Raw genomic sequence first — 55,070 nt, 5'->3', positions numbered from 1 at the left:
GCGGGGTGCGCGCGTCGCCCTGGTGGGGCCGAGCGGCGCGGGCAAGAGCACGATCCTCTCCCTGCTCGAGCGCTTCTACGACCCGACCGGAGGCTCGATCCGGCTGCACGGCCACGACGCGCGCACCTATCCGCGCGACGAGCTCCGCGCGCAGTTCGGCTACGTCGAGCAGGACGCGCCGACGCTCGCCGGCAGCCTGGCCGACAACCTGCGCCTCGCCTCGCCCACGGCATCCGACGCCGACTGCGAGCGCGTGCTGCGCGCCGTGAACCTCGGTGACGTCCTCGAGCGCAGCCCGCTCGGCCTCGGCGCTCCGGTCGGCGAAGACGGCGTGATGCTCTCCGGCGGAGAGCGCCAGCGGCTCGCGATCGCTCGGGCCCTGCTGACCGATGCGCCGATCCTGCTGCTCGACGAATCGACGTCGTCACTCGACGGCGTGAACGAGCAGCGGATGCGTGCGGCGATCGACGCCGCCTCCTCCGATCGCACGCTCGTCGTGATCGCGCACCGCCTGTCGACCGTGATCGACAGCGATCTCATCGTCGTGCTGCAGGACGGCGCGGTCGTCGGCCGGGGCACGCACGCCGAACTGGTCGAATCGACTCCGCTGTACCGGGATCTCGCGCGCCACCAGCTGCTCGCCTGACGGCGCCGGACATCTGCCGGCGCCGGAACAGCGCGAAGGCGGGATGCCGGAGACCACTCAGCCATGGGTTCGTCTCCGACATCCCGCCTTCGCGGGATGGAAGGGCGCCGTATCCCCCGATGCCGGCGCCCCGTCTGTGTCAGGCGTTCGTGAGCCTGTAGCGGAGCGAAGCGAGCTCCGAGCGCAGCGCCGCCGGGACGCGGTCGCCGAAGGTGTCGTAGAAAGCCTCGGTCAGGTCCGCCTCCGTCTTCCATGCCTCACGGTCGACGGTGAAGAGCTCCTCGAGATCTTCGGCCGGGATGTCGAGGCCCTCGAGGTTGAGGTCCTCGATACGCGGCAGACGGCCGATCGGGCTGTCGACGGCGGGGACATCGCCGGAGATGCGGCGGATGATCCAGTCGACGACGCGCGAGTTGTCACCGAATCCGGGCCACAGGAACCGGCCGTCGGAGCCGCGGCGGAACCAGTTGACCTGGAAGATGCGGGGCGCCCTGTCGAAGCGCAGGCCACGGCCCACCTTCAGCCAGTGGCCGAAGTAGTCCGCCATGTTGTACCCGCAGAACGGCAGCATCGCGAACGGATCGCGTCGCAGCTCGCCGACCTTGCCCTCGGCGGCCGCCGTGCGCTCGGAGGAGATGTTCGAGCCGAGGAACACGCCGTGCGTCCAGTCGGTCGCCTCGACCACCAGGGGCACGTTGGTCGCGCGGCGACCGCCGAACAGGATGACGTCGAGCGGCACGGCCGACTCCCAGTCCTCCGAGATCTGCGGGCACTGCGCGGCCGACACCGTGAAGCGCGAGTTCGGGTGCGCCGCGGGGCGACCGGAGTCCGGCGTCCAGGGGTTGCCCTCCCAGTCGATGAGCTCGGCGGGGGCCTCGTCCGTCAGGCCCTCCCACCACACGTCGCCGTCAGGGCGCAGCGCCACGTTCGTGAAGATCGTGTTGCCCCACAGCGTCTCGACCGCGGTGACGTTGGTCGACTCGCCGGTGCCGGGAGCCACGCCGAAGAACCCGGCCTCCGGGTTGATCGCCCACATGCGGCCGTCCTCACCGGGACGGATCCAGGCGATGTCGTCGCCGAGGGTCTCGACCCTCCAGCCGGGGACGGTCGGGCGCAGCATCGCGAGGTTCGTCTTGCCGCAGGCCGACGGGAACGCCGCGGCCACGTGGTAGGCCTTGCCGGCGGGGTCGATCACGCGGATCAGGAGCATGTGCTCGGCGAGCCAGCCCTCGTCGCGGGCGATCACGGACGCGATGCGCAGTGCGAAGCACTTCTTCGCCAGGATCGCGTTGCCGCCGTAGCCCGAGCCGAAGGAGTACACCTCGAGGGTCTCCGGGAAGTGCACGATGTACTTATCGTCGTTGCACGGCCATTCGACATCGGCCTCGCCCTGGGCGAGAGGTGCGCCGACCGAGTGCACGGTCTTGACCCACGGGGCGCCGTCGGCGATCTGACGGGTGACGGCATCGCCGACACGGGTCATGATGCCGATCGAGGCGACGGCGTAGGCGCTGTCGGTGACCTGGACTCCGATGTGCGAGAGCGGGCCGCCGACCGGACCCATCGAGAACGGCACGACGTACATCGTGCGCCCGCGCATGGATCCCTCGAAGATCTCGTTCATCTTCTGGCGCATCTCGGCCGGCGGCGCCCAGTTGTTCGTGGGGCCGGCGTCCTCCTCGCGCTCCGAGGAGATGAAGGTGCGGCCCTCGGTCCGGGCGACGTCGCTCGGGTGCGAGCGGGCGAGGTAGGAGCCGGGACGCCACTCCGGGTTCAGCTTGATGATCTTGCCCTCGTCGACGAGGCCGCGCAGCAGCCAGTCGTTCTCGGCACGGGATCCGTCGACCCAGTGCACGGAGGCGGGCTGGGTGAGTGCGGCGATCTCATCGACCCATGCGGCCAGCTCCGCCATCGCGGGGGTGTCATAGGTCGGTGCCGTCCCGAACGTGCGCGCGGATGAGACGGATGCTGCGCGGGGAGTGAAAACTTCGGCGATGGCCATGACTGCTGCTCCTTTGAAGTGGGGGGCGTTGCATCCATCTTCTTCCGGTTGATCGTCGACTTTCGGCGATTCAAGTGGGTAAGAACTTTAATTCTTTCGCTATGCTCAAGGAATGGCGACCTCCAGCATCCAGCTCACGACTCTCGGCCATCGCATCCGGCACCACCGCCTGGCCGCCGGCTTCACCCTGGACGACCTCGGCGCTCTGGTCGGGGTCGCCGGCTCCCAGCTCAGCCTGATCGAGAACGGGAAGCGCGAGCCGAAGCTCTCCCTGCTGCAGGCGATCGCAGACGCGTGCAGCACCGAGGTCGCCGATCTCATCTCCGGCGAGCCGCCGAACCGGCGAGCGGCGCTCGAGATCGAATTGGAGCGCGCCCAGGAGAGCCCGGTGTTCCGCCAGCTCGGCATCGCGCCCGTGCGCGTCACCAAGGGGATGAGCGATGAGACCATCGAGTCGCTCCTCGGCCTGCACCGCGAGCTGCAGCGTCGCGAGCGCGAGGCGATCGCGACTCCCGAGGAGGCACGCCGCGCGAACACCGAGCTGCGGCTGCGGATGCGCGCGCAGAACAACTACCTCTTCGACATCGAGAAGCTGGCGGAGAAGCAGCTGAAGGCCGCAGGCCACGTGCAGGGGGCGCTCACGCACCGCACCGTGAGCATCATGGCCGAGAAGCTCGGCTTCGAGCTCATCTACGTCAACGACCTGCCGCACTCGACCCGTTCGGTCACGGACCTCGAGAACGGGCGGATCTACCTGCCGCCGGCGTCGATCCCCGGCGGACACGGCCTGCGCTCCATGGCGCTGCAGGCGATGGCGCATCGCCTGCTCGGCCACACGCCGCCCACCGACTACGCGGACTTCCTCCAGCAGCGGCTGGAGATCAACTACTTCGCGGCAGCGGCGCTGATGCCCGAGACGGCATCCCTCGCCTTCCTGCAGCAGGCGAAGAAGGACCGCAACCTCGCGGTCGAGGACTTCCGCGACGCGTTCGGTGTGACCCACGAGGCCGCCGGCATGCGGATGACCAACCTGATCACCCAGCACCTCGGCATGGCGCTGCACTTCCTGCGGGTCGATGCCACCGGCGCGATCACGCGGGTCTACGAGAACGACGACCTGCCGCTGCCGATGGACGTGACCGGAGCGGTGGAGGGTCAGCGGGTGTGCCGGAAATTCCAGGCGCGCGCGGCGTTCACGCAGCAGAACCGCACGACCGAGCATCACCAGTACACCGACACCCCCTCCGGCACGTTCTGGTGCTCGACGCAGACCGGCTCATCCAGCGACGGCGAGTTCTCGGTGACGGTCGGCGTGCCGTTCGACGACGCCCGGTGGTGGCGAGGACGGGAGACCGGCGACCGCGCGGTGTCGACCTGCCCGGACGAGGCGTGCTGCCGCCGCCCGCCTGCGGATCTCGCCGAGCGCTGGAACGGCAGGGCCTGGCCGAGCGCACGCGTGCACACGCACATGTTCTCGCCGCTCCCCCGCGGCGCCTTCCCCGGCGTCGACGACAACGAGGTCTACAACTTCCTCGGCAGGCACGCCGACGAGTGACCCGCACGGCGCGCCCGCCCCAGGGCTGATCCGACTCGCCCGGTCAGCCGGAGATGAAGTCGCGGAAGCGCGCGAGCGCCGAGGCCACCGCTTCAGCATCGGCGGGCTCGCGGAACAGCTCGGGCGCAGCCCCCGGCGAGGCGCTCGCATGCGTCCAGCATCCGATCACCCGCCCCTGCTCGACGAGCGTGGCCCGCACCATGCCGTTCTTCCCCGGCCCGACGGCGGCGAGGTGCTCGGGCGCGCACACCGCAGTGCGGTCGGCGTAGGAGATGTAGTACTCGTCGAACGCGCCGAGGGCATGCACGGATGCCGCGCCCGCCGCCCGCCGCGGCCTCCGCGTCGCGACGAACAGCCCTTCCTCGACCTCGTCGACTCGAGCCTTCGCGCGATCGACCGCTTCGCGCGACTGGCCGAGGGTCAGCCCCGACCACCATGCGAAATCGGTGACGCCGGCCGGCCCGTGCCCGTCGATGTAACGGACGAAGAGCTCTGCCAGCGGATCCTCGGGGCTCTCGTGCTCACGGATGTGATCCTCGACGAGGACGAAGCGCTGCTCTCGTGCGACCCCGGGGCGTGCCACGACCGGACCCTGGCAGATGAGGCCGTCGAGCGTGAGCGCGGCGATGAGATGGATGCCGCGCTGCCCTGAGGGATCGATGCCGATCGCCGTGAAGGCGTCGAAGAGCTCCGCTCGCGTGAGTCCGCCGTCGCCGAGGGCGGGCGTGACCGCCTGGACGACGGCCGCGATCATCTCCTCGTCGATGCCGAGCTCACGATGCCTGCCCGCCGACTGCTGCCGCTGCCGCGCGGCCGTCACCGAGAGCACCCAGCCCAGATCCCGCGCGGGGATGATGTGCAGGGTGCCGCGCATGGTCCACGCACGCACGAGCCCGCCCCGGTCGAACGCGCGGTCGACGTCGCTCAGCACCGCCCCCGCACGGGTGCGCGCGGCGAGCGCCCAGCGCCCCGCCGTGAAGTCCTGGCTCTGCACCGCGAGCATGTGCGCCGCGGCATCCGTCACCGTGCTCGCAGGCGCGGTGAGCCGATGGGATCGGAGACGCTCGGCCAGCAGGGTCGCTGTCTTCATGACCCCATCATGCCGGGCCTCTCCGACAATCCGCGTCAGGCGTCGAGCGTGACCTCGCGACGCGCCGGGAGGACGACAGGGTGCGAGCCGGCCATCACCTCGAGCACGCGGATCACCTGGCACGAGTAGCCGAACTCGTTGTCGTACCAGACGTACAGGATGAGCGTGTCATCGTCGGCGATGGTCGCGAGGCCGTCGACGATCCCCGCACGGTGCGAGCCCACGAAGTCGGTCGAGACGACCTCGGGCGACTCGACGTAGTCGATCTGCTGGCGCAGCTTCGAGTGCAGCGAGACGCGGCGGAGGTAGTCGTTGACCTGCTCCTTCGTGGCGGGACGCGAGATCGTGAGGTGCAGCACCGCGAGCGACACGTCGGGGGTGGGCACGCGGATCGAGCTGCCGGTGAGCTTGCCCTCGAGCTGCGGCAGCGCCTTGGCCACGGCCTTCGCCGCGCCGGTCTCGGTGATGACCATGTTCAGCACCGCGGAGCGACCCCGGCGGTCGCCCTTGTGGAAGTTGTCGATCAGGTTCTGGTCGTTCGTGAACGAGTGCACCGTCTCGACGTGGCCCTTCACGACGCCGTAGGCCTCGTCGATCGCGGCGAGCACCGGAGTGATGGCGTTCGTCGTGCAGGAGGCGGCGGAGAGGATGCGGTCGGCGTCCTCGATCGTGGCGTCGTTGATCCCGTGCACGATGTTCTTGAGCGGGCTCTTGCCCGGCGCCGTGAGCAGCACGCGCGCGACGCCCGTGGAGTTCAGGTGCTGCGAGAGCCCCGCCTCATCGCGCCAGCGGCCCGTGTTGTCGACGACGATCGCGTCGCGGATGCCGTAGGCGGTGTAGTCGATGGAGCCGGGGTCGTCGGAGTAGATGACCTGGATCCGGGTGCCGTTGGCGATGATCTGCTCGGCCTCCTCGTCGACCGTGACGGAGCCGGCGAAGCGGCCGTGCACCGAGTCGCGCAGGAGCAGCGAGGCGCGCTTGACGAGGTCGTTCTCGGAGCCGCGGCGCACCACGATGGCGCGCAGGCGCAGGCCGCTGCCGCCGCCGGTGTGGGCGATCAGGATGCGGGCGAGCAGGCGTCCGATGCGGCCGAAGCCGTAGAGCACGACGTCCGTGGGCTCTGCGGCCACGGCGCCGACCGCGGGGGCGAGCACGTCGTCAAGGTACGCGCCGAGGGATTCGCCGCCCTCGCCCATCCCCTCGACGATCCGCGCGACGTCGATCGACGAGGCGCCGGGGGCGAGTTCGCGCAGCGCCTCGAGCACGGCGAGGCTGTCATCGAGGGAGAGCTCCGCGTGGCCGAGGTGGGCGACCCGGTCGTGCACCTCGACGATGCCGGTGGCGGAGAGCCCGAGCAGGCGGTGGCCATGCAGCGACGTCACCACGTCGTTCTCGCGCTTGAGGGCGCTGATCAGCGGGATCATCCGCTCGGCCAGTTCTTCTCTCGCGGTCCAGTCGCCGGCGTGTGCGTCGTTCATCTGCATCCTTGCATGGGTGAGGGCGCGCCGAGGGATCGTCGGCGCGGAATTGCCGAGGGTGTGCATCGGGGTGATACCAGGGTACGGCTTCGCCGCCGCGTGTTCCGAATCCTCTCGCCGTGCGGAAACTCGCGCGTCGGGAATCGGGACGGCGTCAGCGGCGTTGATCACCGGTGATCGTCCAGAAAGGCGCCGAATGACAGACTCGCTCCGCCCGTCGGCCTGGCCGCCCCTGCTGCTCGCCATCGCACTGGAGGTCGCCGCGACGCTGTCCCTGCGCGCCGCCGAGGGCTTCACGCATCCGCTCTGGCTCATCCCTGTCGTCGTCGGCTACGCGGGATCGCTCTGGCTGCTCTCGATCGTGCTCGACCGCGGGATGCCGGTGGGCGTCGCCTACGGCATCTGGTCCGCGATCGGCGTGGTGCTCACCGCGGTGCTCGGCACCGTCCTGTTCGGCGAGACCCTGGGCGCCGTGCAGGTCATCGGCGTGGGCGCCATCGTGGTCGGCGTGCTGCTCGTCGAGCTCGGCTCGCACGCCCGTCAGCCCGCCGCCGAACCCGCCGTCGAGGCCGTGTCATGACCTGGGTGCTCCTGGCTCTCGCCATCGCGAGCGAGGTCACGGCGACCCTGAGCCTGCGTGCGTCGGAGGGGCTCCGGCGGCGGCGCTGGATCCCGGTCATCGTGATCGGCTACCTCGTGGCCTTCACGCTGCTCGGCGCGATCCTCGCGATGGGGATGCCGGTCGGCGTCGCGTACGGCGTGTGGGCCGCGGCCGGCGTCGCGATCACCGCGGTCCTCGGCCGGGTGATCTTCAAGGACCACTTCTCGCTGTTGATGGCCGGCGGCGTCGCTCTCATCGCCGTGGGCGTGGCCCTGATCGAGTTCGGGCACTGACGGCCCGCGCCCTCAGAACCCCACGCACATCACGGCGACGCCGGCAGCCATCGCCCAGGACTCGACGGCGAGCAGGCGCGCGGTGCGACCCTGATGCACGGGGGCGAGCACCCACTCCGACACCACGGTCCAGAGCACGACCGCGACCACGCCGACCACGGCCAGCACCGGGAGCACGCCGGTCATCCCGCCGTGCGCATGCTCGGAGGCTCCTGCCGCCACTGAGTCTCCCGCGCCGGCGCCGTCGAAGGCGCACACCGCCATCACGAGAGACACCAGCGCGCGGTGGCAGCACATCGCCGCCGACGGAGTCCCGCGGACCCCGATCGTGCCGGCCATCGCCGAGAGCAGCAGCACGGCGCCGAGCAGCAGTCCGGCACCGGGGGCACCGTTCGCGACGGCGAGCGCGGGCATCGCCGCCGCCATCACGAGCGCAGACTGCCGCCCCTGCCACGGCACCGAGCGCCACACCATGCCGAAGATCGTCGACCATGACGAGCGCCGAGATCACATCGCCGACGCCGCCGTGCAGGTCATCATCCGGGTCGGGTTCGACAACCTGACGATGCGGGAGATCGCGACCGAGGCCGGGTACGCGCACGGCGCCATCGCGCGGTACTTCCCGAACAAGCAGAGCCTGCTCACGGCGGCGTTCCTCCGTCTGTACACGCAGGCCAACGATCGCATCCACGCCGGCGTCGAAGACGTCAGAGGGCTGGAGGCCCTGGAGCGGATGTGCCGCGAGATCCTCCCCTACAGCCCCTACGGCGCCCTCTATGCGCGCGTGGTCATCTCGTTCTGGGATCACGCGTCGCAGGATGACGAGGTCAGTCGCATCCACCGGGCGAACAACATGCTCTGGCGCGATCTCTTCCGGCGATTCCTCACGGAGGCGCAGGAGGACGGGGAGCTCGGAGAGCACGTCGACATCGAGACCGCTGTCAACGAGATCGCCTCGCGGAACGCCGGATGGCAGATGATCGCGGTGCTGCTGCCCGACGTGGCCGGCGACGGCCGCCTGAACGACGGCCTCGCCGCGCTGATGGGGAGCCTGCGACGCCATCCCGCCCGCTCTGAACGCTGATCGGCGCATCGTCTCACCGCCCCTCGAGGAGGAATCGCGCGCCGCGCTCGGCGATCATCGCCGCCGGGGCGTTGGTGTTCCCGGTCGGGACCGTCGGCATCACGGACGCATCGATCACGCGGAGCCCCTCGATCCCGCGGACCCGCAGCTGCGGGTCGACCACGGCATCCGGGCCCGTCCCCATCCGGCACGTGCCGACCTGGTGGTGATAGGTGATCGCGGTGCGGCGCACCCAGTCCTCGACGTCGGCATCCGCGACCTCCGGACCCGGGTACACCTCGGTCGCGCCCCACGCCTCGGCGAGCGAGGGCCGGGCCCCGATGCGCCGGCACTGCCGGACAGATGCCGCGAGCGCGGCGACGTCGCGGTCGTCGGCGAGGGCGGCCAGGTCGATCTGCGGCTGGTCGTCGATGCCCGGCCCCGAGAGGGTCAGCGACCCCCTGCTGTGCGGCGTCACGAGGCCGGCCATCAGCGTGAACCCGTCGTCGCCGCGGGGCTCGAGCTCGCCCCACATCGGCACGGAGAAGTGGAGCGGCTGCGTGTCGGGCTCCGCGAGACCCGGACGGCTGCGCCAGAACAGGTGCGTCTGGGTGACGGAGACGCCGGGCTGCGGCGGGCCCACCTCGCGGGAGGTGGTGAAGATCACGGGCGAGAGCAGGTGATCGTGCAGGTTCCTGCCGACGCCGGGCGAGTCGTGCACCACGGGGATGCCGAGGGCGTCGAGCTCCTCCGCCGGGCCGATGCCCGAGCGCAGCAGGATCACCGGCGAGCCGATCGCGCCGGCGGCGAGGACAACCTCGTCGGCGCGGACCTCCTCGGCGGGAGCGGAGCCTGCAGACCCGAGGCGGATGCCGACGGCACGGCCGTCCTCGACGATCACCGAATGCACCTCGCGTCCCGTGATGATCGTCATCCGGTCGGCGACAGGCTGCGCGTACGCCATCCAGGTGTTCACCCGCCGGCCGTCTCGCATCGTGACCTGCTCCTGCGAGACCCCGTCGAGCGTTCCGCCGTTGTAGTCCGCATTGCGGGCGAGACCCTCTTCGACGGCGGCGTCCATGATGGACGCCTGCACGGGCGAGAGCGGGTAGTCGTCCGTCACCGGCAGCAGGTCGTTCTCGATCGCGTCGTAGACGGGCTCGACCTCCGCCCAGCCCCACCCTGTGGCGCCTGCGCGCGCCCAGGCGTCGTAGTCGGATGCGGCGCCGCGCACCCAGATCATGGCGTTCAGCGCGTGCGAGCCGCCGGTGACACGTCCTCGCGGCAGGTGCAGTCGGCGTCCGGCCGCGTGCTCCTGGGGAACGGTGAAGAAGTCCCAGTCCTCGGCGGAGTGCCACAGCTCCCCCGCGCGCGACGGGTCGTGGATCGCCGGGTTCGTGTCGTAGCCGCCCGCCTCGACGAGCGTGACCTCGACACCGGCATCCGCCAGTCGTCGCGCGACGATCGCACCCGAGGTCCCCGCGCCGACGATGATCGCAGAGCGCACGCTCAGGCCTTCCGGCCCGGGCCGCTCACGACCTGGCTGACGGCGACGGACTTCAGCCCCTCGACGCCGAACTCCAGGCCGTAGCCCGAGCTCTTCACCCCGCCGAACGGCACCATCGGGTGCAGGCCGCCGTGCGAGTTGATCCACACGGTGCCCGACTGCATCCGGGTCGCCGCCTCGCGCGCGGCGTCAGGGTCGCTCGACCACACCGATGCGCCGAGGCCCACGTCTACGCCGTTGGCCCAGGCGAAGGCCTCGTCGACGTCGGAGTAGCGGATGACGGGGAGTGCCGGGCCGAACTGCTCCTCCTGCACGAGAGCCGCGTCGTTCGGGATGTCCGCCACGATCGTCGGGCGGTAGAACAGCTCGCCGAGCTCCGGTGCCGCCTCGCCGCCGGTGACGACCCGGGCGCCGCGCGCCCTCGCGTCCTCGACCAGGCGGTCCACGATGTCGAACTGCGCCCTGTTCTGGAGAGGGCCGAGGACGTTGTCCTCGTCGAGGCCGTTGCCCATCGGGACGGATGCCGCGATCTCGCCGAGAGCCTCGACGACGTCGTCGTACACCGAGTCGTGCACGTACAGGCGCTTCATCGCGGCGCAGGTCTGGCCGGTGTTGATGAACGCACCCCAGAACAGGTCCTGGGCGATGGCCTGCGGATCGGTGCCCGGCAGCACGATGCCGGCGTCGTTGCCGCCGAGCTCGAGCGTCAGCCGTGCGAGGTTGCCTGCCGAGCTCTCGATGATCTTGCGACCGGTGGCGGTGGAGCCGGTGAACATGATCTTGTCGACGTCGGGGTGCGAGGCCAGGCGAGCACCCACCTCGCGGTCGCCTGAGATCCCGATGAGGACGTCGGCCGGGAGCACCTCGTTCATGACGGCGATCATCGCGAGCACGCTCAGCGGCGTGTACTCGCTGGGCTTCGCGACGACGGTGTTGCCCATCCGCAGGGACGGGCCGATCTGCCAGATCGTGATCATCAGCGGCCAGTTCCACGGCCCGATCGCGCCGACGACGCCGGCGGCCTTGTACACGAGCTCGGCGTGCAGTGTCTCGTCGTCGACCAGCACCTGCGGCTCGAGGACGATGGCAGCGTTCGTGCGCAGCCATGCCGAGCACGCGCCGAGCTCGAAGCGGGCGTTCGGGCCGTTCAGCGGCTTTCCCTGCTCGCGCGAGAGCAGGTGGGCGAGCGCCTCGGCGTTGGCGTCGATGGCGTCTGCGGCGGCGAGCAGGAGCTCGATGCGCTTCTCGTGGCCGAGAGCCTCCCAGGCCGGCTGCGCCGCCTTGGCACGGGAGATCGCGTCGTCGAGCTCGCCCACGGAGTGCACCGGTGCGCGTCCGATGGTCTCCCGGGTGGCGGCATCCGGGATCTCCCGGCCGGAGCCCTCAGGGGCCTGGATGCGGTCGAGCAGCGCTGCGGCTGCGGATGCGGCGGAATCGGACATCGGTGACTCTCCTTCGAGCGGGGCGCATGCCGGCGGTGAGAACGCCGGCGGTCCCTCCATTGTCTGCCGCAGGCCTCGGCGGGAGTTGTCGCGGAGTGCGCCGCAGATGTCCGAGTGCGAAGGATCCCGCCGCCGTGCGGTCACCGCCGTCGGGTCAGCGCGTGCGCAGGCCGTCCAGCGCCACGGTGAGCACGTCCCTGGCCACGGCCTCCGCGCCCTCCGCGCCGCCCGGCCTGTACCACTCCACGAGGGAGTTCACCATGCCGAACAGCAGCCGGGTGGCGACCGAGGCGTCGACGTCGGCCCGCACGGCCCCGTCGAGCTGCGCATCCCTGACGATCGCGGTGACCGCATGGTCGAACGCGCGGCGGCGCTCGAGCGCCCGCCGCTCCACCTCGCTGTTGCCGCGGACGCGGAGCAGGAGTGTGACCGCCGGGAGGTGCGCCACCAGCACGCCGACCGCGCCCTGGAGCACCTCGGCCAGCCGGTCGCCGGCTATCTGTGTCTGCGAACCGGTCTGGGCATCCGATCCGGTGAGCACGCCCTCCAGTCCGTCGAGCGCCTCCGCGAGTGCGGTCTCGAGGATCTCCTCCTTGGAGGCGAAGTGGTGGTAGAGCGCCGCCTTCGACAGCCCGAGCCGCGTCGCGAGGGCGGCGACGGAGGTGCCGTCGTAGCCCGACTCGTTGAACACGGCCACCGCCGCATCCAGCAGACCGCGGCGGTCGTATCCGGGGCGACCCCGGCGCACGGCATCCGCACCGCTGACTGTCCGACTCACAGCCCCAGTGTGGCATGCAGGAGGCTCAGGCCCGGGAGAAGTCCTCGAAGATCAGGGTGGTGCGCGTGGAGCGCACGGACGGGATCGCCTGGATGTCCTCCAGCACGATCCGCCGAAGATCTCGCGCGTCGTTCGCCCGGACGAGCAGGATCACGTCGAAGTCGCCGCCGACCAGCGCCATGTGCTCGACCTCGGGGATCGCCTGGAGCCGGTCGCGCACGTCCTGCCAGGTCGCCTGCTCGATCGCGAGCGTGACGTAGGCCGACGCATGGTGTCCGAGCAGGACGGGATCGGTGCGCACCGAGTATCCCGTGATCACGCCGGCGTCCGTGAGCCGCTTGATGCGCGCATGGGCCCCGGCGCGCGAGATGTGCACGACATCCGCTATCGCCGTCATCGATGCCCTGGCGTCGCGCCTGAGCTCGGCGAGTATGGCGTGGTCGATCTCATCGAGCGCGGTCATGACACCCCTTCGTTCTGTCATCGAATTCTGACAGTTCGACGCCATTCTTCACAATCAGAACGCATTCGTCCACGATTCACCGACAGATGTTGGACGATTGCCGTGCACGAGGCATGCTGGCTTCACCCGAGTTCGGCAAGGAGGGCGGACGGATGCAGACGACGGACATGCTGCCGCGAGAGACCCCGGTGCAACTGATCGACGCCGATGGCGCAGCGGTGCCTGATGAGCACTACGAGCGACCAGGCGCGGACGCGCTGCTGCGGGCGTACCGCGGACTGGTCGAGGGCCGGCGGATCAACGACCAGGCCAGCGCGCTCGTGCGCCAGGGCCGGCTGGCGGTCTATCCCTCCTCGCACGGGCAGGAGGCGTGCCAGGTGGCCGCATCGCTCGCGATCGGCGACGAGGACTGGCTCTTCCCGACCTACCGCGACTCTGTCGCCGTGATCGGGCGTGGTGTGGCCCCGGCCGACGCGCTGGTGCTCCTCAAGGGCGACTGGCACTCGGGCTATGACGTGCACGCGCACCGCGTGGCTCCGCAGACCACCCCGCTCGCGACGCAGCTGCTGCACGCCGTCGGCTTCGCGTACGCCGCCAAGCAGCGCGGCGAGGACACCGTCGCGCTGGCCCTGTGCGGAGACGGCGCGACCAGCGAGGGCGACTTCCACGAGGCGATGAACTTCGCCGCCGTGTTCCATGTGCCTGTCGTCTTCCTCATCCAGAACAACGAGTTCGCGATCTCGGTGCCGCTGTCGCGGCAGACCGCGGCGCCGTCGCTCGCGCACAAGGCGATCGGCTACGGCATGCCCGGCCAGCGGGTGGACGGCAACGACGTCGCCGCCGTGCTCGCCGTGCTCGGCGAGGCCGTCGAGCGTGCACGAGCCGGCGGAGGCCCGACGCTCGTCGAGGCGCACACCTACCGGATGCAGGCGCACACGAACGCCGACGACGACACCCGCTACCGGGAGCGCGAGGAGGTCCAGGCCTGGGTCGCGCGCGACCCGCTGCTGCGGCTGCGCACCCACCTCACCGCGGCGGGCGCCCTCGACGAGGAGCTCGAGGCGCAGTACGCGGCCGGCGCGGAGGAGATCGCGGCGGCGATGCGCGCGGCGCTGAACGCGGATTCCGAACTCGACCCCGAGGACCTGTTCCGGTTCGTGACCGAGACCCGCTCCCCTCAGCTCGAGGAGCAGTGGCAGCTGCTGCGCGACGAGATCGCGCGCACGCCCGCCGAGAACGCAGGAGGCGCACGATGACCATCGCACACGACGACCTTCGGCTCGACGAGCAGACCGCCACGGTCGCGACCATGAGCATGGCCGCCGCGCTCAACCTCGCACTCGCCGATGCGATCCGGACCGACGACGACGTGGTCGTGTTCGGCGAGGACGTCGGCGCCCTCGGAGGCGTCTTCCGCATCACTGACGGCCTCACCGCGCGGTTCGGCGAGGACCGCTGCTTCGACACGCCGCTCGCGGAGTCCGGCATCATCGGCACCGCGGTCGGCATGGCGATGAACGGCATGCGCCCGGTCGTCGAGATGCAGTTCGACGCGTTCGCGCTTCCCGCGTTCGAGCAGATCGTCAGCCACGTCGCGAAGCTCGGCAACCGCACCAGGGGCGGCATGCGGATGCCGATCGTGATCCGCATCCCGTTCGGCGGCGGCATCGGCGGTGTCGAGCACCACTGCGACTCGTCCGAGGCGTACTACGCGCACACCCCCGGACTCACTGTCGTCAGCCCGTCGACCCCGCAGGACGCGTACTCGATGCTGCGCACGGCGATCGCCTCGCCGGACCCTGTGGTGTTCCTCGAGCCGAAGAAGCTGTACTGGACGAAGGGCGAGGTCGACACCTCGGTCGTCGCGGAGCTCGGCACCGCCCGGATCGCCCGTGAGGGCACCGACGCCACGCTGCTCGCGTACGGCTCCTCCGTGGCGCTGGCCCTCGAGGCCGCCGACGCCGCAGCCGCCGAGGGGCGCAGCCTGCAGGTCATCGACGTGCGCTCCCTCTCCCCCTTCGACGACGCCACCGTGACCGCCGCGGTGCGCTCGACCGGACGCGCCGTCGTGATCGCCGAGGCGCCAGGGCACGTGAGCGTCGCCTCCGAGATCCAGGCGCGGGTGTTCGAGAGGTGCTTCGAGTACCTCGAGGCGCCGGTGCGCAAGGTCACCGGGTTCGACACCCCGTACGCTCCGCCGAAGCTCGAGCACTGGTACCTGCCGGACGTCGACCGTGTCCTCGATGCTGTCGACTCGCTGCACTGGGAAGACGAGTCATGAGGACGCTGACCCCGCAGGTTTTCCGCCTGCCCGACCTCGGCGAGGGCCTCACCGAGGCCGGCCTCGTGCAGTGGCTCGTCGCCGTGGGCGACACCATCGTCGTCGACCAGGCCATCGCCGAGGTCGAGACCGCCAAGAGCATCGTCGAGCTGCCGTCTCCCTATGCCGGCGTCGTCACCGCCCTGCACGGCGAGCCCGGCGAGACGATCGACGTAGGCGCCCCGGTGCTCGAGGTGACTCCTGCCGAAGCCCTTCGGGCGTTGAGCGAGACCGCCTCCACCCGGTCGTTGAGCGAGCGAAGCGAGACGAAACGCCCGGACCCGACCGCGACCCCGGCAGCGGATGCCGAGCACGAGGCGTACCGCACCGAGGAGCGTGCCGGCTCAGGCAACGTGCTGATCGGCTACGGCACGTCCGAGCGCGGCGGCATCGGACGACGTCGTCGCCCGGCCGCGAAGCACGCATCCGCTCCCGCGCCCGCTCCGGCTGGCCCGTCCGTCTCTCGGACCGTCGCGTCATCCGCGGCCGACGAGACGACCGCCGTTCACGAGCCCCCCTCCCCGCGACGCACGGTCGCCGTGCGCTCCCCGATCGTGCGCCGGCTCGCTCGCGATCTCGGACTCGACGTGCACACGCTCAACGGCACCGGCTCGGATGGCGCGATCACCCGCGCCGACGTGCTGCGCGCCGCAGTCGATCACGCCGTGGACGGGGTCGGAGCCCCGGCATCCGCTCCCGCGAGCAAGGCCGCGGGCACCGCGACAGACGGTGCATCCACCGAAGGCGAGATCGACGGCCTCCCTGTCCGGAGCACGACCCGGATGTCTCCACTGCGCAAGGCCGCGAACGCGACGATGAGTCGCAGCCGGGCCGAGATCCCCGAGGCGACCGTGTGGGTCGACGTCGACGCGACAGCGCTGTGGGACGCCCGTCGCGAGATGGCCCCCGAGGGCGGCCGCGCCCCGTCGATCACCGCCCTGATCGCCCGCTTCGTGCTGATCGCCCTCGAGGAGCACCCGCTGCTCGCCTCGCGGCTGAGCCCGGACGCGACCGAGGTCATCGAGTTCGACGGAGTGAATCTCGGCATCGCCGCGGACACCCCGCGCGGGCTCATGGTCCCGGTGATCCCCCGCGCGCAGAGCCTGAGAACCGCCGAGCTCGATGCGACGCTGCGTGAGCTCGCCGAGACCGCACGCGCCGGCTCCATGCCGCCCGAGCGCCTGCGCGGTTCGACGTTCACGCTCAACAACTACGGCGGCTTCGGCGTCGACGGCTCCGCGGCCATCATCAACCACCCGAACGTCGCGATCCTCGGGATCGGGCGGATCCTGGAGCGCCCGTGGGTCGTGGACGGTCAGATCGTCGCGCGCCGGATCGCGCAGCTCTCCCTGGTGTTCGATCACCGGGTCTGCGACGGCGGCTACGCCGCCGGGTTCCTGCGCCGCGTCACCGAGCTCATCGAGCATCCGCTCCGTGCCTTCGGGAGGCTCTGATGCCCGCCTCAAGACCGTGGAGATGCCATGAGTGACGTGTACCTCGTCGGCGGGGTGCGCACGCCGGTCGGACGCTACGGCGGCGCTCTCGCGAGCGTCCGCCCCGACGACCTCGCAGCCCTCGTGGTGCGCGAGGCCGCAGGCCGTGCGGGCGTCCCTGACGACGCGATCGACGAGGTGATCCTGGGAGCTGCGAACCAGGCCGGCGAGGACAACCGCAACGTCGCGCGCATGGCCGTGCTGCTCGCGGGTCTTCCCGATGGCATCCCCGGGATCACCGTCAACCGCCTGTGCGCCTCCGGCATGTCGGCGATCGCGATGGCGGCGCAGGCGATCCGCGCCGGCGATGCCGAGCTCATGATCGCCGGCGGAGTGGAGTCGATGAGCCGCGCGCCCTGGGTGCAGGCGAAGCCGGAGCGCGCGTGGGCCAAGCCCGGCGACGCCTTCGACACGTCGATCGGCTGGCGGTTCACGAACCCGCGTCTGGCCGCACGGGACAAGGCGACGTTCTCGATGCCGGAGACCGCGGAGGAGGTGGCGCGACGCGACGGCATCACCAGGGCGGATGCCGACGCCTTCGCCCTGCGCAGCCAGCAACGCGCGGTCGATGCGATCGACGCCGGGCGCTTCGCCGACGAGATCGTCGCCGTGCCGACCCGCGCAGGCGACGTCGCCGTCGACGAGGGCCCGCGCCGCGACAACAGCCTGGAGGCGCTCGCCGCGCTCCGTCCGGTCGTCGCCGGCGGGTCGGTCGTCACCGCCGGCAACTCGAGCTCCCTCAACGACGGCGCCTCCGCGATCGTCGTCGCGAGCGCCGAGGCGGTCCGTCGGTACGGGCTCGTGCCCCGTGCCCGCATCGTCACGGCGACCTCCGCCGCCCTCGCCCCCGAGATCATGGGCCTCGGCCCCGTGCCCGCCAGCGAGAAGGCACTGCAGCGTGCGGGTCTCGAGATCGGCGACATCGGCGCCGTGGAGCTCAACGAGGCCTTCGCCACCCAGTCGCTCGCCTCGATCCGCCGTCTGGGCCTCGACCCGGCGATCGTGAACCGCGACGGCGGGGCGATCGCGCTCGGCCACCCTCTCGGCTCGAGCGGCTGCCGCATCGTGGTCACGCTGCTCGGTCGGATGGAACGCGAGAACGCCGAGCGCGGCCTCGCCACGATGTGCGTCGGCGTCGGCCAGGGCACCGCGATGATCGTGGAGCGCGTCCGATGACCCTGCACATCGAGGAACACGCCGACCGGGTGGTCGCGACCCTGGATCGCCCGGAGAAGCGCAACGCGATCGATCAGGACACGATCGACGCGCTGCACTCCCTGTGCGCGCGGCTCGAGGTCGCCCCGCGAACCCTCATCCTCACCGGCTCCGGCGGAGTGTTCGCCGCCGGAGCCGACATCGCGCAGCTTCGCGAGCGCACCGCCGCGGACGCGCGAAAGGGCATCAACGCGATGGCCTTCATCCGCATCAACGACCTGCCGATGCCGGTCATCGCGGCTATCGACGGCTACGCGCTCGGCGGCGGGGCTGAGCTCGCCTACGCCGCCGACATCCGCATCGCCACCCCGTCATTGCGGATCGGCAACCCCGAGACCGGCCTCGGCATCATAGCGGCCGCGGGGGCGACCTGGCGGCTCCCCGAGATCGTCGGCGAGGCCCGGGCGAGCGACCTGCTCCTCACCGGCCGGACGCTGGATGCCGACGAGGCGCTGCAATGGGGACTGGTCTCGGCCGTGCACCCCGCAGACGAGCTGCTCGATGCGGCCCACGCGATCGCCGACCGCATCGCCGCGAACGACCCGCTCGCCACGCGGCACACCAAGCGCGCCATCCGGACGCCGCGGGCGCAGCATCCCGCGATCGAGCTGGAGCTGCAGGCCGAGCTGTTCGAGTCGCCGGAGAAGCATCGCCGGATGACCGAGTTCCTGGAGAGGAAGAGACGATGACCACCCGGTTCCTGAGCGAGGAGCGCAGCGACGAGACGCAGGGCGCCCCTGAACGCGTCGGCGTGCTCGGCGGCGGGCGCATGGGCGCCGGCATCGCGCACGCGTTCCTGCTCGCCGGATCCCGCGTGAGCGTCGTCGAGCGCGACCAGGCCAGCGCGGATGCCGCCGCGGAGCGCATCGGCGACAGCATCCGCCGCTCCGCCGAGCGCGACGCAGGCCTCGACGTGGCAGCGATCACCGGCCGTCTGACGACCGGCTCGGATGCCGCAGCCTTCGGCGACTGCGACCTCGTGATCGAGGCCGTCCCCGAGGATCGCGACCTCAAGGAGCAGTCGCTCGCCCGCGCCGAGGCCGCAATGCCGCCGCACGCGGTGCTCGCGAGCAACACGTCGTCGATCTCGATCGACGACCTCGCCGCGACCCGCCTGCGCCCCGCGCGCTTCCTCGGCCTGCATTTCTTCAATCCGGTGCCGGCCTCGGCCCTGGTCGAGATCGTGCACGGCGCGGCCACCGCCGCAGATGTGACCGAGGCCGCCCGCGTCTGGGTCACGGCCCTCGGCAAGACCGCGATCGTGGTGCGCGACTCCCCCGGGTTCGCCTCCTCGCGCCTCGGCGTCATGCTCGGGCTCGAGGCGATCCGGATGCTCGAGGAGGGCGTCGCGTCGGCGGAGGACATCGATGCCGCGATGACGCTCGGCTACCGGCATCCGATGGGGCCGCTGCGCACCACCGACGTCGTCGGCCTCGACGTGCGCCTCGGGATCGCCGAGGAGCTGGCCCGGGAGCTCGGGCCGAGATTCGAGCCGCCGGCGCTCTTGCGCCGGCGGGTCGCCGAGGGGAAGCTGGGCCGCAAGGCCGGCGAAGGATTCTACGTGTGGAACGAGGAGAGATGACCGACTACCTGCCGAGCTACGTCCAGGGCGGATGGTGGACGCCGTCCTCCCCCGCTGGGTCCCTGAGCTTGTCGAAGGGCACCGAGGTGCGCGACGCCTCCACGGGAGAGGTCGTCAGGCGCGTGTCGACCGAGGGGCTCGACCTCGCGGGGGCGCTCGAGTACGCCCGCACCGCGGGCCACGCGAGCCTCGCCGCCCTCACCTTCCACCAGCGCGCGCTGCTGCTCAAGCAGTTCGCCCTCGCGCTCACGGAGCGCAAGGAAGAGCTCTACGCCCTCTCGGCGCGCACCGGCGCCACGAAGGTCGACTCCTGGGTCGACATCGACGGCGGCATCGGCGTGCTGTTCTCTTACTCCGGCAAGGGCCGCCGCGAGCTCCCGAACAGCAGGGTGCACGTCGACGGGCCCGTCGAGCCGCTCTCGAAGGACGGCTCGTTCCTCGGGCGTCACGTGTACACGACGCTCCCCGGCGTCGCGGTGCAGATCAACGCCTTCAACTTCCCCGTCTGGGGCTCACTGGAGAAGCTCGCCCCGGCGTTCCTCGCCGGCATGCCGACCGTCGTGAAGCCGGCCACCCCGACCGGGTACCTCGCCGAGGCGATGGTGCGCATCCTGGTCGAGTCAGGGCTCCTCCCCGAGGGCTCGCTGCAGCTCATCAGCGGCAGCGTCCCCGACCTCTTCGCGAACCTGCGTCTCGGCGACATCGTCGGCTTCACCGGCAGCGCCTCGACGGCCGAGTCGCTGAAGGCCCACCCCGCCGTGCAGACCGGTGGCGTGCGGTTCACCGCCGAAACCGACTCGATCAACGCCTCGGTGCTGGGCACCGACGCGGTCGAGGGCACGCCCGAGTTCGACGCCTACGTGCGTCAGCTCGTGACCGAGATGACGGCCAAGGCCGGGCAGAAGTGCACCGCGATCCGCCGCGCGATCGTCCCGGCCGCCACGGCCGATGCCGTGATCGCCGCCGTGCAGGCTCGGATCGACGAGAAGACGGTGCTCGGAGACCCGCGAGCCGAGGGCGTCACGATGGGCCCGCTCGCCTCGAGCGCGCAGCGGGACGAGGTGCTCCGCCAGGTGCGCCGGCTGCAGGATGCCGGCGGCCGGGTCGTCGTCGGCACGACGGATGCTCCGGAAGTGCGCCACGCCGACGGAAGCACCGGCGCCGCACCCGACGGCGCGTTCGTCTCGCCGGTGCTGCTGCGGTTCGATGACCCGCAGGCGGATGCCGTGCACGACGTCGAGGCCTTCGGCCCGGTGTCGTCTCTGCTCACCTACGGCACGACCGCCGAGGCCGCCGCGCTCGTCGCCCGCGGCGGCGGCTCGCTCGTCACCAGCATCGCCACGCATGACCCGGTGCAGGCCGTGGAGCTCGCGACCCGGATCGCGCCGTTCAACGGACGCATGCTGCTGCTCGACCGCGACGACGCCCGCTCGTCCACAGGTCACGGCTCCCCGCTGCCGAACCTCGTGCACGGCGGTCCGGGGCGCGCCGGCGGCGGCGAAGAGCTCGGCGGCATCCGTGCCGTTCTGCACCACATGCAGCGCACCGCCGTGCAGGGCTCCCCCGAGATGCTCACGGCGCTGACCGGCGTATGGCACGCGGGAGCCGCGGCGAACAGCAGCGGCCGGCATCCGTTCCGCAAGTCGCTCGCGGAACTGCGGATCGGCGACCAGATCGTCTCCGCCTCCCGCGAAGTGACCCTGGACGACATCGAGACCTTCGCGCACTTCACGGGCGACACGTTCTACGCGCACATGGACGAGAAGGCCGCGGCGGCGAATCCGTTCTTCCCCGGCCGGGTCGCGCACGGATACTTGCTGGTGTCATGGGCGGCCGGCCTGTTCGTCGACCCCGAGCCCGGCCCCGTGCTCGCCAATTACGGCCTGGAGAACCTGCGGTTCGTCACGCCGGTCTCCCCCGGCGACACGATCCGCGTCGAACTGACGGCGAAGCAGATCACCCCCCGCGAGACCGACGAGTACGGCGAGGTGCGCTGGGATGCCGTGATCCGCAATCAGGACGACGAGATCGTCGCGACGTACGACGTGCTGACGCTGGTGAGCAAGGAGCCGGTCGCGGCGGCCGTGCTCGCCTGAGGATCATCGAGGAGCCAACGAGGAGTCCGATGAGGAAGATGATGCAGCGCGATCAGGCCTCGGCGATGCTGGGGATGGTCGTCGAGCTGGACGAGCCCGGTCGCGCGGTGGTCTCGATGCGCGTCCGGGAGGACATGCTGAACGGCTTCGCGATCACCCACGGCGGGCTCGTGTTCGCCCTGGCCGACACGGCGTTCGCGATCGCGTGCAACGAAGACGAGCGGGTGACCGTCGCCGCCGGTGCCGACATCACGTTCCTGAGGTCGACGGGTGGGGGCCAGACGCTGACGGCGACCGCCGTGCGGCGTGCGCTCAACGGCCGCACCGGCGTGTACGACGTGACCGTGACAGACGAGACCGGAGACGCGGTCGCCGAGTTCCGCGGCCGTTCGATCACCACGAACCGCGCAGTCGGCTGACGACCGCTATCGGTATCGCCCATCGATGATATCGCGGATAAGCGATAAACTCTCGGCATGGGACGCGCAGCGGCAGTTCTCCGGCACGCCCGCAAGGAGAGCGGGCTGACGCAGGCCGCCCTCGCTCGGCTGGCAGGGATGACCCAGAGCGTCGTCAGCGAGTACGAGAACGGACGCCGCGAGCCTTCGTTCGACGCTGTGGACCGGCTCGTGTCGGCGGCCGGCCTCGCGATCGAGATCTCACCGCAGCCGAGACACAGCGATCGGATGCTCGACAACGTCCTCGCTCATTCGGAGGAGCTGCGTCGCGCACTGCGGCCTCTCGGGGCACAGCGGATTCGGGTCTTCGGCAGTGTGGCGCGTGGCGATGACTCCGATTCCAGTGACATCGATCTCGTCGTCGACGTCCCCCCGGCGACCGGCATCTTCGGCCTCCTGCGCATGCAGCGAGAGGCAGAGGCCGTGCTCGGCCGTTCTGTCGATCTCGTTCCGAATGACGGACTCAGACCGGCCGTCGCGGCAGCGATCGAACGCGAGGGAGTCGTGCTGTGATCCGGCGCATCGACGACCGGCTGCACGACATCGCCGCTGCCTGCGAGGCCATCACGCGCTACGACCGACGCGCCGATGTCGACGAGGAGATCGTGTTCGATGCCATCCGAGTGCGTCTGATCGAGATCGGCGAGGCAGTCAAAGACCTCGACGACTCACTGGCGGCGGCCGAGCCCGGCATTCCGTGGGCGGAGATCGCGCGCATGCGCGACCACCTCGCGCATCGGTCCTTCGACACGACCCACGCGATCGTCACGGCGACCGCCCGCACCCACATGCCCGAATGGAGCCAAGCTGTCGCGCGGATGCTGAGTCGCCGCCCGGGGTGAGCCGTGCCTCACCCGCGCAGTGCGAGGACGAACGGCAGGACCTCGGTCGCTCCCGCCTGACGCACAGCCCGCGCGGCGACCGTGAGCGTCCACCGGCTGTCGGCCATGTCGTCGACGAGCAGCACTGGGCCCGCGGGGACCTCCTCCAGCCCGTCGGCGCTGAGCCGGTTCCAGAGTCCGGCGAGCCGGAAGGCGCTGTTGCCGCCGGGCTGCCCTGTCGGCCCGCCGTCGACGGGCTCGAGGGCGCCGAGGTACGGCAGGCGGCCGACCTCGGCAAGGCCACGCGCGAGGGAGTCCACGAGCTGCGGCTTGGAGCGTGAAGGCATCGCGACCACCGCGACGGGGCGCTCAGCCCAGCCCCACTCGGCGAGCACGCGGACGCACCCGCCGAGCAGTTGAGGCGAGATGGCTGTGTCCGGCGCACCGGAGGCGAACAGCTCGCGCAGCGCCCCGCCCCAGCCGAGGTCGGTGAGACGTGCCAGCGCGCGCCCTTCTGCCGCCTGCTCGCCGGGGGCGATGCGCCCCTTGACCGGAGCGCCGAGCCGGTCGGCGCCGGTCGGCCACTGCTTGCGCGGCTCGATAGGGATGCCGACGCGATCCAGCGACTGAGTGGCCTGCGCATTCGCGTCGGCGGCGACCTCCTGAGGGAACCAGACGCCCGCGCAGTTGTCGCACCGGCCGCACGGCGCGGCGGTGTCGTCATCGAGCGACCGCTGCAGGAACTCCATCCGGCACCCGCCGGTCTGCTCGTAGTCGATCATGTGCTGCTGCTCGGCGAGACGCTCGGCCGCGATGCGCTCATAGCGCTCGGCGTCATACGTCCAAGGCTCGCCCGTGGCGACCCATCCGCCCTGGACTCGGCGGACCGCACCGTCGACGTCGAGCACCTTCAGCAGCAGCTCGAGCGGCGTCCGGCGGATGTCGACCATCGCCTCGAGCGCCGGCGTCGAGATCGGCTGATCCCCGAGCGCGGCGATCACGCGCTCCGCGCGCTCCCGGTCGGGCATCGACGCGGTCGCGAAGTAGTGCCAGATGTCGCGGTCCTCGACGCCGGGCAGCAGGAGCACATCGGCGCTCTCGCTGGCACGGCCGGCACGCCCGACCTGCTGGTAGTACGCGACCGGCGAGGACGGCGCTCCGAGGTGCAGCACGAAGCCGAGGTCCGGCTTGTCGAATCCCATACCCAGGGCGCTCGTCGCGATCAGCGCCTTGACCTCGTTGCGCTTGAGCATCCCCTCGGACTCCTCGCGCTCGTCGGCATCCGTCTGCCCGGTGTAGGCGCGCACGTCGTGGCCGTGCTCTCGCAGCAGCCTCGCGGTGTCGACCGCCGCGGCGACCGTCAGCGTGTAGATGATCCCCGAGCCGGGAAGATCGTCGATGTGGCTCAGCAGCCAGGCCAGCCGGGCCGCCGAGCTGGGCAGCCGCAGCACGCCGAGCCGCAGCGATGTGCGCGCGAGCGGACCGCGGATCGTGAGCACCTGCGTCCTCTCGGCGCCGGCATCCGGCTCCCCCGTGCCGAGCTGTTCGGCGACGTCGGCGACGACACGGCTGTTCGCCGTCGCGGTGGTCGCGAGCACCGGCACCTCGGCCGGCATCTGCGCGATCAGGTCGCGCAGTCGCCGGTAGTCGGGGCGGAAGTCGTGCCCCCAGTCGCTGATGCAGTGCGCCTCGTCGACCACCAGCATCCCGATGCGGCGGACCAGCGCCGGCAGCTGCTGCTCGCGGAACGCGGGGTTGTTGAGCCGCTCCGGCGAGACCAGCAGCACGTCGACCTCGTCACGGTCGAGCTGCGCCAGCACGTCGCTCCACTCGTGCGCGTTCGTGGAGTTGATCGCGACCGCGCGCACCCCGGCGCGCTCGGCGGCCGCGATCTGGTCGCGCATCAGGGCGAGCAGCGGCGAGACCAGCACGGTCGGGCCCGCGCCCTGACGACGCAGCAGCAGGGTCGCGACGAAGTACACCGCCGACTTGCCCCAGCCCGTGCGCTGCACGACAAGTGCGCGGCGGCGCCCGTCGACGAGCGCCTCGATGGCCTCGTACTGCCCGTCGTGGAAGCCGGCATCCGGCCGCCCGACGAGTTCGCGCAGTGCGGCGAGGGCGGCGTCGCGAGTGTCTGTGGCGGTGGTCATGCTCCCACTCTGCCGCACGTCACCGACACGTCGGCTGTCAGTCGGCTCGGCGCCGGACAGTCAGTGCGCCCGCGGACCGCCGATGGCAGCGGATGCCGCGGCGCGAGCCTCGTCTGCGGTCGCCGCCCCGAGCACCGCGGCAGCGGCCTCCCGGCACTGCTCGTCGGTCACAGCCGCCAGCGCCGCCGCGACCCGGCCGAGCGACCGGGAGGTCATGGAGAGCGAGGTGGCCCCGAGCCCGACCAGCACTGGCGCGAGCGCAGGGTCCGCTCCCGCCTCACCGCACACGCCGACAGCGAGACCCGCCGCGCGACCCGCCGTCCCGACGGCGCCGATCAGGCGCAGCACGGCAGGCTGCCATGGATCGTTGAGCTCTCCGAGGTCGCTGAGCATCCGATCCGCCGCCAGCGTGTACTGCGCCAGATCGTTGGTGCCGATGCTCACGAAGTCGACGACCTCGAGCATCTCCGCGGCGAGCAGCGCCGCCGAAGGCGTCTCGATCATGATGCCGACCCTCGAGAGACCCGCCGAGCGCGCATGCTCTGCGAAGTCCCTGGCTTCCTCGACCGTGGCGACCATCGGCGCCATCACCTCGACGGCCGCGCGCTCCGCCTCTGCGGCCATCGCGAGAGCCCGCAGCTGATCGTCCAGCAGCGCCGGAGACCGCCGCGCGATGCGCAGCCCGCGCACGCCGAGCGCCGGATTCTCCTCGCTGTCCGCGTTCGCGAACGGCAGCGGCTTGTCACTGCCGGCATCGAGCGTCCGCACCACGACCCTGCGCTCCGGGAACGCGGCGAGCACGCCACGGTAGGCCGCGACCTGCTCGTCGATGCTCGGCGCCTCGAGCCGGTCGAGGAAGCAGAACTCGGTGCGGAACAGTCCGACGCCCTGGGCGTGCGCGCCGGCCGCGATCGCCGCGTCGGCCGCGCCGCCGACGTTCGCGAGCAGGGATACAGCCGTCCCGTCGGCGAGCCGGCCGGTGCCGTCGAACGGAACAGTCACCGCCGCAGCCCTCGCTGCCTGCACCTTCGCCCGCGGCGGATCGACCTCGACCGTGCCGCAGTCGCCGTCGACGAGCACGGTGAGACCAGCGGGGATCCCGGTCGCGCCGACTGCGCCGACGACCGCGGGAAGCCCGAGGGCACGGGCGATGATCGCCGTGTGCGACGTGGGTCCGCCCTGCTCGGTGACGATCGCCACGCAGTGCCCTCCCTCGAGGGAGGCGGTGTCGGCAGGGGCGAGGTCGGGGGCGACCAGCACGAACGGCTCGTCGCGGCGCGGCACGCCAGGCATCTCGACCTCGAGGATCTCGGCCACGATGCGGTCGCGCACATCGCGGATGTCGGCCACCCGCTCGGCCATGCGGCCACCGAGTGCCGAGAGCGCGTTCTCGTGCGCCGACGCCGTCTCCCAGACCGCGCGCGCCGCGCTGCGCCCCTTCGACCGGACGAGCGCAGACGCCTCGGCGACGAGCTCGGGATCGGATGCCAGCAGCCGCGAAGCATCGAGGATGGCCCTGCCCTCCCCCGTCACCTCGGCCGCCCTGGCCCGCAGCTCGTCTGCGACCGCGACGGCCGCCCACTCGATCGTTGACACCTCGGATTCTCGTTCGGCAGGGTCGACCGGATCACCCATCGCCGGCTCGGGAAGCGGCGGTGCGAGGTGGACGACGGATGCCGCGGCCAGGCCGCCGCTCACGCCGCGCCCGCGCAGTACCGTGCCGGCGGGGATCACCAAGGTCTCGACGCGCACTCCCGGTGCGTCGGCCTTCGGCGCCACCGCGGGTCCGGCGTCGTCCGTCTTGCGCGCGTCGTCTTCCACCACCGGCGCAGTCCCCTCTCCGAAACCGTCCTCGAAGAGCGCCGACAGGCGATCGAGCGCGGCCTCGGCGCCGTCCCCCGACGACGACAGCTCGACCTCGTCGCCGTGACGCGCACCGAGGAGGAGAAGGCGGGACAGGCTCGCGGCCCCCGCCTCGGGGCCGTCCGGGAGGCGGCGGAGCCGGACGTCGGCGCCGGTGGAGGCCTCGGCGATCAGGGCGGCCGGTCGCGCGTGGATCCCGAGCGGGTTTCGCACCAGGACGGTGCGGATGACAGCGCCCCGCTCGGCTGCCGGCGCTGTCAAGCCGGAAGCAGGTGACGGCGAGGGCGGCGACGGCTCCCCCAGCTGCCCGCTCTTCGAGCCGAGCGCCGCCGTCGCCTCGTCGGCGACCGCGTCGAGCGTCCCGCCGGCCGCGGCGGACACGACCGCGGCGAGCAGCCCCTCGACGAACGGCGCCGGGGCGAGCCGCACCGGCACGTCGCTCTCACGCAGCTCGAGGGCGAGCTCCGCGCTCAGCACGGCGGAGCCGAGGTCCATCAGCACGAGCACGCCGTCGCAGTCGTTCGCGAGCTCGTCGATCGCGCCGGCGACGGCGACGGCATCCGTGCCGAGGATCGGCCTGCCCTCGGCATCCGCTCCCGCACCGGCCGCGACCTGCACTCGCACGCCGCCGCCCGGCACCATCTGGAGGGCGAGCTCGAGTGCCGCCTCCCCGAGCCGTGCGCTGTGGGAGACGGCGACGATGCCGATCATCAGCTGGCGCCCGCGATCGCCGCGGCCAGGGTCTCGAAGAGGATCGCCATCGACGCGGCACCCGGATCGAGGTGCCCGGCGCTCCGCTCGCCCAGGTAGCTCGCGCGACCCTTGCGCGCCACGAGCGGCAGCGTGGCGTCGCGCCCTGCCGCCGCTGCGTCCGCGGCTCCGCGAGCGGCGTCCGCGATGGGGATCTCCCTGGCGACGGCGACGTCGAAGGCGTCCACCGCGGGCGCCATCGCATCGAAGAGCGTCTTGTCGCCCGCCTCGGCCTTGCCGCGGGCGACGATCCCGTCGAGTCCCGCCCGCAGAGCCGCGGCGAGCCCGGCGGAATCGACCTGCTCGACCGCCCCCGCCGCCATGCCCATGCGCAGGAACAGGGTGCCGTACAGCGGGCCGCTCGCGCCGCCGACCGAGCTGACCAGGGTCATGCCGACGGTCTTCAGCAGCTCGTCGATCGTCGCGGGCGCCCCGCCGTCGAGCTTCTCCACGACGGCCGCCATGCCCCTGGTCATGTTGGCGCCGTGATCGGCGTCGCCGATCGCCGAGTCCAGTTCAGTGAGCCACTCGCGCTTCTCGGTGACGGCGTCGCGGAACCGCGAGATCCAGTCGAGAAGGGTGGAGGTGTCGATGGTGGTGGTCATGCGAAGTCCTTTCACAGCTGTTTCGGTCGCACTTCAGCACAGTGCCGAGCGTTGGCACTGGCGCGAAGTGCGACCGGAATCGGGTGGGTCACGCGCCCCAGCGGAGTCCCGGCGTGTTCACCGGCGCGTCCCAGAGCCGCAGCAGCTCGTCGTCCGCCTTGAGCACCGTGACCGAGCATCCGGCCATGTCGAGAGACGTGATGTAGTTGCCGACCAGGTTGCGCGCGATCCGTACGCCGGCCTTCTCCAGGAGCGCGGCGACCTCGCCGTACATCAGGTACAGCTCGATGAGCGGCGTCGCTCCCATGCCGTTGAGCATGACGATCGCCGGCCCTGCGGAGCCGAGATCGGCCAGGATCGGCTCGACGAGCTGACGGGCGATGTCGGATGCCGGGGCGAGTGGCTCCCGGTGACGGCCCGGTTCGCCATGGATGCCGATGCCGATCTCCATCTGGTCGTCGGGGAGATCGAAGGTCGGCTTTCCCGCGGCGGGCACGGTGCAGCTCGTCAGGGCCATCCCCATCGAGCGCCCGTCGCCGTTGATGCGCTTGGCGAGCTCGACGACGGACGCCAGATCGCGCCCCTCCTCGGCCGCCGCGCCGACGAGCTTCTCGAGCAGCACCGTGAGGCCGACGCCACGCCGTCCCGCCGTGTACAGGGAATCCTGCACGGCGACGTCATCGTCGACCACGACCGTGCCGACCTCGATCCCCTCCATCGAGGCGAGCTCGGCGGCCATCTCGAAATTGAGCACGTCGCCGGTGTAGTTCTTCACGATGTGCAGCACGCCGGCCCCGCGGTCGACGGCCTTGGTCGCAGCCTGCACCCGATCGGGCGTGGGCGAGGTGAACACCTCGCCGGCGACCGCGGCGTCGAGCATCCCCAGCCCGACGAAGCCTCCATGCAGCGGCTCGTGCCCCGACCCGCCGCCCGAGACCACCGCGACCTTGCCCTGCTCCTTCGGCGTGGCGCGCGTGATGACGTGGGTGGTGAGATCGACGGCCAGCTCGGGGTGCGCGAGCGCGACTCCCCGTAGCGACTCGACGAGTACGTCCTCCGGTGCGTTGATGAGCTTCTTCATCGTGCGATCTCCCTTGATCTCGGCCGTGCGGATTCTCGCGAAGATCATTCGCGAAAATCGGAAAGTTATTCGTCAATGTCGAATATGCTCGGAGCCAGTCGACTTGTCAAGATCGATCGAGACGACTCGACTAACCCGGCTCGACGACGCACCGGAAGGAGGAGGCCCCATGATCCAGGCCATCGATCGCGCCGCGAAGGTGCTCGAACTGCTTCAAGGCGCGCGCCATCTCGGCATCACCGACCTCGCACTCGCGCTGGGTCTTCCGCCGTCCACCGTGCACGGGATCGTGAAGTCGCTGCGCGAGCACGGGCTCGTCGCGAAGGAGCGCGGCGGTCAGCGCTACATGCTCGGGCCGACGCTGCTCCGCCTCAGCAATGTCTACCTCGACACGCTCGACGTGCGCGCACGGGCTATGCGCTGGACCCAGGAGCTCGCCCGGCGCACGAGCATGTCGGTGCGGCTCGGCGCGCCGCACTTCCACGAGGTGCTCGTGATCCACCACAACCTGCGCCCCGACGACAGCCAGCAGATGCTCGAGACCGGCGTGGCGATCCCCGCGCACGCCTCGGCGATGGGCAAGGTGCTCCTCGCATACGACCTCGGGTTCCAGCGGACGGTCTTCGAGCAGCCGCTGCGCAGCCTCACCGGCGACACCATCACCGACGTCGCCCGACTCACCCTCGAACTGCCGGCCATCGCCGAACGGGGCAGCGCGAGCGAGTTAGACGAGGCGGTGCTCGGCGAGTCGTCGATCGCGGCCCCGGTCGCGGATGCCTCGAACGACATCGTCGCGGCTGTCGCCGTGGTGATGCCGACCTCGGGGACACCGGCATCCGACACCGTCCTCAACGCCCTGCGCGAGACGGCCCGCAACATCTCGCGCGAGCTCGGCGCGACGACCTGGCCGCCTCGCATCGCGCCGATCGACGACTGACCGGCATCGGTTCGTCTAGCGTGGATGGATGATCACCCGCGAACTTGCCGTCGCACTCCGAGACGCCGGCCTCGTCTGGCACCCGGCCGAGGGCGACCGGTTCCAGCTCGACCTTCCCGATGAGGTCGAGCTCGAGGCGGAGGCCGACGTCTTCACGGTGAGCGAGATGACGATCGAGGCCCGGCAGACCCCCAGCGGCACCGATCTCGCGTTCAACGGGACCACCGAGTGGGCACTCGATGCGGTGACCCTGGCCGACGCGGTGTGGCTCCCCCGCGAGGATCAGCTGCGCGACATGCTCCGCCGGACGTTCCGCCTGCTCGTGCGCCTGGAGGACAGCTTCCGGGTGGTGATAGAGATCGCCGGCGAGGCGCTCGAGTTCGAGCATCCGGACCCGGCCGAGGCGTACGGCCGGGCGCTGCTCGAGCTCATCTCACGATCCCGCTGAGGGGCCGCCTTGAAGAATGGCATCCACCTGTGTCAGAATTACCTAACGATCGGTCAGTAAAGAAGACCGGATGCCGAGGAGTCGACGATGACCAGTCCCGCAGACCTCTCCCTCGTCGAGGGGGACCTCTCCGAAGAAGAGCGCGTTTTCGACGAGCTGATCGCGAACGAGCAGCGCATCGAGCCCCGCGACTGGATGCCGGACGCGTACCGGAAGACGCTGATCCGCCAGATCAGCCAGCATGCGCACTCCGAGATCATCGGCATGCAGCCCGAGGGCAACTGGATCACGCGCGCACCGAGCCTCAAGCGCAAGGCCATCCTGATGGCGAAGGTGCAGGACGAGGCCGGACACGGGCTCTACCTCTACTCCGCCGCCCAGACGCTCGGCATCACCCGCGACGAGATGATGGACCAGCTCATCAGCGGCAAGGCCAAGTACTCGTCGATCTTCAACTACCCCACCCCGACCTGGGCCGACATGGGCGCGATCGGCTGGCTCGTCGACGGCGCGGCCATCTGCAACCAGGTGCCGCTGTGCCGCGCCTCCTATGGCCCGTACGGCCGCGCCATGGTGCGCGTGTGCAAGGAGGAGTCCTTCCACCAGCGCCAGGGATTCGAGATCCTGCTGAGCCTGATGCAGGGCACCGAGGAGCAGCGCCAGATGGCGCAGGATGCCGTGAACCGCTGGTACTGGCCGAGCCTCGCGATGTTCGGGCCGCCGGATGACCAGTCGCCGAACTCGGCGCAGTCGATGAAGTGGAAGATCAAGCGCTTCTCCAACGACGAGCTGCGCCAGCGCTTCGTCGGGATGCTCGTGCCGCAGGCGGAGATCCTCGGCGTGACGCTGCCCGACCCCGACCTCGCATGGAACGAGGAGAGCGGGCAGTACGACATCGGCGAGATCGACTGGGACGAGTTCTTCGAGGTGCTCCGGGGCAACGGGCCCTGCAACGCCGAGCGCCTGGAGCGCCGCCGCACCGCCCATGAGGAAGGCGCTTGGGTGCGCGAGGCCGCAGCCGAGTATGCCCGCAAGCACGCCCTTCGCGCAGAAGGGAAGGTGGCGTGATGGCGACCCCCGGCGCCGGCACTTCGACAAGCTCAGGGACCCAGCGGGAAGTGTGGCCCCTCTGGGAGATCTTCGTCCGCGCGAACCGCGGACTCAGCCACGTGCACGTCGGATCGCTGCACGCTCCGGATGCCGAGATGGCGATCCGCAACGCGCGTGACCTCTACACGCGGCGAGGTGAGGGCGTGTCGATCTGGGCAGTCCCCGCCGAGGCGATCACCACGAGCGACCCCGACGCGAAGGGCGCGTACTTCGAGAGCCCAGCCGGCAAGAACTACCGCCACGCGGTGTACTACACCGCGTCCGAGGGGGTGCCGCACCTGTGAGCGAGAAGCCCCCGGTCGTTGAGCGAGCGACGAAGGAGCGAGACGAAACGAAGCGACCCGACCTCGATACGTCCCCCCATGGCGACGTCACGGTCGACCAGCTTCAGCTGAGCGAGGAGCTCGCCGGCACGGGCGCTGTCGCGGCATCCGCCGACATCGCCGAGTACGCGCTCTGGCTGGGCGACGACGCCCTGATCCTGTCGCAGCAGTTCGGCGACTGGATCTCGCGCGCCCCCGAGCTCGAGGAGGACGTGGCGCTCGGCAACATCGCGCTCGACCTGCTCGGTCACGCCCGCTCCTTCCTCCACTACGCCGGCTCCTACGACGGCCGCAGCGAAGACGACCTCGCGTACTTCCGCGACGAGCCGGAGTTCCGAAGCTCCTGGATCGTCGAGCAGCCCAACGGCGACTTCGCGCAGACCATCGCCCGCCAGTTCATCGTGTCCACGTACATGTTCGAGCTGTACTCCGCCCTGCGCGCGAGCACCGACGAGACGTTTGCAGCGATCGCCGAGAAGTCACTCAAGGAGGTCGACTACCACCGCGATCACGCCGTGCAGTGGGTGCTCCGCCTGGCCGGCGGCACCGAGGAGTCCCGGAGCCGGATCGTCCGCGCCCTCGGCGACGTATGGCCGTACGCCGACGAGCTGTTCCGTGACGAGCCGCTGATCGATCGCCTCGGCGACGCCGCCGTGCGCCCCTCCTCCCTGCGCGCCGGGTTCGACGTCGTCGTCGACACAGTCTTCGCCGAGGCAGAGCTCACCGTTCCCGCCGTGGCCGCCTCATCTGCGGGCGGCCGGCACGGCGCCCACTCCACCCCGCTCGGCCACATCCTCGCCGAGATGCAGGTGCTGGCAAGGCGTCATCCGGGGGCATCATGGTGACCCTTCGACAGGCTCAGGGACCGGTGGCCGAGGACGCCTGGCGGATCGCGGCATCCGTGCCCGATCCGGAGGTCCCCGTGCTGAGCATCGAAGACCTCGGGGTGCTCCGGGCCGTCGAGGTCGACGGCGACTCCGTCCGCGTCGACATCACCCCCACCTACAGCGGCTGCCCCGCGATGGACGTGATCCGCGACGATGTGATCCTCGCGCTGACCGCGGCCGGCTACGACGACGTCGAGGTCCGTCTCGTGCTCTCCCCCGCGTGGACCACGGACTGGATGTCGGATGCCGGCAAGCGCAAGCTCTCCGAGTACGGCATCGCCCCGCCCTCGGGTCGCGCGGCGGTTGGGTCCCTGAGCCTGTCGAAGGGCGCCGGCCCGATCCGGCTCGCGCTCAGCGTCCGCTGCCCGCGGTGCGGCTCGCTGGACACCCGCGAGGTCTCCCGCTTCGGATCCACCTCGTGCAAGGCGCTGTTCGAATGCCGCGCCTGCCTCGAGCCCTTCGACCACTTCAAGGTGCACTGATGTCGCTGTTCACCTCGCCCGGCGCCGCCTCGCCGGCATCCGCCCCTCCCCTCCCGGCATCCGGCGAGCGCAAGCGGGCCCGATTCCACACCCTGACCGTCGAGGACGTCCGCCCTCTCACCGACGATGCCGTCGAGGTGACGTTCACCGTGCCCGCAGAGCTGGCCGACGACTACGACCACCTCCCCGGTCAGTACGTGGCGCTGCGCACCACCCTGGAGGGTTCGGAGATCCGACGGTCGTACTCGCTGTGCCGCGCACCGGAGCATCGCACGGACGGGCGCCCGACCCGGCTCAGCGTCGCGGTCAAGCGGGACGAGGGCGGCCTCTTCTCGACCTGGGCCCAGACGGGACTGCATCCGGGTTTCGAGATCGATGTGATGAGCCCGCAGGGCACCTTCACCTCCGGACTCGAGGACCTCGATCACCGTCACGTCGTCGGCATCGCCGCGGGCTCCGGCATCACCCCGCTGATGGCGCTCGCGCACACCGTGCTGACGAGGTCCGACACCTCCCGCTTCACGCTGCTGTACACGAATCGCTCGACGCTGGACGTGATGTTCCTGGAGGACCTCGCCGACCTCAAGGACCGCTACCCGACCCGGCTCACCCTGCACCACGTGCTCTCCCGCGAGCAGCGCACGGCGCCAGTGCTGTCGGGCCGGATCGACGAGGAGAAGCTGCGGACGATCCTCCGGGTGCTCATCGACCCGGCCGACGTCGACGAGTGGTTCCTGTGCGGCCCGCTCTCGCTCGTCGACCTCTGCCGCGAGGTGCTCGCCGATGTCGGCGTGCCCCGGGAGCACATCCGCTTCGAGCTGTTCACGACCGGCGACGAGCCGCTGCGCACGGCGCGACCGGTCGAAGTGCACGCCGGCGAGAAGACGGTGCGCATCGAGGTGAATCTCGACGGCGTCTCCTCGACGGTGGAGAGCCCGGTCGACGCGCACGAGTCGGTGCTCAACGCGGCGCTGCGGGTCCGCCCCGACGCGCCGTTCGCCTGCGCGGGCGGCGTCTGCGGCACGTGCCGCGCGCGCGTGATCGAGGGCAGCGTGACGATGACTGAGAACTACGCGCTGGAGCCGGACGAGCTCGAGCGCGGCTACGTGCTGACCTGCCAGTCCCATCCCACCAGCGATCGCCTCGTGGTCGACTACGACGTGTGAAACGGAGCATCCGATGATCGAACTCACCATCCACGACGGCGTCGCCACCGTCGTCCTGAACGCCCCCGCGAAGCTCAACGCACTCGACGAGCAGGCGCTGCACGGACTCGACGTGGCGTACGAGGAGGCCGAGTCGGCCGGGGTTCGCGCCCTCGTGCTCCGCGGTCAGGGACGAGCATTCTGCGCAGGACGTGACATCTCCGACATCGACCCGCGCGACGACGACGTCATGGGCTACCTCGGCGGGCTGGTGACGCCCCTGCTGCAGCGGATGTCGCGCTTCCCCGCGCCGACCTTCGCGGTCGCGCACGGCGCATGCCTCGGGGTCGGACTCGGGCTTCTCATCGCCACCGACGTCGTCTACGTCGCCGAGTCGGCCAAGATCGGCTCCCCGTTCGCGGCGCTCGGCGCGACCCTCGACTCCGGCGGGCACTCGCTGTTCCTGGAGCGGCTCGGCGCGCACAAGACGCTCGACCTCATCTACACCGGCCGGCTCATGAACGGCACCGAGGCGGTCGCCTCCGGCCTGTTCTCGCGCGTGTTCCCCGACGACGAGGTGGTCGAGGCGACAACGGATGCCGCTGCCGCCGCAGCTCGCGGTGCCACCGCGGCTTTCGTCGCGAGCAAGCAGCTGATCGCCCGCATCCGCGAGGAGCGGCTGGCGCTGTGGGAGTCGGTGGACATCGAGAACGCCGCCCAGGCGGCACTGTGCGACACCGAGGACTACCGCGAGGGCTTCGCGGCCTTCCAGGAGAAGCGGCGTCCGGAGTTCACCGGGCGCTGAGGCTCCAGGGCTCCGGTCGCAGTTCGACCCGGTCCGGCAGCCGCGGACCGTGCCCGAGTGCGACCGGAACGGCGTCGGCAGACGCGGATGTCGGATGCCGGTGCGAGAATGCCGACATGAAGCTCGCTGAGGTCGTCGCCACCGCAGGTGAGGTCGCGGCCACGTCGTCGAGGCTCGCGAAGATCGACGCCCTGACGCGGCTGCTCAGGCAGGCGGATGCCGCCGAGATCCCGGTGCTCATCGGGATCCTGCGCGCGAGCCCCCGCCAGGGGCGGCTCGGCGTCGGCTGGCGCGGTCTCTCGGTGCTCGATGTCATCCACGCGGATGCTCCCTCGCTGAGCATCGCCGATGTCGATGCCGCTCTGACCGAACTCGCGACGGCTTCCGGCTCCGGATCGGCTGCTGCGCGCAACAGGCACCTCACCGCGCTCGCCTCTCGCGCGACGGCGGCGGAGTGGGACTTCCTCGCGCGCGCGATGCTCGGCGAGCTGCGCACCGGCGCTCTCGAGGGAGTGCTGCTCGATGCGATCGCACGTGCCTCGGATCGCCCGCCCGCCGTGGTCCGGCGTGCGGCCATGCTCTCCGGCGATCTCGGTGAGACGGCGCTGCTCGCCCTCACCGGCACGCCGGGAGAGCTCGACACGGTCGGGCTCGTCGTCGGCCGTCCGGTGCTCCCGATGCTCGCCGCCACCGCCGCGAGCGCGACCGCCGCCCTGGAGATCACCGGGGAGTCATCCGTCGAGTACAAGCTCGACGGTGCGCGCATCCAGGTGCATCGCCACGGCGACCACGTCGGCGTGTACACGCGGAGCCTCGCCGACGTCACCCACCGGGTGCCGGAGATCGTCGAGATCGTGCGCGCCCTCCCGGCATCCGACCTCATCCTCGACGGCGAGACACTCTCCCTCGACGAGGACGGCGGCCCGCGGCCCTTCCAGGAGACCATGTCGCGATTCGGCGCCGACGTCTCCCGTGAGCTCGTGCTGCGCCCGTGGTTCTTCGACGTCCTGCACGTCGACGGCCGCGACCTCACCGACGAGCCGCTCAGCGTGCGACTGGGCGAGCTCGAGCGCATCGCCGGCGAATGGCGGATGCCCGGAATCGTCACAGACGACGCGGATACCGCCGAGCAGCTGTCTCGCGAGGCGCTGGCCGCCGGTCACGAGGGGGTCGTGGTCAAGGCGATCGAATCGCCGTACGCGGCTGGGCGCCGGGGGAAGTCCTGGATCAAGGTCAAGCCGGTGCTCACGTACGACCTCGTCGTGCTCGCCGCCGAATGGGGATCAGGGCGCCGGCGGGGCTGGCTGTCGAACCTGCATCTGGGCGCGCGCGACCCGGAGGGCGAGTTCGGCGAGCCGGGCAACTTCGTGATGGTCGGCAAGACGTTCAAGGGACTCACGGATGCGCTGCTGAAGTGGCAGACCGAGACGTTCCCCGAGTACGAGACGCACCGGGCGGCAGGCGGCGTCTTCCTGCGGCCCGAGCTCGTCGTGGAGATCGCGATCGACGGCGTGCAGCGATCACCGCGGTATCCCGGCGGGATCGCGCTGCGGTTCGCCCGTGTGAAGGCGTACCGCCCCGACAAGACGGCGGCCGAGGCCGACACGATCCAGTCGTTGCGCGCGCTGCTGCGGGGCTGAGGTTCGCCGACCCCTTTCAGCGGCTCAGGCCGAGGGCGCGAGCCCGAGATCCTCTTCACGGACCGTGCCCTGGAACGACCACGGGAAGTTGATCCAGAGATCGGTGTCCTTCCAGGCGTAGTCGGGCTGGATGATCGTCGAGGGCTTGGTGTAGATCGTCACCGAGCGCACGTCCGCGCCCTTCTCCTTCAGCAGCTGCACGGCGAGCGCGAGCGTGCGACCCGAGTCGGCGACGTCGTCGACGAGGAGCACCCTGCGGCCGTCGAGATAGGCCATGTCGAGTTCGGGCGGCAGCACCTCCGGCGCGTCGAGCACGGTGCCGATGCCGGTGTAGAACTCGACGTTGATCGCACCGCAGTTCTTCGCGCCGAGTCCGTAGGCGATGGCGCCGGCCGGCAGCAGCCCGCCGCGGGCGATCGCGACGACGACCTCCGGCTCGAAGCCGCTGTTGAGGATCGTGCGGGCGAGGTCCCTCGTCGCCGATCCGAAGCCGTCCCAGGTCAGCGTCTCGCGCTCGTTCGATGCATCGGTCACCGGCCCATTCTGTCGGATGCGAGCATCCTCGGCATCCCTCACTCAGACGGACACCGGTTCGACGGGCAGCTCCGCGCGCCAGGGTGAGATGCTCTCATGGCGCCTGGCGAGACCGAGGAGCTCTCCATCACCCCGCATCCGCCCGAGGAGGTGCATGCCGACCGGCCTTCCGTCGAGCGTCCCGGCGGGCGTGCTGAGTGCCGGCAGGCCCGTGAGATTGGCCGCGCTCAGCATGCGCAGTGCGCTTCCGAGTGACGCCTGACTCCCGTTGCTGGTCAGCTCGCTCGCCATCGCATCCAGCCGGGGCGCCGGTGCCGGAAGCGTCGGCGAGAGGATCGCAGTCAGCCCCTCCGCTCTCATCACTGACTCGATCTTCACCCGAAGCGCGACGCGCACCCGGTGAGCGAGCTCGATGTCTCGCGGCGTCAGGAGCGCGCCGGTCGCGATCATCACCCGCGTGTCGCTCAGATAACCGGCGGCATCGCGTCGCAGCCGGTCCCGATGCGATCTGACCGACTCCGACAGCGAGATGAGAAGGCCCGCCGTCAGGGCGAGATCGGTGGCCGGCAGCGAGGTCTCGACAACGTCGATGCCGGCCGCGGCAAGCACGTCGGCCGCTTCGGCGATCCGCTCCGAGACCGCGGGAACCACACCCCAGCGCTCCCACATCCGACGGTCCATGCCCACGCGCAGGTTCGCGTCCTCCGCCGTGCGCTCGGCGACCGCTGCGAACGACGGGTCGTGGGGATCGCGTTCGGCGATCGCGTCGAGCACGATCGCGCACCCCGCTGCGGAGGAGGCGAGCGGGCCGATCGCATCCATCGTGCCGCTGATCGTGATGCTGCCCTCCGTGGAGACGAGCCCGCGCGACGGCTTGATTCCGACCAGACCGTTCACGGAGGCAGGATTTCGGATGGAGCCACCCGTGTCGGTGCCCAACGTCGCCGGGACGGCTCCCACAGCGACGGCCACGCCGGACCCGATGCTCGACCCGCCGGCGTACCGTGCGGGGTCGCGAGGATTGCGAGTGGGCGGTTCCCCCTGCCCGAAGGCGAACTCGTAGGTGTGCGTCTTTCCCAGCAGCACCCCGCCGGATGCCCGGTACCGCGCGACCGAGGCCGCATCGATTCGGACGGGGCCGCTGCCGCTGAGGGATGCGGAGCCCGCACGGGTCGGCATCCCCTCGACATCGATCACGTCCTTGACCCCGATCGGGATGCCGTCGATGCGACTCAGCGGCTCTCCTCTGCGCCGTCTTTCATCGCTCGCATAGGCAGCAGTGAGAGCGCCGACCTTTGCGATGTGGGCCCAGGCGTGCACAGCCGGCTCGGTCTCTTCGATGCGCGCGAGCGAAGAGCGGACGAGCTCGACGCTGCTGATCTCACGAGCGGCGAGCGCCGCGGCCGCCGCCTCGACGTCCAAGCGCCAGAGCTCATTCATGATCGGCGCATTCCGCGAGCAGCGCGGCTGCTTCCCGACGGAAGCCGGGGAGCCCTGCACGCAGATCGTCGATCGCGGCCGCGATCGCGTCAAGCTCTTCTCGTGCGGGTGTCGTGCCGAGCAGCTCAGCCACGGCCAGCCGTTCCCGCGCCGTCAGCCTTCGCAAGCGCGCACCTCCGTCGCCCGGCGCCCGTCGACCACGACTTCCTCTCCCCCGACGAACACCCGCCGCACGTCTCTGAGGTCGCCTCGCCGGGCTATCACGATGTCAGCCGGCGCACCGGCGCGGAGCATCGCCCCGCCCTCAGCCAGTCCGGGTATCAGCGAAGCCGGCACCGAGGTGACCATCTCGACCGCCTCGGCCAGCGAACGGTGTCCGGCGTCGATCACGTCCTGCACGGCGGCGATCAGGGGATCATGCCGCCCGTCGTGCCCGTAGTCCGTGGCGAGCGCGTCGACGAGGCCGGGACGGCTGAGCAGCGCGTCCCAGTGATCCCTGGTCTGAACCGTCTCCCGTCCCTCGAGGAGATCGAAGACGCTCGCCTCCGCGTACCATCCGGCCTCCATTCCGGCGATGGCGAGCTCTACGGCTTCGTCAGCGGAGTGGGACGTGTGGTTGACGTGCCCCGCGATGATCGTCGTCGGCCGCCCCCGCTCCGCGATCAGATCTCGTATGAGTTCGGCGGAGGCGGACGCACTGTGCACCAGAGCAGGGACGCCCAGCATTCGTGCGAGCTCGATACCCTCACGGATGCCGTGGCGCGCGTGTCCGACGGACGGCATGACGGTCTTGAGGATCAGCTCTCTGAGCTCCTCGGTGGCGACGTCCGCGAGTCCGGACGACTCGGCGGCCGCACGCAGGGCCTCCGGCCGGTAGCTCCGCTCGTTCATGAACCTGCCGAGCACCGACTCCTTCAGCGAGCGGGCCTGCGCCTGGGAGATCGTTCGCCCCGTGCGGGCGAGGATCGCAGCGGGGAGGAACACCAGGTCCTGACCGCCCCCTCCGAGGGTCTGACCGCCGCCGAGCTCGCCGATCGCGACGGCTCCTGACTCGAGCATCCGCTCGACGGTCATCAGGGCATGCCGTTCGGAGAGACCTGCGCCGTCAGCCGCCCTGGCCGCGGCGAGCGCGCTCGGAGTGTGCGCGGTGGCGGCTCGCACGTGGACCGGGTGTCGCCGGTCGGCTTCGGCGATGTCCTCCATGGTGCCGAGTCCGCACGTGCTGAGCACCGTCGTCGTCCCTGTTTCAAGGTGCCTGTCCAGGTTCGCCCGCCATCGCTCCTCGGAGAGCGCAGGCGATCCGCTCGGGAAGAGCGGGGACGGGCTCACCCCGTGTGTGTGGATGTTCACGAGTCCGGGCATCACGACACCGTCTGGCTCCTCGACGATGCGTCCATCGAACGGCTGGGCGGCGGCGCGGGCATCGAGGACGTCGAGGATCCGGCCGCGCGACACGACGACGCCGCCGCGCTCGAGGACGACGCCCCCGGTGGCGGGGACGACAGCCCCTGCGCGGATCAGCAGTGACATCGCGATTCCTCTCGACGACCGGCCGCTTCGCCGGTAGATTCATCTTATCGAAGACTCTTCAATATGACCAGACGGGAGAACAGTCGTTGATGTCAGACACCATGCCCCGCGATCTGCGCGGATACGGCGAGCATCCCCCCGTTCTCGCATGGCCGAACGGCAGCCGCGTCGCCGTCTCGATCGTCCTGAACATCGAGGAGGGAGCCGAGCGCAGCGTCGCTCGCGGCGATGCCGCCGACGATCTCGGCGGCCACTGGCTGCGGCATCCGGCGCTCCCCGATCAACGCAACCTCGACCTCGAGTCCGCCTTCGAATACGGCTCGCGCGCCGGGGTCTGGCGCGTGCTGCGCACGCTCCGCCGGCACAAGGCGCTCGCCACCGCCTTCTGCTGCACCGTCGCCCTCGAGGCGAACCCCCGGGTCGCCGCGGCGCTCGTCCGCGATGGGCACGAGATCGCCGCACACGGGCACAAGTGGGATGTGCACACGCATCTCTCCCCGGAGGAGGAGGAGTCGCGCATCCACCGCGTGCGCGATGAGATAGCCGCGATAACGGGCGCCGAGGTGACGACGTGGTACTCGCGGGACGGGATCACGCCGGCGACCAGGCGGATCATGTCCGATTCGTCGTTCGCGTACGACTCGAACAGCTTCAACGACGATCTGCCTCATGATGGCGCGGACGGGATCGACGTGCCGGTGCTTCCCTACGCCGGCGATACCAACGATTCCGCCCTGCTCTCGCAGTACCCGACCGCGCGCGCGTTCGGCTCCTACCTCACGGGTGCGCTCGACTGTCTCCTCGACGATCACCGGGAGGGCCCCTCGGTGCTCAGCATCGGCCTGCATCCGCGCCTGATCGGGCGGCCGAGCTGCATCGGGGCGCTGGATGGGCTGCTGACGCGCGCGAGCGAGACCGGTGCGTGGATCGCCCCGCGGCGGGAGATCGTGGCGGCGTGGAGCCGTCGCGACCGCTGAGCTTCAGGACGCCAGCAATCGCCCCCACCCGGCGATGCGCCCGTTCGCCCCGGCGAGCTGAAGCATCCGCCAGAGCACCGCGCTCGCGCTGTCGACGACCGGAATTCCGTGCACCCGCTCCAGGCTGTCCACGAGGTAGGCCGAGCGGAGGTTCGTGCCGATGCACATCACGCCGTCGATGTCCTTCGCGTCGAATGCGGGTTGCATGAGCCCAGCGATCCATTCCTCGTCGGCTCGGCCGATCTCCGCGTTGCTCAGGACCTCGTCCGGGGTCGACGTGCGCACCACCTCGATGCCGTCGGCGCCGTACTGCGCGGCGATCCCCGCCGCGATATCGGGCGGCCCCGGGAAGACGAGCCCGACACGGCTGATCCGGAGACTGTCGAGAGCCTCCCGCACCGCGAGAGAAGCAGTCGTGGCCGGCGCGCCGACGGCATCCTCGAGCCTGGCCGCGAGCTCGCGATCGCCTTCGAAGCCCGTCCAGGAGCCCGAGGTCCCGTGAAACGCGACGGCGTCCGGCTCGAGATCCGCGAGGAGCTCCGGTGCCTCGCCGAGGACGCCTGCATCGATACGGTCCGACAGCGATGCCGGCAGCCGGAAGCGGGAGGCATGGGCCGAGACGTCGGTCCGCCCGGCCAGCATGCGCTGCAGGGACGACTCGGCGTTGGAGTTCGACGAAGGCACGAGAATGCCGAGCCGTCGTCGCGGTCCGGGAGCGGACATCAGGTCGCCCCGTGTCAGTGCGCGCGACCGAGCGACGGCGGCGTCGAGATGGCGAGCATCACGGCTGCCGAGTCGGTGCGGTTGCTCCACCAATGCGGCAGGGACGCGTCGTACGTGAGGCTGTCGCCTGCCTCCAGTTCGAAGTCGCGACCCGACACCGTCGCCACCAGGCGACCGGCGCTGACCAGCACGCACTCCTCGCCCTCGTGGGAGTGCGGCACGCTCGCACCGTCGAAGTGCGCAGGTATCGTCATGTTCACGACGCCGAGCTTGCGCTCCGAGTCGGGAACGATGAGTTCCATGATGATCCCCTGTGAGGGGATCTCGATCCTGCGTCGATCGGCGCGCCGGACGACCATATGGTCGTTGCCGGGATCAGGGTCTGCGAACATGCTCGCCAGCGGCAGATCGAGCGAGTTCGCGAGACGCAGCAGTGTCGCGAATGACGGGTTGCCGATGCCGCGCTCGATCTGGCTGATCAGGCCGGCGCTCACGCCTGCACGCTCAGCGAGCTCCTCGACGGTGAAGCGGCCGGTGCGCTGCTCTCGCAGCTGTGCGCCCAGATGAGCGATCCAGAAGTCGCGATCGGGGCCTTCTTCGGCCAGAGCCTTCGGCGATGCAGTGGCGTCCACGCTCATTCCTTCATTCTGATGACGGTGCGTCATTATATCCAGAGGATGATGCGCTCTCGCGCCTCGCCCCCACGAGTTCCCGGAGCACCGCGCCGATCTCGCGCTCCCAGTAGATCGCACTGCGGTCGGCGCCGCGGGCGTGCACCTCGTGGGCGCGCGCGGCGCTCGGCGCAGGCAGTCCGATGGAGTGCCCGGCGTCCGCGACCGCGTCGACGATCCGCTGCGTCGCGTCGGAGAGCTCGTCACCACGACCGGCGCGCCGAAGATCGTCGGCCAGGTCGGTCGGTCCGACCCAGCCGCCCTGGAATCGCGGGTGTCCGATGAAGTCCGCCAGGCGGTCCAGCGCCTCGACGGTCTCGAACAGCACAGACAGCACCGGCGCGTGCTCGTACGACGTGCCGTATCCGGAGGCGGGCGAGACCTGTCGCGGCCGCTCGCCGAGAGGCGGGAACCTCGTCGCGCGGTACGCGGTCTCAAGCGGGTCCGGGCTGCGCAGACGAGGCAGCACGAGCTCATCGACACCGGTGTTGGCGAATGTGAGCAGGCAGTCGCCGTCGACCGAGGGCACGCGCACTCCGACCCGGACGCCGCTGCCACGCAGCCGCTGCACCACGCCTGCGCAGTCGGCCGCCGTGACGCCGGTCTGCTCCGCATCGACGACGATCGAATCGATGCCGAGCACGCTCAGCAGCCCGAGCAGAGTGGGCGTCGGGTCTGCGGTGATGAGGCCGACCTCCGGCCGCCGACGGCTGGCGACGTTCATTCGTCGGACACGAATTCCCAGTCGGCGGGCTTGCTCATGCCCACGACGAGTTCGACCGTCTGGTCCGTGTCGTTCGTGATGCCGTGGCTGGTGCCGCGAGGGATGTAGATCCCGTCACCGGGGCGCGCACGATGGTCGACGCCGTCGAGATGCACGATCGGCGTGCCTGCGATGACGACGTAGAACTCGGATGCGTCGGGGTGATGATGGCACAGATGGTGCTGGCCGGGGAGGATCCGGCCGAGGCTGACGCACAGATCATCCGATCCGCTGAGTTCGCGCGAGATGAGCGTGCAGACCTGCCCTTCGTCACGCTGTCCCTTCAGACCGGTCTTCGCGAGATCCGTGAATCCGATGTCGTCGGCGTTGTGGACGAGGCGACCGAGGTCGACCGCGGGGCCGGCCATCAGCGGGCCTCTTCGGCGAACGCGGATGCCGTGGAGGCGGCCGGCGCGTTGTCCAGCCACCACCGGGCGATCTCGGCGCGGGTGGCGAACCATACGCCGTCCTGCTCCTGCGCGTACTGGAGGAATCGCCGCACTGCCATGGCCACGCTGGGCCGGCCGCCGATGCGGAGGTGGATGCCCACCGACATCATCCGCGGCGCTTCCTCGGCCTCCAGGAGGAGACAGTCGAGCGAGTCCTTCAGGACCGAGAAGAAGTCGTCAGGACTGCCCAGGCTGCCGCTCCCCCAGAACCGCGCGTCGTTCGTGTCTCCGGAGTAGGGGACGACGAGGTGCCGGCCGTTCTCGGTGTCGACGGAGTAGGGCAGATCGTCGGAGTACGAGTTCGAATCGTAGAGGAAGCCCTCCTCGACCAGAATCCCGCGCGTCTCCTCGGTGATCCCCTCCCTGACGTACCAGCCCTGCGGCGTGACTCCGGCGACCTCTTCGATCGCGGCAACGCAGCGCCGGATCTCTGCGCGCTGCTCGTCCGGCGTCATGCCGACGAGACCCCTCCACTTGTACCCGTGTCCGCATATCTCGTGCCCGTCACGCACGATCGCACGCGCGGCCTCGGGGTTGCGCTCGAGAGCGACACCGCATGCCATCACCGTGGATGGAACGCCGAAGGAGCGGAACATGCCGAGGTACCGCCAGATTCCGACGCGGCTGCCGTACTCGAAGAACGACTCCTTCATCAGGCTCCGCCGCGCGGGATCCGCCGACCATCCGCCGAAGATCGAGATGTCCTCGTCCCGCGCGTCGCCCGCCTCGATGGACCTCTCGGCACCTTCCTCGAAGTTGAGGACGAGGGAGACGGCGACGCGCGCGCCGCCAGGCCATCCGACCACCGGCGGGTGCTCGCCGTATCCGATGAGATCACGCATCACTTCTTCTCTCTCCCTGTCGACCCGATCGACGCTCGATAGCGCCCGCTTCGGCCGGTTCCTGCTGTTCACTGCTGCCGTTCATCCGAGTCCGCGCCCCTCGTAGACCGCGCGGTGCGCGGCGAGCGAGACGCGCAGCATCCCGTCGACGTCGTCGATGACGTTGCCGTGGGCCGGCCCGATGAACCGGGTCGGATGCTCGTCGAGCACCCGCTCGATGGCTGCGAAGGCGTCACTCACATCCACGAACCTTGTCCAGTACAGGGCACGCCCTGTGCCGTAGGCGGCCTGGGCGACGGTCGGCGGCTCCGGCATCTCGCCGGAGAAGAGACGGCACTGGCCCGGGCGGTGCACGGGCTCATCCTCGTCATCGGGCCCCGGCACGTCGTGGATGAAAGAGAATCCGTCTGAGACGAACAGCACACCGGCACCGGAGTCGTGAGCCCAGGTGGTGTTCTCCAGATCGCGGATATACGCCGGCAGCATCCGCAGCTCTCGTCCGCCGAGATCGAGCGATTCACCGGGGCCGACCGCGTGCAGGCGTCCGGCGAACTCGGGGAAGTGCAGGTGATAGTCCCGCACCTCCCCGGCCACGACCGCTCTGGGATAGCGGTCGAGCAGCGCCGCGAGATTTCCCGCGTGCGGGATCTCCGGATGCGTGGGGATCACGTAGTCGAGCGGCCGGTCGCCGAGGACGTCGTCGAGTTGCGCGAGCACGCGCTGCCGGTGGGCGGGGTCGCCGGTGTCGATCAGCGCGGTGCGGGTCTCCCCCACGATGAGGTAGGCCGAGACGTGGTAATGGACCTCTTCGCCGTGCCCGAAGGCCGAAAGGCAGCCACCGAGCCAGTGGACGCCGTCGGCGATCAGTCGAGCCCTCTCGTCATCGACTCTCATGACAGCCCGATCCTCTCCAGCGTCACGGCGAGAGCCTCGGCCTCTGCGCGCACGCGATCTTCCCCGGTGAACGGCTCGCCGTAGCCGGGCGCGATAAACCGGATGCTCCGCTCGGCGACGACCTGGCGCACGTGCGCCGCGATCGCCGAGGTCTCGGCACGGCGGAACCACTGGAACTTGTGGAGACCCGATTCGACGGGACGGTCGCCGTGGGTGAATCCGTCGGAAGTCAGCAGTGCTCCACTGTGCGGCTCGTGCACCCAGAGCGTGGGCAGCAGCCGCAGCATCGGCGAGATCAACTCGAGCCGGAGCGTCGGATACGGCTCGATCCACAGCGATGTGCCCGGTTCCACGCTGACACGTCGCACCTCCGCGGTGCTGCGTGGCACCGTGATGCCCCCGGTGTACCAGACCGCCTCGACGCCGAACCGCTCCTCGATGATCGGCAGATTCAGGCAGCTCTCCATCTCGGTTCGCGTGAGCAGCACGGACAGCGGCGTCCCGGCCGGGAGCAGCGACCCCAGTCGCTCGAGGATCACGTTCTCGTGGAGGCGGATGCCCGTGTCGACGAGCACGGCGCCCGCAGCGCCGACGATGAGGTAGCAGCTGACCTGCTGCGTCCCCTCCGCGCCCGGCGCTCGCCAGCTGATCCGCTCATCGAGCCGGATCTCGCCGCCCAGCCGGTGCACGCTCGTCGTGGTCATCATCGGCTCCTGCCGCTCACCGAGCGGCGTTCTCCCAGACCTGGATCACCTGGTCGAGCGAACAGTGGTCGTGGCGGGCGCGCATCACGGTGAGCGCGGCGTCGTGCACGACTTCGTCATAGGCGCCGACCGCGTCGTCGATGAGCACGGCGTAGAAGTCGTTGTGCACGGCGTCCCGGAGGGTCGCCTCCACACAGCCTCCCGTGGAGACGCCGACGAGCGCGACGGATTCGATGCCCTGGCTGCGTAGCAGCAGCTCGAGCTCGGTGCTGACGAACGCGCTCGGGCGGCGCTTCGTGATGACGACCTCGTCGTCCTCCGGCTCGCACGGCTCGCAGAAGTCCGTTGCTGGGTCGCCCTTGACGCTCAGCCTTCCGAGGTCGATCGGGCGGCCGTTCGCCGCCGTGTAGAGGGCACGCAGCCACGCGGCCGGAGAACTCTTGCCGTCCGGCAGGTTCTCCACGCGGATGTGGAAGATCGCGACGTCGTTCGCCCTGGCCGCCCGGATGGCGCGGCCGCACTGCTCCACCACGCGCGGCATCATGCTCATGTCATGACCGGAGTCGCCGATGGCGCCGCCATGCGATACCGCACCCTTCTGCATGTCGATGACGACGAGGGCGGTCGTCCGAGGGTCGAGGAGCTCCTCGAGGGTGTCGCGCACCTGCTTGCCGCAGATCTCGATCATGATCGTTCTCCTTTCGTGTCCGGTGCCGGCCGGGAGTCTTTCGCCGGCCGGCACCGGGATGCTCGGTCAGCCGATCACTCGCCGAGGCCGGCGAAGTGGATCTGCCCGTTGGTGAGGGGGACGGCGCCGGTGAGCCCCGCTGTGCGTGCCAGCATGTTCCGGGTCTCCACGAGGGAGAGGATGGGCGCGCCCTCGTCGATGTACTCGGCCATCTCCTGCAGGAGCGCCTGTCGCGCATCGGCGTCCTCGTACGGCGTCGTCGCGAGCTGCATCCTCGCCTCATCGAAGCGCGGGTCCGACCAGCCGGTGCTGTTGCTCGGCGCGCCGCCGCCGTAGAACGCGTAGCTGTAGAAAGCCGGGTCGGCGATGACGATGGGCTCCGAGTAGAGCACGGCCTGGTAGCGTCCCTCGATGAGCGCCGTGGAGAAGTCCGTGGAGCTGGCGATGTTCTGCAGCTCCACGCGGATGCCGGCTTCGCCGAGCATCGACTGGATGAGCACGGCTGAGCGCTCGGCGACTGGCCCTGGCCGTGTCACGCTGTAGCTGAGGACCATGTCGAAGCCGTCAGGGTATCCGGCGTCCGCGATGGCCTCCTTAGCCGCATCCGGGTCGAACTCGTAGCTTTCGGTCGCGTCGACGCCGGGGAAGATGGCCTTCGCCGGCTCGCCGTACCCCGCGTACGCTCCTTCGAGCAGCGCCTCGCGGTCGATCGCCATGGAGATCGCCCGGCGAACCTCGGGCTCGGCCAGGGGACCCGCCTTGGTGTTCATCATGAGGGTGTCACGGGTCTGGCTCACGCAGTCCTGCACCTCGACGCCGGGGGTCTCCGCCATCGAGCTGTACTGGTCGTACTCGAACGCCCCCGCGACGTGCGCCTCGCCGGACTCGACGAGCTGGCTCCTGGTCGCGGTGTTCGGCACGGCCTTGACCACCAGGCGCTCGACCGAGCCCCGGTCGCCTTCCCACTCCTCGTCTGCGGTCAGCGTCAGCGAGGTTCCCGGCGTGAACTCCTCGAGTTCCCAGCCGGAGTAATCGGCGAGGTTCTTCGAGAGCCAGTCGTTCGCGGTGGGATCGGCCTCGGTCGCGTGCTTCTTCGCCTCGACGCTGTCGTGGATGTAGAAGAGGTTGTTCTGAAGTGCGGCCAGCGTGTACGAGTTGATGGCGGTCGTGTTGAGCTGGACGGTGCTGTCGTCGATGACGGTCACAAGGTTGTCGACGTCGAAGCCGCTCGTCTTCAGAGTGCCCTTCATGACGGGTTGGCGGACCATGCCGATCGCGAGACTCCACGCGACGTCCTCCGCGGAGAGGGTGTTGCCCCACTGGCTGGTGAGCTGCTTCAGCTTGACGATGACGCCGGTGCCCTCGGGATTGATCTCGGCACTCTCCGCCAGCCTTCCGCTGACTTCGATGGACGGCTCGAGGCAGTTCTGCTCGTCTCCGCCGCTGCGGTCGTAAGTCAGCAGCTGCGAGCCGAGTCCGCTCAGGACGACGTGGGAGGCGCTGCCACCCCATGGCGAGGGCGTCAGGCTGTCAGGCAGTGCGCCGACCGCGACGACGACGTTGTCGAGTGCGACTGGCGCGGCGCTCTCCTGGGAGCTCGCGCCAGAGCCGGCGCAGCCGGCGAGAGCGACGGCGGTCGCGGTGAGTGCACCGAGGCCTGCGAGGCGGTTGTGCTTCATTTCGGGTTCCGTTCTGAACTCAGGGTGATGACAGGGGAACAGCGAGGGTGGTGAGCGGAGGCCTTCCGTCAGTATCGGTAGGCCTGCTTGTGGCCCGCTCGGATGATGGGCTCGACCGCACGGATGTTCGTGATCACGTTGCCGTGGGTCGGACCGACCATCTGGACCCCGAGCTCGTCGATGAGCCCGAGGACACGGTCGTAGACGCGGTCCGCGTCGTTGTTGAAGCGCGCCCAGTACAGCGCGCTGCCCGTGAAGAACGCGGCGTTCTCCACGGCGATGGGCTTCGCGAGCTCGTCGGTGGTGAGCGCGCATTCGCCCGGGAGGTGCAGCGGATCCTCATCGTCCAGCTCCGGGCGGTGCATATAGCAGAAGCCGTCGGCGGTGAAGAGCACGCCGCCCTCCTTCGCGAACGCCCATTGCGTGTTCGGCAGGTCGCGGATCATCGCCTCGACGATCAGGAGCTCCTGCCCGCCGAGGTCGATCCGGTCTCCCGGAGCCTTGGAGTGAAGGTTGCCGACGATCTGCGGGTAGAACAGGTGATAGTCGTGCATGTCGCCGATCACCTTCACCTCGGGATACTTCTCGACGAGCCGCGGGAGGTTGCCGGTGTGCGGGAGCTCCGGATGGGTCGGGAAGACATAGGTCAGAGGCTCATCGCCGAGGATCTCGTCGAGCTTCTTCGAGATCGTCGGCCAGCTGGACGGGTTGCCGGTGTCGACGATCACCGAGGCGTCGGTGCCGCGCACGACGTAGGCGGAGTTGTGACCGTGGATGACCCGGTCCGAGAGGTGGAAGGGCAGGCACGCCCCCATCCAGAAGACTCCGGGCGCAATCTCGCGCGGGAAGTCGCTGCTCATGGTCTCGACGGCGTTGGTGGTGTCCATGGTGCTCTCCTAAACGGCGTCGGCCAGAGCGGCCAGCATGAGGTCGAGGTGGCGGCGCACCGAGGAGCGCCCTCGGATGACTGAGCCCCTCGAGGGGGCGATGGTCTCGGGCTCGAGCTCGGCGAAAGTCGCGGAGAGCCAGTCCCTGAGCGGGTGCTTCGTCGCGCGCGGCAGCCATTCGTACTTGGCGGAGATGTGAGCGGCGACCTGCTCGACCGTCGTGCGGTCGTCGACGGTGTCGTCGATGAACCGATATCCATCCGGACGGTCCATCACCCCGTGCGTGAACGTGTCCGATGTGAAGATCGTCCCCGTCTTCTCGTCCCACCCCCAGAACGTCGGAAGCAGGCGCAGCAGCGGGGACTGCACCGCGAGGACGCGGCCGGGTGCGATCTCGATGCTCATCGCCCGCTCGACGGCGTCGCCCTCGGTCGTACGCGTGCCGTCGATCTGCTCGCGCCGGCCGCGCAGGGCGAGCAGGCCCACATCGTCGAAAGCGTCGAAGGGGTTGATCACGCCGCCGGTGAAGAGGCGCTGGATGTCGAAGCGCCGTGCGATGGGCTCGAGATTCGATACGCAGTCCATCTCAGGACGAGTGAAGAAGACCGACACTCCCCCGCCTTCGCCGAGCAGTTCGGCAAGGCCGTCGAGCACCTGCTGGCCATGGATGGCCAGCCCGGAGTCGACGAGGAGGTGCTGGTCGCCCTCGCTGAGGAGGTAGCAGTTGGATGACTGGTACCCCGTCGAGCCCCGTGGAACCCAGCTGACGAGATCACTGAGCGGGTAGGTCCCGCCGAGGACTGTCAACTCGTCTTCATGCACTTTAGTGAACATGGCTTCAATCTATTGAAGATAGAGGGTGCTGTCAAGAGTTTCGGCACCGATCCGGACGCCGACTCCGCTGCGGAATCAGCCGGCCGGCACGGTCTCCGGCTCGGAGACCGTCAGCGGCGGCCGCGACCCCCTGGTTGGCGCCGCGATCGCCCTCGTCCGAGGGTCGAGCAGGGTGATGAGAGTGTCGAGGATGACGTACCCGAGCAGGCTCGTCGCGCCCATCACGAGGACGAACCCCTGAATAACGGGCACATCGCCCTTGAGCACGCCGTCGAGGGACCAGCCGCCCACTCCTGGCCAGGAGAACACGCTCTCGACGATCGCCGCGCCGCTGAGTGCGGCCGCGAACAGCAGGACCATGTATGTCATGAGTGCCCCACGGACATCGCTGAGCGCGTAGCCGAAGACCTGCCACGGCCGCAGCCCGCACGCACGTGCGAACTCGATCTGAGGCGAGTTCAGGATCTGCAGGAGGCCCGTGCGGACGGTCTTCCCGAACGGTGCCGCGAAGAACAGACCGAGAGTGACGATGGGCAGCGCTGCCCTGCTCAGGATCGACCCGACGGTGCCCCATTGACCGGCGAGGACCGCATCGACGGGAAGCCAGCCCGTGATGACCGGAGGGGTGATGTCGGCCGCGGAGAGCATCCCGAGGGGGGCCGGGGCGACACGGAGCTGCTGGTAGAAGATGTAGAGGAGCAGCAGGGCCAGCACGAACTCCGGCATCGCCATCAGGATCGACACGACCACGCTGAACGAGCGGTCTGCGAGGCGACCCACCCGGTACGCGGCGAGAGTGCCGAGTCCCAAGCCAATCACGAGCGCGAGCAGCAGCCCCGGCACGAGATAGACGAGCGTGTTGGGCACGCGCGTCCAGAGCTCCTCGGACACCGAGCTGCCGGTGAAGAACGAGGTTCCGAGGTCGCCGCCCAGAGTGCGCAGCAGATAGTCGAGATAGCGCTCGAAATAGGGCTTGTCGAGGCCGAGCTCGGCGTTGATCCTGGCGACATCCGACGGCGTGGCGTATTCGCCGAGCAGCGCGACAGCCGGGTCGCCTGGCAGCAGGGACACGAGCGCGAAGCTGAGCGTGATCAGCCCCCACAGCAGCAGAGCCGCGACGGCGAGGCGGGACGCGAGATAGCGGATCATGATGCTCCTGCCTGAATCTCGGACGCGTGCGCGCGCCCTCGGTACGGGATCGGCGGCATGGCTGCCGACATGAGGCCGCGGGTGTATTCCTCCTGCGGGTTGTCCAGTACCTGCAGCGCGGGGCCGCTCTCGACGAAGCGGCCGTGGTGCATGACCATCACCCTCGAGCAGAAGTGGCGCACCGTCTCGATGTCATGCGAGATGAAGACGTAGGTCAGATCCCGCGATTCCCGCAGACGGTTCAGCATCCGGAGGATCGATGCGCGGATGGTGAGGTCGAGGGACGCCGTCGGCTCATCGAGTACGACGATGCTCGGGTCGGTGACTAGCGCCCTCGCGATACCTACCCTCTGCTGCTGGCCTCCACTGAGGTTGGCGGGACGGCGATCGAGGAAGTCTCCCGAGAGACCGACCTCCTCGAGCGTCCTGGCCACGCGCTCGCGGCGCGCGACGCGACTCCTGACGCTGCCGGCCACGATGAGCGGCTCCTCGACGATCTGCCCGATCGTGAGGCGCGGGTTCAGCGAGGCGAATGGCTCCTGGAAGACGATCTGCCACCGGTGCCGGCTGCGGCGCAGCTCCCGAGGGCTCAGCGCGCCGATGTCCCGACCGTCGAGGAGCACCGTCCCGGAGTCGGCCTCATAGAGTCGGAGGATCAGGCGACCGAGCGTCGACTTGCCCGAACCGGATTCTCCGATGATGCCGAGGCACTCCCCCTGCTCCACGGCAAGACTGATGCCGTCGACCGCGATCTTGGACCCGCCGTGCGGCAAGGGGAAGGCCTTGACGACGTCCTTCAGCTCGATGATGGCCATCTCAGAGCCCTCCCGGGCGCGGTGCGCCCACCAGGTCGACAGCGGGGATGGGAGCGGTGCCGGCCGGCGGGGCGGCGTCCGGACGCACCACGGATTCGAGCAGCGAGGCCGTGTAGTCGTGCTCCGGGGTGACGAAGACCTTCGACACCGGGCCCTGCTCGACGAGCCGCCCCTGGTACATGACGAGCACCCGATCGCAGTACTTCGCGACGACGCCGAGGTCGTGGGTGACGATGAGCATCGAGCGGCCGCTCCCAGTCGTGAGCCGGGTGAGCGTGTCGAGCACCTGACGCTGCACGGTGAGGTCGAGCGCCGTCGTGGGCTCGTCCGCGATCACCAGCCTGGGATTGAGGAAAAGCGCCATCGCGATGACTACTCGCTGCGCCATCCCGCCACTGAGTTCGTGCGCATAGCCTCCGATGACCCGCTCGGCCTCCTTGACGCCCGTCGCCTCGAGCAGCTCGATCGCCCGACGCCGCATCTCGTCGTCCCGCGGGATCCCGTGCGCCCTGGCGATGTTCTGGAACTGCCTCTCGATCCGCAGAACGGGGTTGAGCGCGCTGAACGGGTTCTGAGCGACGAACCCGATCTCCTTGCCGCGGATGCGGCGCAGCTCGCGCTCGCGCAGTTCGAGCAGCGAAGTGCCGTAGAAGTCCACGTGTCCTTCGGCGACCCTCCCCGGGGGCATCAGCAGCTTGATGATCGAGCGGACGACGGTCGATTTCCCCGATCCCGACTCGCCGACGATGCCGACGATCTCGCTTTCGCCGACTTCGAAGGAGATGCCATGGAGAGCGCGCACCGAGTGCTGCCTGCTCTCGAAATCCGTGACGAGGCCGCTGACCTCGAGTCCGACGCTCATCGCGCACGCTCCAGACGCTCGATGCGGTTCTCGATCGCTCCGGCGATCACGTTGAAGGAGGCGATGACGAGCAGCATGGCCAGCGTGGGGAACGCCGCCGCCCACCACTCCCCGCGGATCAGCATGCTCGCTCCGTCGCTGATCATCGCACCCCAGGTGGGCTGCGGAGGCTTGACCCCCACGCCGAGGAAGTTCAGTGCGGCGATGGTGCCGAGGGCGTTGGCCGCCGTGAGCGTGGCCTGCACGAGGACGACGCCGTACGCGTTCCGGAAGACGTGGTTGAAGGCGACCCTCAATGGCGAGCATCCGATCGCGATGGCGGCCTCGACGTACCTCGACGAGCGGAGGGCCAGAGCCGAGGCGCGGGAGAGCCTGACGAACCGGGGCGCGGCGACGATCGCGATGGCGAGGACGACGTTCCACGCCCCGCCGCCCATGAGCTGGATCGCGACGATGGCGATCACGATGATCGGCAGGGCGGCGAAGGCGTCGACCACCCGCATGACGGCATCGCCCACCCGCCCGCTCGTCGCGAAGAGGCCGATCGGCACGCCGACGACGAGCGCCAGAAGAGTCGCGGCGACCGAGATCGGCACGTCGAGCTTCGCGGCCTCGATCGTACGGGAGAACACGTCCATGCCGTTCCCGTCGGTGCCGAACCAGTGCGTGGCGTTCGGGGCGATGCCGATCGCGTAGGGGTCCGGACGCAGAGGGTCGAACGGATACGGCCCGATCAGCGCGAGCGCAGGAAGGCCGACGATGATCACGAGCGCGATCGCCACCGCAATGGCGTTGCCGTGCCCGCCGAGGCGCAGGCGGCTGCGCCGCCAACGGATGACCCGGATCGCGGGAGACGTGGGCGGGTGGATCTGAGCAGTCAAGTTCGACCACCTCCGGCGTCGGCGCACGCCGGGTGCGCGTCGGAGTACGACAGTTCTGACATGGGAGCTCCCGGGTTGACCTCGTCGTCATCGGGACCCTGAACGGATCCTCACTTTATTGAAGACGCACTTGGACCTCGCGTCAAGGGGGTATCCCAATCCCACTTGGAATAATGCGGTTTAGGTCGCGAAATGCGACTCGCACAGCGAAGCCTGCTCTTCATCGCCATTGACATCACGGCAATGAATCTTCATTATGGTGATGAGAATCCCGTTTCAATGAAGACAGACAGGATGGTGCCGCTGATGTCCACCGCTTCCTCCCCCGTTCGCTACCTTCTGCACGACGGCGAGCTCATCGAGTACGCGGACGCGAAGATGCACGTGCTCAGCACGAGCATGAAGTACGGAGTGGGCGTCTTCGAGGGCTTCCGCGCCTACTGGAGCGAGGAGGACGGCGAGTTGTACGCCTTCCGCGTGCAGGATCACATGCGCCGGCTGCTCGACTCGATGCGCGTCGTCGAGATCGCCGGCCCCGCCGACATCGACGTCCTCTCCGACCAGCTGCTCGGGCTCGTCCGTGCGAACGAGCTGCGGGCGAACCTGCACATGCGCGCAC

Annotated in this window: 57 protein-coding genes (2 of these 57 cut by a window edge); 26 read left to right on the top strand and 31 right to left on the bottom strand. The window is 70.0% G+C overall.

All coding sequences use genetic code 11. The annotated features are described in order from the left end of the window. Positions 1 to 646, top strand: partial view of an ABC transporter ATP-binding protein gene (locus tag IPV10_RS06105; RefSeq protein ID WP_207481544.1) — the final stretch only. It extends 1,247 nt beyond the left edge of the window; only the last 646 of its 1,893 coding nucleotides appear in the window; the start codon falls outside the window, past its left edge; it ends in the stop codon at positions 644 to 646. Between the two features lie 139 nt (positions 647 to 785). Here IPV10_RS06105 and IPV10_RS06100 read toward each other — a convergent pair whose 3' ends face one another. Continuing rightward, positions 786 to 2,648: a phosphoenolpyruvate carboxykinase (GTP) gene (locus IPV10_RS06100; protein WP_207481542.1), complete on the bottom strand. Its 1,863-nt coding sequence runs from the start codon at positions 2,646 to 2,648 to the stop codon at positions 786 to 788. 112 nt (positions 2,649 to 2,760) lie between these two features. Between IPV10_RS06100 and IPV10_RS06095 the strand changes: the two genes are divergently transcribed. After that, complete coding sequence (locus tag IPV10_RS06095) at positions 2,761 to 4,203, top strand: XRE family transcriptional regulator (protein WP_207481540.1); 1,443 nt, start codon at positions 2,761 to 2,763, stop codon at positions 4,201 to 4,203. A gap of 43 nt (positions 4,204 to 4,246) precedes the next feature. Here the strand turns inward: IPV10_RS06095 and IPV10_RS06090 are convergent, their stop codons facing one another. Both IPV10_RS06090 and IPV10_RS06085 read right to left on the bottom strand, forming a co-directional pair. Next, the gene (locus IPV10_RS06090; protein ID WP_207481539.1) at positions 4,247 to 5,293 is read right to left on the bottom strand and encodes a winged helix DNA-binding domain-containing protein; all 1,047 of its coding nucleotides are present in this window, start codon (positions 5,291 to 5,293) and stop codon (positions 4,247 to 4,249) included. 35 nt (positions 5,294 to 5,328) lie between these two features. Then, on the bottom strand, positions 5,329 to 6,771 hold the full coding sequence (locus IPV10_RS06085) for a glyceraldehyde-3-phosphate dehydrogenase (RefSeq protein WP_207481537.1): 1,443 nt from the start codon (positions 6,769 to 6,771) through the stop codon (positions 5,329 to 5,331). A gap of 196 nt (positions 6,772 to 6,967) precedes the next feature. Here IPV10_RS06085 and IPV10_RS06080 point away from each other — a divergent pair, with 196 nt between their 5' ends. Further along, the gene (locus tag IPV10_RS06080; protein ID WP_207481535.1) at positions 6,968 to 7,351 is read left to right on the top strand and encodes a multidrug efflux SMR transporter; all 384 of its coding nucleotides are present in this window, start codon (positions 6,968 to 6,970) and stop codon (positions 7,349 to 7,351) included. Beyond that, entirely contained in the window at positions 7,348 to 7,665 is a 318-nt protein-coding gene (locus tag IPV10_RS06075; RefSeq protein ID WP_207481534.1) for a multidrug efflux SMR transporter, read from the top strand. Before IPV10_RS06080 ends, IPV10_RS06075 begins: the two co-directional genes overlap by 4 nt. Before the next feature lie 12 nt (positions 7,666 to 7,677). On the opposite strand, the gene IPV10_RS06070 is transcribed toward IPV10_RS06075, so the two are convergent. Then, positions 7,678 to 8,139, bottom strand: a complete 462-nt coding sequence (locus tag IPV10_RS06070; protein WP_207481532.1) for a hypothetical protein — start codon at positions 8,137 to 8,139, stop codon at positions 7,678 to 7,680. Between IPV10_RS06070 and IPV10_RS06065 the strand changes: the two genes are divergently transcribed. Next, positions 8,138 to 8,749 (top strand): TetR/AcrR family transcriptional regulator, encoded by a 612-nt coding sequence (locus IPV10_RS06065; RefSeq protein ID WP_207481530.1) that lies wholly within the window; start codon positions 8,138 to 8,140, stop codon positions 8,747 to 8,749. The genes IPV10_RS06070 and IPV10_RS06065 overlap by 2 nt on opposite strands. 13 nt (positions 8,750 to 8,762) lie before the next feature. Here the strand turns inward: IPV10_RS06065 and IPV10_RS06060 are convergent, their stop codons facing one another. The 4 genes from IPV10_RS06060 to IPV10_RS06045 form a co-directional block, all read right to left on the bottom strand. Continuing rightward, a complete protein-coding gene (locus IPV10_RS06060; RefSeq protein WP_207481528.1) occupies positions 8,763 to 10,235 on the bottom strand; it encodes an FAD-dependent oxidoreductase in 1,473 nt (490 codons plus the stop codon). Positions 10,236 to 10,237: 2 nt separating this feature from the next. Continuing rightward, on the bottom strand, positions 10,238 to 11,677 hold the full coding sequence (locus tag IPV10_RS06055; protein ID WP_207481526.1) for an aldehyde dehydrogenase family protein: 1,440 nt from the start codon (positions 11,675 to 11,677) through the stop codon (positions 10,238 to 10,240). A 154-nt stretch (positions 11,678 to 11,831) separates the two neighbouring features. Further along, positions 11,832 to 12,455 (bottom strand): TetR/AcrR family transcriptional regulator, encoded by a 624-nt coding sequence (locus tag IPV10_RS06050; RefSeq protein WP_207481524.1) that lies wholly within the window; start codon positions 12,453 to 12,455, stop codon positions 11,832 to 11,834. 25 nt (positions 12,456 to 12,480) lie between these two features. Beyond that, entirely contained in the window at positions 12,481 to 12,918 is a 438-nt protein-coding gene (locus IPV10_RS06045; RefSeq protein ID WP_207481522.1) for an Lrp/AsnC family transcriptional regulator, read from the bottom strand. Between the two features lie 113 nt (positions 12,919 to 13,031). On the opposite strand from IPV10_RS06045, the gene pdhA reads away from it, so the two are divergent. The 10 genes from pdhA to IPV10_RS05995 are packed head-to-tail and all read left to right on the top strand — an operon-like array spanning position 13,032 to position 22,924. Then, a complete protein-coding gene (gene pdhA / locus IPV10_RS06040) occupies positions 13,032 to 14,174 on the top strand; it encodes a pyruvate dehydrogenase (acetyl-transferring) E1 component subunit alpha (RefSeq protein ID WP_242684693.1) in 1,143 nt (380 codons plus the stop codon). Continuing rightward, complete coding sequence (locus tag IPV10_RS06035; RefSeq protein ID WP_207481521.1) at positions 14,171 to 15,199, top strand: alpha-ketoacid dehydrogenase subunit beta; 1,029 nt, start codon at positions 14,171 to 14,173, stop codon at positions 15,197 to 15,199. Before pdhA ends, IPV10_RS06035 begins: the two co-directional genes overlap by 4 nt. Then, the gene (locus tag IPV10_RS06030; protein ID WP_207481519.1) at positions 15,196 to 16,692 is read left to right on the top strand and encodes a dihydrolipoamide acetyltransferase family protein; all 1,497 of its coding nucleotides are present in this window, start codon (positions 15,196 to 15,198) and stop codon (positions 16,690 to 16,692) included. Before IPV10_RS06035 ends, IPV10_RS06030 begins: the two co-directional genes overlap by 4 nt. A gap of 27 nt (positions 16,693 to 16,719) precedes the next feature. Continuing rightward, complete coding sequence (locus IPV10_RS06025; protein ID WP_207481517.1) at positions 16,720 to 17,907, top strand: acetyl-CoA C-acyltransferase; 1,188 nt, start codon at positions 16,720 to 16,722, stop codon at positions 17,905 to 17,907. Further along, positions 17,904 to 18,635: an enoyl-CoA hydratase/isomerase family protein gene (locus IPV10_RS06020; RefSeq protein WP_207481515.1), complete on the top strand. Its 732-nt coding sequence runs from the start codon at positions 17,904 to 17,906 to the stop codon at positions 18,633 to 18,635. Before IPV10_RS06025 ends, IPV10_RS06020 begins: the two co-directional genes overlap by 4 nt. Further along, positions 18,632 to 19,528 carry a 3-hydroxyacyl-CoA dehydrogenase family protein gene (locus IPV10_RS06015; RefSeq protein ID WP_207481514.1) on the top strand — a complete coding sequence of 299 codons (897 nt, stop codon included), beginning with the start codon at positions 18,632 to 18,634 and terminating at the stop codon, positions 19,526 to 19,528. The genes IPV10_RS06020 and IPV10_RS06015 overlap by 4 nt, the downstream gene beginning before the upstream one ends. Then, complete coding sequence (gene paaZ / locus IPV10_RS06010; RefSeq protein WP_207481512.1) at positions 19,525 to 21,624, top strand: phenylacetic acid degradation bifunctional protein PaaZ; 2,100 nt, start codon at positions 19,525 to 19,527, stop codon at positions 21,622 to 21,624. Before IPV10_RS06015 ends, paaZ begins: the two co-directional genes overlap by 4 nt. A gap of 29 nt (positions 21,625 to 21,653) precedes the next feature. Further along, a complete protein-coding gene (gene paaI, locus IPV10_RS06005; protein WP_207481510.1) occupies positions 21,654 to 22,043 on the top strand; it encodes a hydroxyphenylacetyl-CoA thioesterase PaaI in 390 nt (129 codons plus the stop codon). Positions 22,044 to 22,100: 57 nt separating this feature from the next. Then, the gene (locus IPV10_RS06000) at positions 22,101 to 22,595 is read left to right on the top strand and encodes a helix-turn-helix domain-containing protein (RefSeq protein ID WP_207481508.1); all 495 of its coding nucleotides are present in this window, start codon (positions 22,101 to 22,103) and stop codon (positions 22,593 to 22,595) included. Then, on the top strand, positions 22,592 to 22,924 hold the full coding sequence (locus IPV10_RS05995) for a HepT-like ribonuclease domain-containing protein (RefSeq protein ID WP_207481506.1): 333 nt from the start codon (positions 22,592 to 22,594) through the stop codon (positions 22,922 to 22,924). The genes IPV10_RS06000 and IPV10_RS05995 overlap by 4 nt, the downstream gene beginning before the upstream one ends. 8 nt (positions 22,925 to 22,932) lie before the next feature. Here IPV10_RS05995 and IPV10_RS05990 read toward each other — a convergent pair whose 3' ends face one another. From IPV10_RS05990 to dhaK, 4 genes are all read right to left on the bottom strand, one after another. Continuing rightward, positions 22,933 to 25,053 carry a RecQ family ATP-dependent DNA helicase gene (locus IPV10_RS05990; protein WP_207481499.1) on the bottom strand — a complete coding sequence of 707 codons (2,121 nt, stop codon included), beginning with the start codon at positions 25,051 to 25,053 and terminating at the stop codon, positions 22,933 to 22,935. Positions 25,054 to 25,113: 60 nt separating this feature from the next. Continuing rightward, a complete protein-coding gene (gene ptsP / locus IPV10_RS05985) occupies positions 25,114 to 27,627 on the bottom strand; it encodes a phosphoenolpyruvate--protein phosphotransferase (protein WP_207481497.1) in 2,514 nt (837 codons plus the stop codon). Further along, positions 27,627 to 28,271, bottom strand: coding sequence for a dihydroxyacetone kinase subunit DhaL (dhaL, locus tag IPV10_RS05980; protein WP_207481495.1), 645 nt, complete (start codon positions 28,269 to 28,271; stop codon positions 27,627 to 27,629). Before dhaL ends, ptsP begins: the two co-directional genes overlap by 1 nt. An 88-nt stretch (positions 28,272 to 28,359) precedes the next feature. Continuing rightward, the gene (gene dhaK, locus IPV10_RS05975; RefSeq protein WP_207481492.1) at positions 28,360 to 29,352 is read right to left on the bottom strand and encodes a dihydroxyacetone kinase subunit DhaK; all 993 of its coding nucleotides are present in this window, start codon (positions 29,350 to 29,352) and stop codon (positions 28,360 to 28,362) included. A gap of 169 nt (positions 29,353 to 29,521) precedes the next feature. Between dhaK and IPV10_RS05970 the strand changes: the two genes are divergently transcribed. The 9 genes from IPV10_RS05970 (at position 29,522) to IPV10_RS05930 (ending at position 37,129) form a co-directional block, all read left to right on the top strand. Further along, entirely contained in the window at positions 29,522 to 30,289 is a 768-nt protein-coding gene (locus IPV10_RS05970) for an IclR family transcriptional regulator (RefSeq protein WP_207481490.1), read from the top strand. Positions 30,290 to 30,317: 28 nt separating this feature from the next. Beyond that, the gene (locus IPV10_RS05965) at positions 30,318 to 30,737 is read left to right on the top strand and encodes a pilus assembly protein CpaE (RefSeq protein ID WP_207481488.1); all 420 of its coding nucleotides are present in this window, start codon (positions 30,318 to 30,320) and stop codon (positions 30,735 to 30,737) included. Between the two features lie 87 nt (positions 30,738 to 30,824). Beyond that, on the top strand, positions 30,825 to 31,805 hold the full coding sequence (paaA, locus tag IPV10_RS05960; protein WP_207481486.1) for a 1,2-phenylacetyl-CoA epoxidase subunit PaaA: 981 nt from the start codon (positions 30,825 to 30,827) through the stop codon (positions 31,803 to 31,805). Next, positions 31,805 to 32,131 (top strand): 1,2-phenylacetyl-CoA epoxidase subunit PaaB, encoded by a 327-nt coding sequence (gene paaB, locus IPV10_RS05955; RefSeq protein ID WP_207481484.1) that lies wholly within the window; start codon positions 31,805 to 31,807, stop codon positions 32,129 to 32,131. The genes paaA and paaB overlap by 1 nt, the downstream gene beginning before the upstream one ends. A 107-nt stretch (positions 32,132 to 32,238) precedes the next feature. Next, a complete protein-coding gene (gene paaC, locus IPV10_RS05950) occupies positions 32,239 to 33,015 on the top strand; it encodes a 1,2-phenylacetyl-CoA epoxidase subunit PaaC (RefSeq protein WP_242684699.1) in 777 nt (258 codons plus the stop codon). Next, positions 33,009 to 33,539: a 1,2-phenylacetyl-CoA epoxidase subunit PaaD gene (paaD, locus tag IPV10_RS05945; protein ID WP_207481479.1), complete on the top strand. Its 531-nt coding sequence runs from the start codon at positions 33,009 to 33,011 to the stop codon at positions 33,537 to 33,539. Before paaC ends, paaD begins: the two co-directional genes overlap by 7 nt. Next, on the top strand, positions 33,539 to 34,705 hold the full coding sequence (paaE, locus tag IPV10_RS05940) for a 1,2-phenylacetyl-CoA epoxidase subunit PaaE (RefSeq protein ID WP_207481477.1): 1,167 nt from the start codon (positions 33,539 to 33,541) through the stop codon (positions 34,703 to 34,705). Before paaD ends, paaE begins: the two co-directional genes overlap by 1 nt. Before the next feature lie 13 nt (positions 34,706 to 34,718). Continuing rightward, positions 34,719 to 35,489, top strand: a complete 771-nt coding sequence (locus tag IPV10_RS05935; protein WP_207481475.1) for an enoyl-CoA hydratase/isomerase family protein — start codon at positions 34,719 to 34,721, stop codon at positions 35,487 to 35,489. A gap of 116 nt (positions 35,490 to 35,605) precedes the next feature. Then, a complete protein-coding gene (locus IPV10_RS05930) occupies positions 35,606 to 37,129 on the top strand; it encodes an ATP-dependent DNA ligase (protein WP_207481473.1) in 1,524 nt (507 codons plus the stop codon). 24 nt (positions 37,130 to 37,153) lie between these two features. On the opposite strand, the gene IPV10_RS05925 is transcribed toward IPV10_RS05930, so the two are convergent. Genes IPV10_RS05925 through IPV10_RS05910 form a run of 4 tightly spaced genes read right to left on the bottom strand, consistent with a single transcriptional unit; the run spans position 37,154 to position 40,633 of the window. Then, a complete protein-coding gene (locus tag IPV10_RS05925; protein ID WP_207481471.1) occupies positions 37,154 to 37,663 on the bottom strand; it encodes a phosphoribosyltransferase in 510 nt (169 codons plus the stop codon). 42 nt (positions 37,664 to 37,705) lie between these two features. Further along, the gene (locus IPV10_RS05920) at positions 37,706 to 39,103 is read right to left on the bottom strand and encodes an amidase (protein WP_207481469.1); all 1,398 of its coding nucleotides are present in this window, start codon (positions 39,101 to 39,103) and stop codon (positions 37,706 to 37,708) included. Next, complete coding sequence (locus IPV10_RS05915; protein ID WP_207481467.1) at positions 39,096 to 39,236, bottom strand: hypothetical protein; 141 nt, start codon at positions 39,234 to 39,236, stop codon at positions 39,096 to 39,098. The genes IPV10_RS05920 and IPV10_RS05915 overlap by 8 nt, the downstream gene beginning before the upstream one ends. A gap of 20 nt (positions 39,237 to 39,256) precedes the next feature. Continuing rightward, entirely contained in the window at positions 39,257 to 40,633 is a 1,377-nt protein-coding gene (locus IPV10_RS05910; protein ID WP_207481465.1) for an amidohydrolase family protein, read from the bottom strand. A gap of 89 nt (positions 40,634 to 40,722) precedes the next feature. Between IPV10_RS05910 and IPV10_RS05905 the strand changes: the two genes are divergently transcribed. Then, on the top strand, positions 40,723 to 41,610 hold the full coding sequence (locus IPV10_RS05905) for a polysaccharide deacetylase family protein (protein WP_207481449.1): 888 nt from the start codon (positions 40,723 to 40,725) through the stop codon (positions 41,608 to 41,610). Positions 41,611 to 41,613: 3 nt separating this feature from the next. Here the strand turns inward: IPV10_RS05905 and IPV10_RS05900 are convergent, their stop codons facing one another. The 15 genes from IPV10_RS05900 to IPV10_RS05830 form a co-directional block, all read right to left on the bottom strand. Further along, complete coding sequence (locus IPV10_RS05900) at positions 41,614 to 42,333, bottom strand: hypothetical protein (protein ID WP_207481442.1); 720 nt, start codon at positions 42,331 to 42,333, stop codon at positions 41,614 to 41,616. Positions 42,334 to 42,347: 14 nt separating this feature from the next. Continuing rightward, complete coding sequence (locus IPV10_RS05895; RefSeq protein ID WP_207481440.1) at positions 42,348 to 42,965, bottom strand: cupin domain-containing protein; 618 nt, start codon at positions 42,963 to 42,965, stop codon at positions 42,348 to 42,350. Positions 42,966 to 42,975: 10 nt separating this feature from the next. Continuing rightward, positions 42,976 to 43,728, bottom strand: a complete 753-nt coding sequence (locus IPV10_RS05890) for an aldolase/citrate lyase family protein (protein WP_207481438.1) — start codon at positions 43,726 to 43,728, stop codon at positions 42,976 to 42,978. Further along, positions 43,725 to 44,135 (bottom strand): cupin domain-containing protein, encoded by a 411-nt coding sequence (locus IPV10_RS05885; RefSeq protein ID WP_207481436.1) that lies wholly within the window; start codon positions 44,133 to 44,135, stop codon positions 43,725 to 43,727. The genes IPV10_RS05890 and IPV10_RS05885 overlap by 4 nt, the downstream gene beginning before the upstream one ends. After that, positions 44,135 to 45,058 (bottom strand): polysaccharide deacetylase family protein, encoded by a 924-nt coding sequence (locus IPV10_RS05880; protein WP_207481434.1) that lies wholly within the window; start codon positions 45,056 to 45,058, stop codon positions 44,135 to 44,137. Before IPV10_RS05880 ends, IPV10_RS05885 begins: the two co-directional genes overlap by 1 nt. Before the next feature lie 81 nt (positions 45,059 to 45,139). Continuing rightward, positions 45,140 to 45,952: an MBL fold metallo-hydrolase gene (locus tag IPV10_RS05875; RefSeq protein ID WP_207481425.1), complete on the bottom strand. Its 813-nt coding sequence runs from the start codon at positions 45,950 to 45,952 to the stop codon at positions 45,140 to 45,142. Further along, positions 45,949 to 46,656 carry a hypothetical protein gene (locus IPV10_RS05870; protein WP_207481423.1) on the bottom strand — a complete coding sequence of 236 codons (708 nt, stop codon included), beginning with the start codon at positions 46,654 to 46,656 and terminating at the stop codon, positions 45,949 to 45,951. The genes IPV10_RS05875 and IPV10_RS05870 overlap by 4 nt, the downstream gene beginning before the upstream one ends. Before the next feature lie 16 nt (positions 46,657 to 46,672). Then, positions 46,673 to 47,344, bottom strand: coding sequence for a cysteine hydrolase family protein (locus tag IPV10_RS05865; protein WP_207481421.1), 672 nt, complete (start codon positions 47,342 to 47,344; stop codon positions 46,673 to 46,675). A 74-nt stretch (positions 47,345 to 47,418) separates the two neighbouring features. After that, on the bottom strand, positions 47,419 to 49,023 hold the full coding sequence (locus IPV10_RS05860; protein WP_207481419.1) for an ABC transporter substrate-binding protein: 1,605 nt from the start codon (positions 49,021 to 49,023) through the stop codon (positions 47,419 to 47,421). A gap of 68 nt (positions 49,024 to 49,091) precedes the next feature. Further along, complete coding sequence (locus tag IPV10_RS05855; RefSeq protein WP_207481417.1) at positions 49,092 to 49,910, bottom strand: MBL fold metallo-hydrolase; 819 nt, start codon at positions 49,908 to 49,910, stop codon at positions 49,092 to 49,094. A gap of 9 nt (positions 49,911 to 49,919) precedes the next feature. Continuing rightward, positions 49,920 to 50,744 (bottom strand): hypothetical protein, encoded by an 825-nt coding sequence (locus tag IPV10_RS05850; protein ID WP_207481415.1) that lies wholly within the window; start codon positions 50,742 to 50,744, stop codon positions 49,920 to 49,922. Positions 50,745 to 50,819: 75 nt separating this feature from the next. Continuing rightward, entirely contained in the window at positions 50,820 to 51,893 is a 1,074-nt protein-coding gene (locus IPV10_RS05845; RefSeq protein ID WP_207481413.1) for an ABC transporter permease, read from the bottom strand. Then, positions 51,890 to 52,708, bottom strand: a complete 819-nt coding sequence (locus IPV10_RS05840) for an ABC transporter ATP-binding protein (protein WP_207481411.1) — start codon at positions 52,706 to 52,708, stop codon at positions 51,890 to 51,892. Before IPV10_RS05840 ends, IPV10_RS05845 begins: the two co-directional genes overlap by 4 nt. A gap of 1 nt (position 52,709) precedes the next feature. Beyond that, positions 52,710 to 53,570, bottom strand: a complete 861-nt coding sequence (locus tag IPV10_RS05835; RefSeq protein ID WP_207481409.1) for an ABC transporter ATP-binding protein — start codon at positions 53,568 to 53,570, stop codon at positions 52,710 to 52,712. After that, positions 53,567 to 54,451, bottom strand: coding sequence for an ABC transporter permease (locus tag IPV10_RS05830; RefSeq protein ID WP_207481407.1), 885 nt, complete (start codon positions 54,449 to 54,451; stop codon positions 53,567 to 53,569). Before IPV10_RS05830 ends, IPV10_RS05835 begins: the two co-directional genes overlap by 4 nt. A 279-nt stretch (positions 54,452 to 54,730) precedes the next feature. Between IPV10_RS05830 and IPV10_RS05825 the strand changes: the two genes are divergently transcribed. Further along, positions 54,731 to 55,070: the beginning of a branched-chain amino acid transaminase gene (locus IPV10_RS05825; RefSeq protein WP_207481406.1), read on the top strand. Its footprint extends 632 nt past the window's final position; only the first 340 of its 972 coding nucleotides appear in the window; the start codon lies at positions 54,731 to 54,733; its stop codon lies beyond the right edge, outside the window.

Origin of the sequence: Microbacterium sp. SD291, assembly GCF_017355365.1 — a bacterium.
Taxonomy (GTDB): Bacteria; Actinomycetota; Actinomycetes; order Actinomycetales; family Microbacteriaceae; genus Microbacterium.
Note: the sequence above shows the minus strand (reverse complement) of the source record. Positions and strands in the feature narration are given on the sequence as shown.

Bases quoted from the DNA above. Each gene is read 5' to 3' on its own strand.
- IPV10_RS06100 (WP_207481542.1), bottom strand. From the start codon at position 2,648: ATGGCCATCGCCGAAGTTTTCACTCCCCGCGCAGCATCCGTCTCATCC.
- IPV10_RS06095 (WP_207481540.1), top strand. From the start codon at position 2,761: ATGGCGACCTCCAGCATCCAGCTCACGACTCTCGGCCATCGCATCCGG.
- IPV10_RS06090 (WP_207481539.1), bottom strand. From the start codon at position 5,293: ATGAAGACAGCGACCCTGCTGGCCGAGCGTCTCCGATCCCATCGGCTC.
- IPV10_RS06085 (WP_207481537.1), bottom strand. From the start codon at position 6,771: ATGAACGACGCACACGCCGGCGACTGGACCGCGAGAGAAGAACTGGCC.
- IPV10_RS06080 (WP_207481535.1), top strand. From the start codon at position 6,968: ATGACAGACTCGCTCCGCCCGTCGGCCTGGCCGCCCCTGCTGCTCGCC.
- IPV10_RS06075 (WP_207481534.1), top strand. From the start codon at position 7,348: ATGACCTGGGTGCTCCTGGCTCTCGCCATCGCGAGCGAGGTCACGGCG.
- IPV10_RS06065 (WP_207481530.1), top strand. From the start codon at position 8,138: ATGCCGAAGATCGTCGACCATGACGAGCGCCGAGATCACATCGCCGAC.
- IPV10_RS06070 (WP_207481532.1), bottom strand. From the start codon at position 8,139: ATGGTGTGGCGCTCGGTGCCGTGGCAGGGGCGGCAGTCTGCGCTCGTG.
- IPV10_RS06055 (WP_207481526.1), bottom strand. From the start codon at position 11,677: ATGTCCGATTCCGCCGCATCCGCAGCCGCAGCGCTGCTCGACCGCATC.
- IPV10_RS06045 (WP_207481522.1), bottom strand. From the start codon at position 12,918: ATGACCGCGCTCGATGAGATCGACCACGCCATACTCGCCGAGCTCAGG.
- pdhA (WP_242684693.1), top strand. From the start codon at position 13,032: ATGCTGGCTTCACCCGAGTTCGGCAAGGAGGGCGGACGGATGCAGACG.
- IPV10_RS06035 (WP_207481521.1), top strand. From the start codon at position 14,171: ATGACCATCGCACACGACGACCTTCGGCTCGACGAGCAGACCGCCACG.
- IPV10_RS06030 (WP_207481519.1), top strand. From the start codon at position 15,196: ATGAGGACGCTGACCCCGCAGGTTTTCCGCCTGCCCGACCTCGGCGAG.
- IPV10_RS06025 (WP_207481517.1), top strand. From the start codon at position 16,720: ATGAGTGACGTGTACCTCGTCGGCGGGGTGCGCACGCCGGTCGGACGC.
- IPV10_RS06020 (WP_207481515.1), top strand. From the start codon at position 17,904: ATGACCCTGCACATCGAGGAACACGCCGACCGGGTGGTCGCGACCCTG.
- IPV10_RS06015 (WP_207481514.1), top strand. From the start codon at position 18,632: ATGACCACCCGGTTCCTGAGCGAGGAGCGCAGCGACGAGACGCAGGGC.
- paaZ (WP_207481512.1), top strand. From the start codon at position 19,525: ATGACCGACTACCTGCCGAGCTACGTCCAGGGCGGATGGTGGACGCCG.
- paaI (WP_207481510.1), top strand. From the start codon at position 21,654: ATGAGGAAGATGATGCAGCGCGATCAGGCCTCGGCGATGCTGGGGATG.
- IPV10_RS06000 (WP_207481508.1), top strand. From the start codon at position 22,101: ATGGGACGCGCAGCGGCAGTTCTCCGGCACGCCCGCAAGGAGAGCGGG.
- IPV10_RS05990 (WP_207481499.1), bottom strand. From the start codon at position 25,053: ATGACCACCGCCACAGACACTCGCGACGCCGCCCTCGCCGCACTGCGC.
- ptsP (WP_207481497.1), bottom strand. From the start codon at position 27,627: ATGATCGGCATCGTCGCCGTCTCCCACAGCGCACGGCTCGGGGAGGCG.
- dhaL (WP_207481495.1), bottom strand. From the start codon at position 28,271: ATGACCACCACCATCGACACCTCCACCCTTCTCGACTGGATCTCGCGG.
- dhaK (WP_207481492.1), bottom strand. From the start codon at position 29,352: ATGAAGAAGCTCATCAACGCACCGGAGGACGTACTCGTCGAGTCGCTA.
- IPV10_RS05970 (WP_207481490.1), top strand. From the start codon at position 29,522: ATGATCCAGGCCATCGATCGCGCCGCGAAGGTGCTCGAACTGCTTCAA.
- IPV10_RS05965 (WP_207481488.1), top strand. From the start codon at position 30,318: ATGATCACCCGCGAACTTGCCGTCGCACTCCGAGACGCCGGCCTCGTC.
- paaA (WP_207481486.1), top strand. From the start codon at position 30,825: ATGACCAGTCCCGCAGACCTCTCCCTCGTCGAGGGGGACCTCTCCGAA.
- paaB (WP_207481484.1), top strand. From the start codon at position 31,805: ATGGCGACCCCCGGCGCCGGCACTTCGACAAGCTCAGGGACCCAGCGG.
- paaD (WP_207481479.1), top strand. From the start codon at position 33,009: ATGGTGACCCTTCGACAGGCTCAGGGACCGGTGGCCGAGGACGCCTGG.
- paaE (WP_207481477.1), top strand. From the start codon at position 33,539: ATGTCGCTGTTCACCTCGCCCGGCGCCGCCTCGCCGGCATCCGCCCCT.
- IPV10_RS05935 (WP_207481475.1), top strand. From the start codon at position 34,719: ATGATCGAACTCACCATCCACGACGGCGTCGCCACCGTCGTCCTGAAC.
- IPV10_RS05930 (WP_207481473.1), top strand. From the start codon at position 35,606: ATGAAGCTCGCTGAGGTCGTCGCCACCGCAGGTGAGGTCGCGGCCACG.
- IPV10_RS05920 (WP_207481469.1), bottom strand. From the start codon at position 39,103: ATGAATGAGCTCTGGCGCTTGGACGTCGAGGCGGCGGCCGCGGCGCTC.
- IPV10_RS05910 (WP_207481465.1), bottom strand. From the start codon at position 40,633: ATGTCACTGCTGATCCGCGCAGGGGCTGTCGTCCCCGCCACCGGGGGC.
- IPV10_RS05905 (WP_207481449.1), top strand. From the start codon at position 40,723: ATGTCAGACACCATGCCCCGCGATCTGCGCGGATACGGCGAGCATCCC.
- IPV10_RS05900 (WP_207481442.1), bottom strand. From the start codon at position 42,333: ATGTCCGCTCCCGGACCGCGACGACGGCTCGGCATTCTCGTGCCTTCG.
- IPV10_RS05890 (WP_207481438.1), bottom strand. From the start codon at position 43,728: ATGAACGTCGCCAGCCGTCGGCGGCCGGAGGTCGGCCTCATCACCGCA.
- IPV10_RS05885 (WP_207481436.1), bottom strand. From the start codon at position 44,135: ATGGCCGGCCCCGCGGTCGACCTCGGTCGCCTCGTCCACAACGCCGAC.
- IPV10_RS05880 (WP_207481434.1), bottom strand. From the start codon at position 45,058: ATGCGTGATCTCATCGGATACGGCGAGCACCCGCCGGTGGTCGGATGG.
- IPV10_RS05875 (WP_207481425.1), bottom strand. From the start codon at position 45,952: ATGAGAGTCGATGACGAGAGGGCTCGACTGATCGCCGACGGCGTCCAC.
- IPV10_RS05870 (WP_207481423.1), bottom strand. From the start codon at position 46,656: ATGACCACGACGAGCGTGCACCGGCTGGGCGGCGAGATCCGGCTCGAT.
- IPV10_RS05865 (WP_207481421.1), bottom strand. From the start codon at position 47,344: ATGATCGAGATCTGCGGCAAGCAGGTGCGCGACACCCTCGAGGAGCTC.
- IPV10_RS05860 (WP_207481419.1), bottom strand. From the start codon at position 49,023: ATGAAGCACAACCGCCTCGCAGGCCTCGGTGCACTCACCGCGACCGCC.
- IPV10_RS05855 (WP_207481417.1), bottom strand. From the start codon at position 49,910: ATGGACACCACCAACGCCGTCGAGACCATGAGCAGCGACTTCCCGCGC.
- IPV10_RS05850 (WP_207481415.1), bottom strand. From the start codon at position 50,744: ATGTTCACTAAAGTGCATGAAGACGAGTTGACAGTCCTCGGCGGGACC.
- IPV10_RS05845 (WP_207481413.1), bottom strand. From the start codon at position 51,893: ATGATCCGCTATCTCGCGTCCCGCCTCGCCGTCGCGGCTCTGCTGCTG.
- IPV10_RS05840 (WP_207481411.1), bottom strand. From the start codon at position 52,708: ATGGCCATCATCGAGCTGAAGGACGTCGTCAAGGCCTTCCCCTTGCCG.
- IPV10_RS05835 (WP_207481409.1), bottom strand. From the start codon at position 53,570: ATGAGCGTCGGACTCGAGGTCAGCGGCCTCGTCACGGATTTCGAGAGC.